This is a genomic window from Arthrobacter sp. CAN_A2, from assembly GCF_015752045.1.
Taxonomy (GTDB): Bacteria; Actinomycetota; Actinomycetes; order Actinomycetales; family Micrococcaceae; genus Arthrobacter_D.
On record NZ_JADOUS010000006.1, the window covers coordinates 1 to 55,829 of the forward strand.

The window sequence follows — 55,829 nt, forward strand, 5'->3', positions numbered from 1 at the left end:
ACTTCACCAACTACAGACTCCGCTGCCTACTCGCTGCCGGCGGCCACCGCCCCTACCGCGCGAAACGAACCAACCACGCCTAAATGCGAAGGGCCCTATTACTTCGCCAAACCCCTGACCGCGGAAAACTGCGGGCCGTGGGTCGATTCATTTACCCCGCACCTGCATCGGTCGCCCATCCAAACGTCCTTGGGCGCCTTGGCGTATCACTGGCAGTTCGCCCGCCTCGCCGCCCCGCATCCGCTTGATGTCGAACAATGCCCGCTGACACGCTTCATCCGCCGCCCCGCCATCGACCCCGAAGCCAGTCGCGATGCTGGCTCTGAAGCCGCTTGGGAAATCGAGACCGCCCCGGAGATCGAGGCCGACACCGAAATCGAAGCATGGCATGCACTGCAACACGCGCCCCAAGGTATGCATGCTGTCTCCAGCCGCTTACTCATCGACTGGCTCACACATCAGATCTATCCCCCCACACAGCAGGACCTCCGGCCCCAAGCCCGCCTTCTACCCTTCTAAAAACCATGGACAAACATAATGTCGAGCGGGATATCGCCGCCGCGAAGCCCATCACCGCGCTGATGCTGCGACCCTAGGGGGCGTCGTCGCGACCGGCCGGGTCAGGCGCTGGCCGGGTGCTCGTGTTCGCCGGCGTCGCTCTGCAGCCACGCCACCGCGAGATGGCGGGAGGTGAAGAACCGCGTGGGGCACGGCGGGGAGTTCACCCCGAGGAAGAAGTTGGCGATCATCCTGTCGACGGGGGAGGAGCCCAGGAGCGCGATCCGCGATGCGGCGCAGGGGATGGCGAAGACCGCCCGCGCGTCGCGCGTCACCGTTCTCGTGGTCTCCATGTCCACCAGCATGGGGTGGCCTTGCGCCTCGGCGAGGGAGTCGACCGCCTGCATGGCCGCCTCGGCATCCGTGGCGGTGATGGTGCAGTCCCTGTCCCACGCCAGGTGGAGGATGCCGTTCGGCAGGAGTTCCAGGCTTGCTTTGTCGCCGTCGATTCGTCGTGCGGGCATGCGGGCCTCCTGAGCAGACCGCTGATACCTTCCGGGCCGGCCGGCCCTGGGTTCACCCCGTGAGACCGAGGATCAGCGAGCTCCCATCGTAGCGAAATATCCGGGGATGCCGGTGGTCCCTTCGCCGCCCATCGGCACGGCCTCGATGGTGACCGGCCCGTCGGCCAGCACCTTCCAGGCTTCCTCGGGGAACGCCGCCCGGCGTTCCCCCGGGCCGAAATGGCCGGGTACGGGGATGCCGCCGATGGCCTTGCGCAGCGGGAGCGGAATGCTGCCCCGTGTCGCGCCGAGGCTCTGCATGTAGGAGAGCGGGTTGCCGCGGTAGTTCGTCTCCGTGAGCAGGAGGCGCCCATGCCGGCCCACCACGGAGTGCAGGTTCTGCCCCAACTGCTCACGCTGCCGACCCCGCAGGACATGGAAGACGCCGCGGACGAACACGTTCATGTCGCCGTATTCCTCATGCAGCATATGACCGGTGCCGGGGTCGGTCAGGTCGAGCGTGCGGAAGGAGATGGCGCCGATACCGCCGGTCTCCTGTCGGGCCCGCTGCACGGCACTCTCCGCGATGTCCACGCCGACGGCGGTGGGGAACCCGGCCGCGAGCCAGCGTGTCCACCGTCCGTTCCCGCACCCGACGTCGAGGACCGGGAGCGTGAAGTCCATGGAGGCCTCCATGACGCGCGTGTACTGCTCCGCCTCCGGCCCGATGTCCGCGTCCCAGAGCACCTCGCCCTGTGTGCCGGTCGTGCGGACGCCGCTCCAGTAGCCCTCCCACGCCGTCGCCGGGTCCCGGGGAGTGCGCCGGGCCAGGCGCGCGACCTCGGGCACCATCAGGAGTTGACCGATGATTCGCAACATAGGTCGAGGGTACAGACGGTCCGTGGACAACAGGGTCAACCAAGGATTTCCACAGGACGCGCCCAATCGGCCCGCGGGTCGGGGTGGCCTGCCTATGCTGGCCGTTGCCATGACCGTCGTGGCAGTGTAGAGGATGGGGACTCCATGCGGCGCGACATGCTGCTCGCCGCCGACCGGCGCCGCGGTGAGCAGTGGGGCCCTACGCGGGTCCTGACCGCCCTGATGGTGGGCCTGCTCGTCGTCTATACCGTGGGCCTCCTGCTCGGGGATCCGACGACGTTCGAGCCGTTCACCGACGGCTGGCTGTGCATCCTCACCGAGCTCGCCGCCGTGGCCCTGTGCATCACTGCCGCGGTGCGGACCCGGTTCTCCGAGCCGCAGGTCCTGCTCGGTGCCGGAGCCGTCACTGCCTACACCGCCGGGGACGCCTACTACGTCGCCTCGCTCGACGGAGTCGATTCGCTCGGTTTCACCTCCCTCGCGGACGTTCCGTACCTCGCGTTCTACCCGCTCTTGCTCGGCGCGCTCGCGGTCGTGCTCGTGCGGAAGCTTCGTGGCCTGATGTGGCCGATCCTGCTGGACAGCCTCGTCGGGGCGCTCGCGGCGGCCTCGCTCATGGTGCTGCTGCTGGCCCCGATCCTGAAGACCGGCCCGGTCGGCGGGACGGCCTTCGAGGTGGCCGTCACCGTCGCCTACCCGCTCCTCGACCTGCTGCTGGTCACCGCCGTCGCCGGGGTCCTGGCGTCGAAGGGCCTCGACATCGGTCCGCGCTGGCCGGTGCTGATCGCCGGGCTGATCATGTTCTCCGCCGCCGACGTCGCCTATGCGCTGGGTCTCGAGGAGTACAGCGCGGGCTCGATCATCGACGCTGGCTGGGTGATCGGGGTGGTGGCCGTCGCAGCCTGGGTCGACGGCGCGGCGGGATCAGGTCGGGCCCGCAGGAGTCGAGGTGTCCCGGAGCTCGCGGCACCCCTGGTGTCCACGGCGTCGGCCCTCGCCGTGCTCGTGGTCGGCTCCCGGCTGGACATCCCGCTGCTCGCGGTGGTCCTGGCGGCCGCCTCGCTCGGCATGGCGTCCGTGCCCCTCGCGTTCCGGAACCGGATGCTCGTGGTCCTCGCCCGGACCGACGAGCTCACGGGACTGCCGAATCGCCGCGCGCTGCTGACCGATGTCCCCGACCGGCTCACCGGTGGCCGTGGCGCCCTGTTCCTCGTCGACCTCGACCGCTTCAAGCACGTGAACGACGCCCTCGGGCACGACGTGGGGGATGCACTCCTCGTGCAGGTGGGCCGGCGCTTCCGGCGGCAACTGCGCCCCGGTGACCTGCTCGCGCGCCTCGGCGGCGACGAGTTCGCCGTCTTCCTCGGCGGCGTCACGGAGACCGAGGCCGTCGCCGCGGCGAAGCGGCTGGGAGCCGAACTGGCCAGCCCCGTGGAGGTCGGCAGCGCGGCCCTGCAGGTGAGCGCCAGCATCGGGATCGCCCTGACGCCCCGGCACGGCACGGACATCACCCGGCTCATGCGGAAGGCCGACATCGCCATGTTCCGCGCGAAGGCGCAGCGCAGCGGCTGCCACGTGTACGACTCGACGGACGACGACGACGGCGAACTGCGGCTGCGGACCGTCCAGGAGATCCGCACGGCGCTCACCGAGGAGCAGTTCGAGCTGCACTACCAGCCGAAGGTCCGCCTGGCCGACCACGGGGTGACCGGAGTGGAGGCCCTCGTCCGCTGGAACCACCCCACCCGCGGCCAGCTGCCGCCGAGCGCCTTCCTGTCGCTCGTCGAGGACGCCGGCCTGATGCCGCAGCTGTCCTCGCTCGTCCTCCGACGGGCCGTGCGGCGCGTCGCCGGCTGGCGCGCGGACGGCCTGGACATCGTGGTCGCCGTGAACATGTCCGGCTCCTGCATCCTGCCGTGCCTCACGCAGGAGATCCTGACCCTGCTCGACCTGCACGGGCTGCCGGCGTCCTGCCTCATGCTCGAGATCACCGAGGACGTCCTGATGTCCACGCCCGCCGGGACCGCCGGGATCCTCGCGGAGCTGCGGGCCGCGGGCCTGCAGATCTCGATCGACGACTTCGGCACCGGGTACAGCTCCCTGGCCTACCTGCGGGACCTCCCCGTGGACGAACTGAAACTCGACCGCTCCTTCGTCACGGCGATGGGCGGCGACCCGCGTGCGGGCGCGCTCGTCGGGTCCATCATCGACATGGCGCACAGCCTGGGCCTCCGCGTGGTCGCCGAGGGCGTCAACGGTGAGGAGACCCGGGAGGAACTGCTGAGCCGAGGCTGCGATTTCGGGCAGGGCTTCCACCTCGCCATGCCGCTCCCCGCGTCCGGCGTCGGGCCGTGGCTGGCGGCCCGCGCCGTGGCAGCAGGCCGCTGATGGGAGCGATCATCGCGCCTCGGCCGAGGGATCGGACAGAAAGTGCGCAGCACGGTTCCGATGCACTCGGTGCCGGCACCGACATCTGGCAGGGTGATAGCCATGACTCCTGACCCCGACGCGCGTGTCGCGCTCATCATCGAAGACGACGCCGATGTGCGGCAGTTGCTGGTCATGACGCTCGGCATGAACGGCTTCATCACGATCGAGGCCGAGAACGGGCGCCAGGGCGTCGCGCTCGTCCGCGACCGGAAACCCGACCTCGTGACGCTGGACCTGAACCTCCCGGACATCGACGGCGTGGAGGTGTGCCGGCAGATCCGACCGCTGACGGACGCCTACGTCATCATGATCACGGCGCGGCAGGACGAGATCGACCGCCTCATCGGGCTCGAGATCGGAGCCGACGACTTCGTGGTGAAACCGTTCAGCCCCCGCGAGGTCGGCGCACGGGTGAATGCGATGTTCCGCCGCCCGCGGAGCACCGTGCGGAACGTCTCCCAGCCCCTGCTGGGCACGGGCACCCCCGAGCCGCAGCCCCCGGCGGCACCGGCGGTCGAGCCGGAGCCGGTGGCGGGCATGCTGACCCATGGCGCCCTCAGCATCGACACCGAGGGCCGGATCGCCATGCTCGACGGCGTCGAGCTCCCGCTCACGCGGATCGAGTTCGACCTGCTGGCCACGCTCGTCTCCGGACCCCGCCGGGTCTGGCAGCGGGAGACCCTGCTCTCGCGGATCTGGGGTGACGGGTGGGTCAACGACCAGCACCTCGTCGAAGTGCACATCCGGAACCTGCGGAAGAAGCTGGGCGAGGACACGAAGGCCCCCCGGTTCATCCGGACGGTGCGCGGCGTCGGCTACCGGATGATGCCGCCCAGCGCCGACTGAAAGTCCATCGCGAGGCCTCGCAGCCGCGCGATCGCGGGCCCCTGCTCGGTGGGCCTGCCCATGAGCTCCAGGGCCGTGGACGATTCCTCCGCGAGCCGGCACGCCCCCACCATGGAGGCGCTGGCGTGCAGGCTGAGCAGGGCCACGACGGTGTCGTCCGCGGCCCGAGCGGCGAAGGCCGCCTCCACGGCGCTGATCCGCTGCGGGAGCATCTGCCCGAACATCTGCGCGAACTCCAGGGCACCGGCCGGGTTGGAGAGTTCCTCCCCGAGGTTCTCGAGGGTCCGCGAGTCGAGCGCGGGAAGCTGTGACACGTCGGTCCTGTCGGTTGCTGGGCGGGAACACTCTCCGATCGAGGCTGCCCGCCGGCTCCGGTGGACGGACCGGAGCCGGTGGGACGATCGCGGAGAACTGTGCTCCTGCCCTCCACTGTGACCGTCGCCGCTCAAACACGCCGTGCCCGAAGTGCGAAAGAAGACCGAAGAAAAAGCGAAGGTCGGGCGATACCGCACGCCCACGACGCCGCTCCCGGCCCTGCCTGCCTGCCTGCCGGCCTGCCTACGCGAGCATCTCCCGGACCATCGGGATCACCTTGGTGCCGTAGAGCTCGATGCTGTGCATGAGCTTCGCGTGGGGCAGCGGCCCGGCGCTGTACTTCATGTCGAAGCGGTCGATCCCGAGGGTCTGCGCGGTCGCGGCGATCTTCCGTGCGACGGTCTCCGGCGACCCGACGTACAGGGAACCGGAGTCCGCCTCGTGCTCGAACTCCTCGCGCGTCGTCGGACCCCAGCCGCGTTCCCGGCCGATGCGGTCGCGCATGATCCGGTTGTCCGGCCACAGTTCCTCGCGGGCCTGCTCGTCGGAGTCGGCGATGTAGCCGGGCGAGTGGACGCCGATGGGCAGCGTGGGCCGGCCGAGCTGGTTCAGGGCACGGTGGTACAGGTCGACGTAGGGGACGAAGCGCGCGGGGTCGCCACCGATGATCGCGAGCATCATCGGCATGCCGTAGCGGGCTGCCCGCACCACGGATTCGGGACTGCCGCCGACACCGATCCAGGTCTTCAGGCGCCCGCCCTCGGTCTTCGGGTACACCTCGTGGTCCTTCAGGCCCGGGCGGGTGGAGCCGGACCAGGTGACGGGCCCTTCCTTGATGAGCTCGGAGAAGAGGTCGAGCTTCTCCTCGAACAGCCGCTCGTAGTCGGAGAGTTCGTAGCCGAACAGCGGGAAGGACTCGGTGAAGGAGCCCCGCCCGAGGATGACCTCGGCGCGGCCGTCGGAGGCGGCGTCGAGGGTGGCGAAGCGCTGGTAGACACGGACGGGGTCATCGGAGCTGAGCACCGTCACCGCCGAACCGAGCCGGATGCGCTCCGTCTGTCCGGCGATCGCCGCGAGGACGGTCTCCGGGGCGGAGATGGCGAAGTCGTCGCGGTGGTGCTCGCCGAGACCGATGAAGTCGACCCCCACCTGGTCGGCGAGGACCGCCTCGGCGATCACGTTGCGGATGACCTGCGGGTAGGGGACGGGCTTGCCGTCCTCACCGCGCGTGACGTCCCCGAAGGTGTCGAGTCCGAGTTCCAGTTCGCGTGCCATGGTGATGCTCCCGTGCTCAACGTTCGGCCCGCCCTGGGCCTGCTGGTAGAACGGGGCCCCCTCCGGCGTTATTCCATGCATATGTATCTAGTTGCGAGGGCCCAGGCTACCTCCGGCCGTCCTGCAGGGCCTCCGCGGCGCGGTCCGCCCGGGCGATGCTCGCCGGATCCGCGAGGTCGACGCCGGCACGTGCCGCAGCAGCCCGCGCGGCCGGGGACTTCAGGTCGGGGAGGGCGAACTGCTTGGGGGTGATCCGTGCATCCTGTGCTGCATGCGCGCGCTGGTCCCTGGCGAGCGCGGGGCCGGACAGCTCGGCGGCCTGCACCGTGGCCGTGGTCACCGCCACGGGGGCGCCCGTCAGTGCCGGGCCCATGACCGGGACGTAGCCGAGGGCGTGGCCCGCGCGGTTGGGATGGTACGAGTCGGAGATGGGGCTCGCCACGCCGTTCAGCCATTCGACGTCGTCGCACACCGCGTGCCCCGTGAACGCCGCGGACGGGTCCCGGAAGGTGAAGCCGGCCGCGGCGGCGGCCGCCGCCGTCGTCCGGTTGAGCAGGTCCGCCGTCGCGTTGAGGCGTGCCTCCTCCGTGGGGGAGAACCAGGTGGCCGCGTTGCAGTCCTCGCCGTTGAAGACCCGCGGGTAGCCGGCCACGGTGACGGACGCCTGGGGCGCCCGGGCGCGGATCTGCCCGTACAGCGAGCCGAGGCGGCCGGGGAGCTGCCCGGTGATGATGGCCTGGGCCCGGTCGATGGCCGCGGTGCAGTTGCTCATCCACGCCGGCTTCGCGCACTCCGTCAGGACGGCGGCGAACGCGGCGTCGTTGCCGCCGACGCTCACGGACACGTACGACGTCGCCGGCGTCAGCGCACCCAGCTGGCCGGCCGCCACGTCGGGGATGGTGGCGCCGGAGCACGCGCGGAAGTCCAGGGCGTACCCCCTGGCGCTCGCGATGAGGACGGGATACGCGTGGACGGAACGCTGGCAGCTCGTCCCGTCCGCCAGGTACGTGCGCGTCCCGGTCCCCGAGGAGTACGAATCGCCGAGGGCCACGTACGAGGCGGGCGCTGCGACGGCCGGCGGCGCGGGCACCAGGACGGCGGCCAGCAGGGCCAGGGCCGCGACGGCGGGACGGAGGCGGGGAATCGTCATTGATACTCCTGGTACGGGTGGGGCTGTTGTGGCAACGCTAGCCTCGTGTCGGCGCCTGCGGGAGGCCTCCGACGGCGCCGCGCGCACGACCCTTCCGCCGGACCGGGGCGGCGGGGTATGGTTCCGCCCGGCGTGCCGCACCCTTTGCCTCGGCTCCGGGGCGCGCGGTACGCTGTGGGACGGCTCACATGCCGCACGACCCAACTGAATACGCCATCGATCTGCAGCGGGAGAGTTCTGCCGTTGACCCACACACCGGCAGGCGCCGTAGGAGCAAATCCTCCCCAGGAATCTCTCAGGCGAAAGTACCGCTGCGGCTAGGCAACTCTGGAAAGCAGCCCCGGACGGCGTCCGGCGCTCACCGACGGTGCAAGCAGGCACGGAGCCCTGCGGAAACTCTCAGGTCCCCTACAGAGCGGGGAGGAACCCGACCAGGCTCGCGCACGCCCGCGCACCTCATCTGACGTACGGAGTTCCCATGACTGCCTCCCCCGACATCGCGTCGACCTTCGCCGACCGCCATATCGGTCCGCGCTCCTCGGACGCCGGGCACATGCTCGAGGTCCTCGGCTACCCGACCCTGGACAAGCTCGTGGACCTGGCCGTGCCTGCGAGTATCCGCCTCGACCGGGCGCTGAACCTCCCGGCGGCCTTGAGCGAGACCGAGGTCCTGGCTGAGCTCCGCCGGATGGCGGGTCGGAACAGGACCGCCGTGCAGATGATCGGTCAGGGCTACTACGACACCGTCACGCCGCCGGTCATCCGCCGCAATGTCCTCGAGTCGCCCGCCTGGTACACGGCCTACACGCCCTACCAGCCCGAGATCTCCCAGGGCCGCCTCGAGGCCCTCCTCAATTTCCAGACCATGGTGCAGGACCTCACGGCCCTCGACATCGCCAACGCCTCGCTGCTGGACGAGGCGTCCGCCGTCGCGGAGGCCGTCCTGCTCATGCGCCGCTCCGGGAAGAACAAGGGCCGCACGGTGATCGACGCCGACGCCCTCCCGCAGACCGTCGCCGTGGTCCGTGGCCGCGCGGAGGCGCTCGGGTTCGACGTCGAGGTCGTGGACCTCTCGGCCGGCCTGCCCGACGGCGACATCAACGGCGTCGTCCTCCAGCAGCCCGGCGCCTCCGGGGCCCTGCGCAACTACGCGGCCGTCATCGGGGCGGCCAAGGAGCGCGGTGCCCTCGTCACGGTCGCCGCCGACCTCCTGTCCCTGACGCTCATCACCGCGCCGGGCGAGCAGGGCGCCGACATCGCCGTCGGCTCCGCGCAGCGCTTCGGCGTCCCCCTCTTCTTCGGCGGTCCGCACGCCGCGTACCTGGCGGTCCGCAAGGGCCTCGAGCGCATGCTGCCCGGCCGCCTGGTGGGTGTCTCGAGGGATGCCGACGGCGCCCCAGCCTACCGCCTGGCGCTGCAGACCCGCGAGCAGCACATCCGCCGGGAGAAGGCCACGAGCAACATCTGCACCGCGCAGGCGCTGCTGGCGATCGTCGCCTCGATGTACGCCGTCTACCACGGCCCCGAGGGGCTCAGGGCCATCGCGCGCACAGCCCACCGCCGCGCCGTCGCCCTCGCGGCCGCCCTCCAGGGGTCCGAGGCGACCGTGGTGCACGACGCGTTCTTCGACACCCTCCTGGTCCGGGTTCCCGGCAGGGCCGCCGAGTTCGCGGACCGGGCCGAGGCCGCCGGCTACAACCTCCGCCGCATCGACGCCGACCACCTCGGCATCGCGTGCGACGAGACGACGACGCCGGAGCACGTCGCCGCCGTCGCCGCCGTCTTCGGCGGGACGCCGACCGAGGTCCCGGGGGACCGCATCCCCGCGGACCTGCAGCGCACGTCCGCGTTCCTGACGCACCCGGTGTTCTCCCTGCACCGCTCGGAGACCGCGATGCTGCGCTACCTGCGCCGGCTCTCGGACAAGGACCTGGCCCTGGACCGCACCATGATCCCGCTGGGCTCGTGCACCATGAAGCTCAACGCGACGGTCGAGATGGAGTCCATCTCCTGGCCCGAATTCGCGTCCATCCACCCGTTCGCCCCGGAGAGCCAGACCGAGGGGTGGCGTGAGCTGATCACGGACCTCGAGGAGCGGCTCGCCGAGATCACCGGGTACGACCGCGTGTCCCTCCAGCCCAACGCCGGCTCGCAGGGTGAGCTCGCGGGCCTCCTCGCCATCCGCGGCTACCACCGCTCGCGCGGCGACGAGAACCGCACCATCTGCCTCATCCCGTCCTCGGCCCACGGCACCAATGCCGCGTCCGCCGTGCTGGCGGGCATGAAGGTGGTGGTGGTCGGCACGGCCTCGAACGGCAACATCGACCACGACGACCTCCTCGCGAAGATCGAGCAGCACGCCGGGAACCTCTCCGCCATCATGATCACTTACCCCTCCACCCACGGGGTGTTCGAGGAGGACGTGCGCTGGGTCTGCGAGAAGGTGCACGAGGCCGGCGGCCAGGTCTACATCGACGGCGCCAACCTCAACGCGCTCGTCGGGCTCGCGCAGCCCGGTGAGTTCGGCGGCGACGTCTCCCACCTGAACCTGCACAAGACGTTCTGCATCCCGCACGGCGGCGGCGGGCCCGGCGTCGGCCCCGTGGCGGTCGCCGCGCACCTCGCGCCGTTCCTGCCCGGCGACGCGAACCGCGACATCGCCGACGACGGCGGGCCGGGCGCCGAGGGCGGCACGCCGGTCTCCGGATCGATGTACGGCTCCGCCGGCGTCCTGCCGATCTCCTGGGCGTACATCGCACTCATGGGCTCCGAGGGACTCACCAGCGCCACCGCGCACGCCCTCCTCGCCGCCAACTACGTCGCGGCACGCCTGACCGAGCACTTCCCCGTGCTCTACACCGGGGTGCAGGGCCTCGTGGCCCATGAGTGCATCCTGGACCTCCGCCCGCTCACGGCCGCCACCGGCGTCACCGCCGAGGACGTGGCCAAGCGGCTCATCGACTACGGGTTCCACGCCCCCACGCTGTCCTTCCCCGTGGCCGGGACGCTGATGGTGGAACCGACGGAGTCCGAGGACCTCGCCGAACTGGACCGCTTCGTCGAGGCCATGATCGCGATCAGGGGCGAGATCGACCGCGTGGCGGCCGGCGACTTCAGCATCGAGGAGAGCCCGCTCCGGCAGGCACCCCACACCGCGCGCGTCCTGGTCAGCGACGAGTGGACGCAGGCCTACCCGCGCGAACTCGCCGCTTACCCGCTGCGCTCCCTGCACCACGACAAGTACTTCCCGCCGGTGCGCAGGATCGACGGCGCCCACGGCGACCGCAACCTCGTGTGCTCCTGCCCGCCCATCGAAGCCTTCGAAGACTAGGACCACCGCCAACCATGAGCGAGCAGAGCAAGCACACGGCCCTGTACACCCAGCACGAGGCGCACGGGGCGTCCTTCACCGACTTCGGCGGGTGGCAGATGCCGCTGAAGTACCGGAGCGAACTCGAGGAGCACCACACGGTCCGCCGGGCCGCCGGCCTCTTCGACCTGTCCCACATGGGTGAGGTGCTCGTCAGCGGCCCCCAGGCCGCCGCGTTCCTCAACCACGCCCTGGTCAGCAACCTCGCGGTGATCGCCGTCGGCAAGGCCAAGTACTCCCTGATCTGCAACGCCGAGGGCGGGGTGATCGACGACCTCATCACGTACCGGCTCGCCGAGGACTCCTTCCTCGTGGTGCCCAACGCCTCCAACGCGGGCGTCGTCGCCGAACAGCTCCGCCGGCGCGCCGCGGGCTTCGACGTCGCCGTCGAGGACCAGTCCGACACCACGGCCCTCATCGCCGTGCAGGGCCCCACCGCCGAAGCGGTCCTCCTCGACCTGGCCCGCCCCGAGGACGCGGGGACCATCCGCGACCTGAAGTACTACGCGGCCGTGGAGCTCGAGCTGGCGGGCCTCCCGGTCCTGCTGGCCCGCACGGGCTACACCGGCGAGGACGGCTTCGAGATCTTCATCGGCAACAGCTTCGCGGTGCGCCTGTGGGACGCAGCCCTGCAGGCCGGGAGTGCCCACGGGCTCCTGCCCTGCGGCCTGGCCGCCCGCGACTCGCTCCGGCTGGAGGCGGGCATGCCGCTGTACGGGAATGAACTCGGCCTCGACACCAACCCCTTCGAGGCCGGCCTCGGCCCCGTGGTCAGCACCAAGAAGGCCGACGACTTCGTGGGCCGCGCCGTGCTCGAACCCTTCAAGGCCGTCGAGCCCGCGCGGCGCCTCGTGGGTCTGCGCGCCGTCGGACGCCGGTCCGCCCGTGCCGGGTACGACGTCGTCGTGGACGGGACCGCCGTCGGCACCGTCACGTCGGGGCTGCCCAGCCCCACCCTCGGCTACCCGATCGCCCTCGCCTACGTGGACGCCGCATTCGCCGCGATCGGCACCGAGGTGCAGGTGGACCTCCGTGGCCGCCCGGAACCCTTCACCGTGATCCCCACGCCCTTCTACCGGCGCGAGAAGCCCGCCGGTACCACGCCGTGACCATCAGCGCCTTCGACCTCTTCAAGATCGGCATCGGCCCCTCCAGCTCGCACACCGGCGGACCGATGACCGCCGCCTACCTCTTCACCGACCTGCTGGCCGCGAAGGGTGTGCGGGCCGATGTGCAGCGCGTCCAGGTGGACCTCTTCGGCTCCCTCGGCGTCACCGGCCACGGCCACGGCACGGTGAAGGCCGTGCTGCTGGGCCTGGAGGGGGACCAGCCGCACCTCGTGGACCCCACCTCGGCCGATGCCCGTGTGGCGTACATCGGCGAGTGCCGGTCGCTCAACCTCGGGGGGGAGCGCCGGATCGCTTTCGACCCGGAGACGGACGTGCTGCTGCACCGCGGCCAGCGCCTCGACTATCACACCAATGGCATGCGCTTCTCGGCATACACAGCCGACGGCGGACTCATCCTCACAAGAGAATATTTCTCGGTGGGGGGCGGGTTCGTCCTGGACGAGGACGAGATCGGCGCCGAGACGGCGGTCCTGCAGCCCGTCCCGGTGTCCCACCCGTTCGACACCGCCGACCAGCTCGTGGACCTCTGCCGGCGCACCGGCTGGTCCTTCTCCGACGTCGTCCTCGCCAATGAACTGTCCTGGCGCTCGGAGGCCGAGGTCCGGCAGGGACTGCTCGCCATCTGGGCGGTCATGCAGGACACCATCCGCCGGGGCACGACGACGGGCGGCATCCTGCCCGGCGGCCTGAGCGTCCGACGCCGGGCGGAGCGGCAGCGGCAGCTGCTCGAGAAGGCCGACGATCCGACCGACCGCCTCGGCACCATGGAATGGGTCACGCTCTTCGCGCTGGCCGTCAACGAGGAGAACGCAGCGGGCGGGCGCGTGGTCACCGCGCCGACCAACGGGGCCGCCGGCATCATCCCGGCGGTCCTGAAGTACTACGTGGACTTCGTCCCGGGGGCCGACGAGGACGGCGTGGTCCGCTTCCTGCTCGCGGCGACCGCCATCGGCACCCTGTTCAAGAAGAACGCGTCGATCTCCGGCGCGGAGGTGGGCTGCCAGGGCGAGGTCGGTTCGGCATGCGCCATGGCCGCCGGAGCGCTGGCCGAGGTGCTCGGCGGCACCCCGGAACAGGTGGAGAACGCCGCCGAGATCGGGATCGAGCACAACCTCGGGTTGACCTGCGACCCCGTGGGCGGGCTCGTGCAGATCCCGTGCATCGAACGGAACGCCGTCGGGGCGATGAAGGCCATCACGGCCGCACGGATGGCCGTGCGCGGGGACGGCCAGCACCACGTCTCGCTCGACGTCGCCATCAAGACCATGCGCGACACCGGCGCGGACATGATGGACAAGTACAAGGAGACAGCGCGCGGCGGCCTGGCCCTGAACGTCGTGGAGTGCTGAGTGCTCGCGCCTGACCTCCCGGTCCGCGTCGAGGTCATCCCCGGCGACGGCCTCGAGGAGCGGCTCCGGGTGCACCTGCCCGCACCCGCCGTCGTCACCGTGACCTGTCTGCCGCACCACGGCCCGGGCGAGGCCGTGGACACCGCCGCGCGGCTCGCGGAGGCGGGGTACACCGCCATCCCGCACCTGGCCGCACGCTCCGTGGCGAGTCGGCCCGAACTCGCCGGGCATGTCACGCGGTGCATGGATGCGGGCATCAGGGACGTCTTCGTGGTCGGCGGGGACGCTGCCGACGCCGCGGGACCCTATGCCTGGAGCGGTGCGCTCATGGAGGACATCGCGGAACTCTCCGGCGGCACGCTGCGCCTGGGCATCGCGGTCTACCCCGAGGGGCACCCGGCCACCACGGACCAGGAACTCACGAGGACGCTGCTCGCGAAGCAGGTCCTGGCGTCCTGGTGCGTCACCCAGCTCTGTTTCTCCCCGGACACCCTGCGCGCCTACGTGGCGCGCCTGCGGGGTGACGGGATCACCCTGCCGGTCTGGGCCGGTATCCCCGGGCCGGTCCGCATCAGCCGCCTGATCCGGCTGGCCGGCACGATCGGCGTCGGACAGTCGATCGGCTTCCTCAGGCGTTCCGCCGGTGGAGCGGACACCGGGTCCGTGGTCCGGCAGTTGCTGTCCTCAGCGTCCTACGATCCGGCGCCGCTGGTGGCCGCGCTCGACGGCGCAGGCTACGAGGGGGTGCACCTGTACAGCTTCAACGACTTCGCCCGGCTCTCGGGGTCAGGGATGGCGCGGCTCGGGTGAGCAGGCGTGATGGTCAGGGCCGAAGGGCCCTGACGGGTTCGTCGGCGCCAGGCAGTCCCGCCAGGTGAGCACGACGTCATGATCTGCCCGGTCAGGGTGGTCCCTCCCGATCGGTTGTGCCGGGGTCGGAGCGGCGATCCGTCCCGACACGCGACGAGCGACCGCCCGGTCGGGCGGTCGCTCTGGGAGGTGGCAGGTCCGACGTCGGTCGGGGTCAGACCGCGGCCGCGGCCGGCTTCTGCCGCTGCGGGGCGAGTTCGCCGATGATGCCGCGCAGGAGCCTGCGGAGTTCGAACGACTCCAGCCCCTCACCGATCATCAGCGTGCGCTCGATGTCCTCGGCCTTCGCGAGCGCCTCGACGCCGGCCTGGGTGATCGTGATGCGCTGGCTCCTGCGGTCGACGCTGTCACGGATGCGGGAGATGAACCCCTGCCGCTCGAGCTTCTCGATCGTCTTGCCGATCGTCTGCGCCTGGACATGGACGGCGAGCGCGAGCTTGGCACCCGTCATGGTGCCCATGCGGGACAGGACGCCGAGGGTGGTGTAGCCGGCATGGGTGATCCCGATGTCGAGCAGCCTCTCGTTCCACGCGTGGTCCACGAGACGGGCGGCGGTGGTGAGCAGGCGGCTGGTCGACCACTCTTCCAGTTCAGACATGCAATCTCCTCCCGAAGATCTGGGGACGCCCTGCCGGTGCTGATCGGCGCCGACCAGGCGTGGTGTCGTCGCAGCCGACCGGTGGTGGGGGACGGGATCGACTGCAGTAGCTCCACTATGCGCTTCGATCTTCAAGTTTTCCCGTCGCCCCGTCCGAAGCTTCCGGCAAGAAAGCCTAGGAAGGGAGGGCGGTGCGCCTGCTGAACGCCACGATCTCGGCCGCCACCCGGGCCGCAGCGGAGTGCTGCACCACGTGCGGCTGACCGGCGATCTCGACCAGGACGCCGTCCCGTGCGCGCGTCACGAGCTCCCTGCACCACCGGTCCCGCGCCACGAGGTCCCTGCTGCCCCGCACCACCAGGACCGGACACCGGAGGCGCTCGACGGCGCGCTCCAGGGGGTAGTCCATCATCGGCCGGAGCTGGCGGAGGTACCAGCGCGTCCCGGTCTGCAGGTAGTCGCCGAGGACGATCCGATTGGCGGACGCGCTCTCGCGGAGCATGTCATGGGCGAGGGAGACGGCCTGCTGGGGGACGGTGCGGCGCAGCCGGTCCACCACCGGCCCGATCAGGACGAGGCGCTCGGCCAGGGCCGGTGACTGCAGGGCGGCCTCCGTGACGAACTGCACCCCCATCGAGTGCCCCACCAGGGTGCAGGGCCCGGTCCCGAGCACCCCGAGCGCTTCGACCATCAGCGCGGCATGGTCCTCGACGGTGAGCTGGATCCGGGGCCGCGGACCCGGGCCGTAACCGGGAAGGTCCACGGTGTGCACCACGGCGTCGGCCGCCAGTCCGGCCCGCAGCCGGTCGAGGTAGCGGTGGGTCATGCCGAGTCCGTGCACGAGGACATAGGGGCTGCGCGGGGAGACGGCGGACCCTGGACCCGGGGTGGTGCGGAGGTGGAGGGTGAAGCCGCCCACCCGAACCGTACGGAGTGTCGGCTGCATCCGGGCAGTTTACGGGCACCCCTCAACTTCTCCTCATGTTTTACTCATGGGAGGATCAACTCCGCCGCCCGGGGAGCGGCATTGTGTGGAAGTCTTGTCCCATGTCCATCCCCACGTCGCAGCGCTCCGCGCTCATCGTCGAGGATGATCCGGATATCCGGGAATTGCTGGCCACGACCCTGCGCATGAACGGATTCACGGTCATCGAAGCGTCCACGGGGCTCGAGGGCCTGGCCGCCCTGAAGGAGCACCGCCCCGACCTCATCACCCTCGACCTGAACCTGCCGGACCTCGACGGCGTCGAGGTGTGCCGCCAGAGCCGGGCCGTCACCGATGCGTACATCGTGATGGTGACCGCCCGGCAGGACGAGATCGACCGGCTGATCGGCCTGGAGATCGGGGCTGACGACTTCATCGGGAAACCGTTCAGCCCCCGGGAGTTCTCTGCGCGCGTGTCGGCGATGTTCCGCCGCCCCCGCACCGCACAGCCGCAGCAGCCCGACGTGGCGGGTGACGACCTGCTGCGGCACGACGACCTCGTCATGGACGTGGAAGGGCGCATGGTGACCCTGGGCGGCCGGGAGCTGGCGCTGACCCGCATCGAGTTCGACCTGCTCGAGACGCTCCTCAGCGGCGCGCAGCGTGTCTGGACGCGGGAGGCGCTCCTCGACCGCGTGTGGGGGGACGGCTGGAGCCAGGACCACCACCTGGTCGAGGTGCACATCCGCAACCTGCGCAAGAAACTGGGCGAGGACACGACCAACCCCCGCTTCATCCGCACCGTCCGCGGCGTCGGGTACCGGATGATGCCTGCCTCCACGAACTGAGTCCCGGGCCGGGGGACGACGTGCGCATCATGCGCGGAGAGGGCGCGGGTCCTACGGGGCGAGCGGGCGTGCGGTTCGTACGGCGGAGACGACGTCGAGGATCCCTCGAGCGGCCGCAGCCGCGTCCTCCTGATCGGCGACGAACGACTGGTGCGTCGCCCCGTCGATGACGCGGTGCAGGCTATCGGTCGACAGTGAGGCGAGGGCATCCTGTGAAGCGGCCCAGCCCGGTGCGTTCCCAGTGCCCGCGGTCAGGACGATCAGCGGCCTGTCGTCGAACGTCCCCAGGGCCGCAGCCTCCTGCACCGATGATCCCGCCTGGACGTACTCGTCGACCGTGCTCCGGAAGTGGTCGGATGTCACGCCCAGCAACCCGCCGATACCGAGCCGTGCTGCGACCGAGCCCAGTGCGGAGACACGCTCCAGCGTGTCCCGGGACCCGGCGTCGGGAGTGTGATGTGCTGACTCCGTTCCCGTGGCAGACGCCGGCGCGGTCGAGTCCACCAGGACCAACCCGGCGACGTCCGCGGGGTACATGGCAGTGAACGTGAGCGCGTAGAGGCCGCCGAATGAGTGTCCTGCCAGGACGTACGGGCCGGGTTCGTCCCCGCGCTGCAGCAGGGTGTGGAGGTCGGTCGCGATCTGCGCAGCGTCCTGCGGCGTGTCCCCGGCATCCACCGGATCACTCGACCCACGACCTGCCCGGTCGTAGATGCACACCCGGGTGTCTCGGGCCACGGCCGGTGCCATCAATCCGAGGTCGGACCTCATCCCGCCTCCGCCCGGTTCGATCACCACGGTGGGACTGCCTGAGCCGGTGCGGTCCAGGTACAGGCGGTGTCCGCCGACATCGATCAACCGGCCCTCTCCTGCAGGGGCGACGGTGTCCGCGGCACCGCGCACCGTTTCGAAGCCGCTGCCCAGTGACGCCAGTACCAGCGTCGCGATGACCGGGTAGACCAGGACGCGCGTGCTGCGGCTGGGAAGCTGCCGATGGGCCCGGGCGGCCATCCGGACGGCTGATGCCAGTGCGGCTGGAGGCCACACCCAGGCGAGCACTTCCTGCATCGGGGAACCGAACGCCACCAGAAGGAATCCGCTCAGTCCCATGAAGACTGCTGGAGCTACAGCCCACCTCTGCGGCTGATCGGTGAAACGCACCGACAGGATAGCCACCATGGCCCATCCCAGGGCGAGTCCCATCAGGATGGCCCCGGTCACGCCGCTCTCGGTTGCCGGGATGAACGGGGCGGCGGTCAGCAGGAGTGCGGCCAGGACCCCGGTGACCCACGAACCGGCGATCAGCCATGTGAGATGCCCTTTCCGCGAAGGGCTCGCGCCGGGGGAGGCATCCTGGCCGTCGGGCGTACGGCTCGTGGGGGTGGCAGCCGTTGTCTTCCTGCCCGCCGGAAAGATTGTCATGCGCACATGCTGTCACCCGGCGGTAGCCGGATTGCATGGCAAAAAAGCCGTGGATGGAAAGGATCCTGCCCACCCGGCGGCTTGGTGAGTACAGTGGCCCCATGCACCGAGTGGTGGCCCTGGCACTGCCAGACGTGGTCGCTTTCGACCTCGCCATCCCAGCGCAGGTCTTCGGCCACGAAGATGAACGGAAACGGTACTCGTTCCGGGTGTGTGCGGCCGAGCCCGGCCTCGTGCCGTCGACCTCCGGGTATTCCATTGTGGCCGCTGACGGCCTGGACGCCCTGCGGTCCGCAGACACCGTCGTGGTGCCGGGCTACGCACCGCTCCACGATCCGCCCACCGAGGTCTGCGCGGCTCTGCGCCAGGCGGCGGTTCGCGGAACCCGCGTCGTGTCCGTGTGTACCGGCGCCTTCGCTCTTGCTGCCGCAGGTCTCCTGGACGGCAAGCGGGCAACCACGCACTGGAAGAACGCCGAACGCCTCCAGACCCTCTACCCGGGCATCACCGTCGACGCGGATGTCCTGTACATCGACCACGGCAGCGTCAGCACCAGCGCCGGGGTCGCAGCAGGCATCGACCTCTGCCTGCATCTGGTCCGCAAGGACTATGGAACCGAGGCGGCCAACAGCATTGCACGACGAATGGTCGTAGCCCCGCACCGGGAAGGGGGCCAGGCCCAGTTCATGGACCGTGCGGTCGCCGCACCCCTGGCCCTCTTCACCGACACCTGTATCTGGGCCACGCAGAACCTGGCCGAACCGCTCACCGTGGGCGACATGGCCGCCCACGCCGGATGGGCACCCGGAAGCTTCACCCGGAAATTCGCGGCCGAAGCCGGAATGACACCGCTGAGGTGGCTGAACGATCGACGTATCGCCGAAGCATGCCGACTCCTGGAGACCACGGACTTGACCGTGCAGGCGATCGCCTCCCGGACCGGCCTGGGGACGACGGCGAACTTCCGGCTGCACTTCACCCGGAAACTCGACACCACGCCGTCGAGCTACCGCCACCTCTACCAAGGCAGGAACCGGCAGGCCACGCAGGCCTGACCGGGTGCATCACGGTGAGTCGGCCGCCACCCGCGACAGCACCCGCTTGAGGGCGCGGGCGAGCGTCTCCCGGACGCCGACTTGTCGCCGGATGAAACACTTGGGACGTGGCACATCTCGACGTATCCGGTATCGAATACTTCCTCTCCGACGGCAGGCAGCTGCTCAACGGCGTCGCCTTCAAGGTCGGTGACGGGCACAAGACCGCCCTGATCGGCCCGAACGGCACGGGCAAGACGACCCTCCTACGCATCGTCTCCGGGGACCTGTCCTCCGACGAGGGATCGGTGAGCCGTTCGGGGACGATGGGCATCATGCGTCAGTTCGTCGGCCAGGTGCGCGACGACTCGACCGTCCGTGACCTCCTCGTCTCCGCCGCGCCGCCCATGCTCGCGACGGTCGCGCAACGGATCGACGACGCCGAACTCGCGATGATGGAGGCCGACGACGAGCCCACGCAGATGACGTACGCGCAGGCGATCGCCGACTGGGGTGACGCGGGCGGCTACGAGCTCGAGACCACGTGGGACGAGGTCACGATGGCCGCCCTCGGCGTCCCGTTCGACCGGGCCCAGTACCGTGCGGCGTCGTCGCTCTCGGGCGGAGAGCAGAAGCGGCTGGTGCTGGAGGCGCTGTTCTCGGGTCCCGACGAGCTCCTGCTCCTGGACGAACCCGACAACTACCTGGACGTACCCGGCAAGCGCTGGCTGGAGGCGAAGCTGCGCGAGTCGAAGAAGTCGGTGCTGTTCGTCAGCCACGACCGCGAGCTGCTCGCCAACGCGGCGACCCGCATCGTGACGCTGGAACCCGGCGCCCTCGGGGCGTCGTCGTGGACCCACGGCGGCGGCTTCGAGACCTACCTGAAGGCACGGGAGGACCGCAACGCGCGGTTCGAGGAGCTGCGCAAGCGCTGGGACGAGGAGCACCTCAAGCTCAAGGAACTCGTCAACATGTACAAGAACAAGGCGGCATTCCGCTCGGACATGGCGAACCGCTACCACGCGGCGCAGACCAGGCTGGCGAAGTTCCTCGAAGCCGGCCCGCCGGAGGCCATCCCCCTCGAGCAGAACGTGTCGATGCGGCTGGCCGGTGGGCGGACCGCCAAGCGCGCCGTCGTCGCGCAGAAACTCGAACTCACGGGCCTCATGAAGCCCTTCAGCACCGAGATCTGGTTCGGCGACCGGGTCGGCGTGCTGGGCTCCAACGGCTCGGGCAAGTCGCACTTCCTGCGGTTGCTGGCCGGCGGCGGGTCCGATCCGGACAAGGAGCACCAGCCCGTGTCCGACGTCGACATCGCTGCCGTGCCGCACGAGGGCTCCGTGAAGCTGGGTGCGCGGATCCGCCCCGGGTTCTTCGCGCAGACGCATTCCCGCCCGGATCTCCTCGGCCGGACCCTCGTGGACATCCTGCACCGCGGCGACGAGCACCGGTCGGGGCTGGGCCGGGAGGCCGCGTCCGCCGTGCTCGACCGTTACGGACTCGCCACCCAGGCGGAGCAGCCGTACGACTCCCTGTCCGGCGGGCAGCAGGCGCGGCTGCAGATCCTGCTGCTGGAACTCTCCGGCGCCACCCTCCTGCTGCTCGACGAGCCGACGGACAACCTCGACCTTCATTCGGCGGAGGCGCTGGAGCACGCCATCGACGCCTTCGAGGGGACGGTCATCGCCGTCACCCACGACCGCTGGTTCGCGCGGAGCTTCGACCGCTTCCTGGTCTTCGGTTCGGACGGGAAGGTGTACGAGACGGAGGAGCCCGTCTGGGACGAAAGCAGGGTCGTCCGTTCACGGTAGGACTCGTCGTCCACACGTCCTCCACACGCTTTCCACAGACTTATCCCCAACCGGTGGATAAGTAGCGGTTCCACGTCGCGCTCGGGCGGGGCGCTGTCCCGGCGCACCCGCGCCCTTGTAGGGTGGTCCGCGGCGCGCCGGAATGAGCACCGGGCGCCGCACCGACTCGGATGGGGGATTCATGGGGACGGAGAGGGGTGCCGGCCGGACCACCGTCGGCGACGCCCGGCCGGAGGGGCCGAAGGTGCCGGTGGAGACCGCCGACGCCGGCACGCCTGAGTCGCGTCGGCGGGCGTCACGGCTCCCGGGGGGCCGTCGTCCCGAGCGGGCCGGACTCCACGGAGTCCTCGCGCCCAGGGCTGCGCGGGTCGGCACGGCAGTCGTCCTCGCCCTGATCATCGGAGTCCTGGCGGTCCACCTGGTCAACCAGTCGTCCTTCGGCCCCCACAAGCCCGTCGAGGCGTACCTCGACGCCCTCGTGGCGGGCGACGCGGAGACCGCCGGTACCCTGATCGGGACCGGCGCGGGCCCGGCCGGCCTGCTGTCCGATGCGGTGTACGGGGCGGCGGAGAATCGGGTGTCCGGCTACGAGGTCCGCGACATCGCGGTCGAGGGGGACTCGGCGACGGTGGTGGCCGACCTGACCCAGGACGGAGCCGCCACCCCCCGCGAGTTCACCCTGACGCGCACCGGATCCACGGCCCTGATCTTCGACGAGTGGCGGCTCGACGGTCCCGCACCGGTCGGCGACGTCGGCGTGGTGGTCCCGCAGGGCTTCGCGACGCTCACGGTCAACGGAGCGGACGTGGCCCTGCCCGCCGGCGATGCCGATCTCTACGCGGGGCTCCGTTCGCTGACACTTCCGGCCCTTCCGGGCACCTACGTCGTCTCCCCGCCGCCGCCGTCGACCTACCTGTCCTACGGCGATGAACAGTCGATCGTCGTCCCGGCCGATCCGGAGTCGGCGCCGCCCGGGGTGCTGATCGAGGCCGCGCCGACGCCCGCCGTCGAGGACGACGCCGTCGCGCAGGTCACCGAGGCGCTCGCAGCGTGCATCGCATCCACCGACGATGCCCCGAGCGGGTGCCCCAACCGGTCCTACCTGTTCGGGGATCCCGAGGACGTGCGCGGACCGCGCTGGACCCTGGACCGCGACCCGACCTTCACCCTCGAGCCGTCCTACGAGCCCGGCGTCTACCGACTGCTGTCCGACGACGCCGAGGCCACCTTCTCGTACGAGCGGAATGCCGAGTTCGAGGACTCGTCGCCCCCGCGGTGGGAGCGGGAGGAGGATACGCAGACCCTTTTCATCAGTGCCACCGTGACCGTCACCGCCGAGGCGATCGAGGTGGACCTGGACTAGGGGACGCGCGGACGGCGCCCGTTTGAAGTGCGCGGCGGCGCCCCCTACGGTTGCAGGATGAATCCCTCCGTCCGAGCCGCCATGTTCGCCACGTACGCGATCTTCGGGCTCAACGGGCTCGTCTTCGCCAGCTGGGCCGCGCGGATCCCCGCCGCCTCGAGCACCCTGGACCTGGGCTCCGGCCAGACGGGGACCCTCCTGCTCATCGGAGCCGCCGGCTCGGTCCTGTCCCTGCCGCTGGCGGGCCTCGCCGCCGCCCGCTTCGGGACCGGCAACACGGTCCGCCTCGGGGGAACCGCGGCCGGCCTGGCTGCGGGCGCCGTCGCGCTCGGCCTCGTCACCGTCTCGGTACCGGTGGTCGCCGTCGGGCTGTTCCTCTTCGGGAGCGGCATCGCCCTCTGGGACGTGGGACAGAACATCGAGGGGGCCGACGTCGAGCGCCGGGTGGGGCGGACCATCATGCCGCGCTTCCATGCGGCCTTCAGCGGCGGAGCCTTCGTGGGTGCCCTGATCGGGGCGGGACTGTCGGCGCTCGACGTCCCGCTCTCCACGCACCTCGTCGCCGTCGCCGCCCTCAGCCTCACCGTGTCGCTGTGGACGCCGCGCTACTTCCTGCCGGACACAGCCGGCGGCGGGGCGGCATCCGGCACGGAGCCGCGCCGATCCCGCGGCAGGGGCCTCGGCGCGTGGGGTGAGCCCCGGACCCTGCTGATCGGCCTCGTGGTGCTGGGCGCCGCGCTGACCGAGGGTGCCGCGAACGACTGGGTGGCGAAGGCCACCGTGGACGGGCTGGGGACCTCGGAGAGCACCGGCGCCGTCATGTTCGCCGTCTTCGTCGCCGCCATGACGGCGCTGCGCTTCGTCGGCGGGCCCCTGATCGACCGGTTCGGCCGGGTCCGGATCCTCCAGGCCGGCCTGGGCTCCTCGCTCGCGGGACTCGTGCTGTTCGTCGTCGCTCCCACTGTGCCGCTGGCCGCCGTCGGTGCCGTCCTCTGGGGCGCGGGAGCGGCGCTCGGTTTCCCGATGGGCATGTCCGCCGCGGCGGACGACCCCGAGCATGCCGCGGCGCGGGTCTCGGTGGTCTCCACCATCGGGTACACGGCGTTCCTCGCCGGCCCGCCGCTCCTCGGTTTCCTCGGCGACGTCGTCGGGATCCGCACCGCCCTGCTCGCCGTGGGGGTCGCCGTCCTGGCGTCGTTCCTCGTCGCACCGGCCGCACGCGAGCGGACCGCCGACGCCACCGGAGCATTGCGGACAAGTCCTGACCGAATCCCCTAGGAATCGTCGGAGGCCGGGTCCTACCCTGTTTCCCATGGCGATTATCGAGGCAGAAGGTCTGAAGAAGACCTATTCGTCGAAGAGCGGGCCCGTGCATGCGCTCGACGGCATGAATCTCTCCGTTCCCCAGGGAACAGTCAAGGCCCTGCTGGGGCCGAACGGTGCGGGGAAGACCACCGTGGTCAAGATCCTCACCACCCTCATCCAGCCGACGGCGGGCACGGCCCACATCGACGGGATCGACGTCCGGCGGAACCCGAAGGCGGCGCGCCGCATCATCGGCGTCTCCGGCCAGTACGCAGCCGTGGACGAGAACCTCACCGGGCTCGAGAACCTCGAGATGGTGGGCCGTCTGTACCATCTGGGCGGCCGGGAGGCGCGACGCCGGGCGCAGGAGCTGATCGACCAGTTCGAACTGACGGAGGCCGGAAACCGCCCCGTCAAGGGGTTCTCCGGCGGCATGCGACGCCGGATCGACCTCGCCGGCGCCCTGGTCATCAACCCCAAGATCCTCTTCCTGGACGAACCGACCACGGGGCTCGATCCCCGGAGCAGGATCTCGCTGTGGGGCATCATCCAGGACCTCGTCAAGGACGGCACCACGCTGCTGCTGACCACGCAGTACCTCGAGGAGGCGGACCAGCTCTCGGACGACATCGCGGTGATCGACGGCGGGCGGACCATCGCCGAGGGCACCTCGGACCAGCTGAAGGCGCAGATCGGCGGGCATCGCGTGGTGGTGTCGCTCGTGGACGCAGCCGACGCCGGGGCCGCGACGGAGATCCTCGCGCGCCACGGGGAGGGCGTGCCCGTGGTCGGCGCCGACGGCCGCGGCATCGAGGTCGCGGTCACCGAGGGCCCGCGGGCCCTCCAGTACATCCTGTCCGACCTCGGGGAGGGCGGGATCCACCTGCACGACGCCGGCATGCGGCGCCCGAGCCTCGACGACGTGTTCCTCCAGCTCACGGGGCACCGCGCGGAGGACACCGAGCAGTCAGCACCCCAGAAGGAGACAGCAGCATGAGCGTCCTGGCGCCCGAGGACCGGCAGCCGGAGAACCAGGGACCGGATCGGACGCCGCGGGGCACCGCTCCCGCCCGGTCGTCCGACCTGGCCATGTGGTTCTCCGACGGGTGGACCGTCACCAAGCGGAACCTCATCAAACTGAAGCGCTCGCCGGACATGCTGGTCTTCGCCGTCCTGCAGCCCATCATGTTCGTGCTGCTGTTCAGCCAGATCTACGGCGGCTCCATCCAGGTGGAGGGCAGCGACTACACCCAGTACCTGATGGCCGGCATCTTCGCGCAGACGGTGATCTTCGGATCCACGTTCTCCGGCTCCGCGATGGCCCAGGACCTCAAGGACGGCATCATCGACCGCTTCCGCACCCTGCCCATGAGCTCGTCGGCCGTCCTCATCGGACGGACCAACAGCGACCTCGTGCTCAACACGCTCTCCGTGACGATCATGATGGGCACGGGCTTCCTGGTCGGCTGGCGCGTCAACACCCCGCTGACCAGCGTGCTCGCCGGCATCGGCCTGCTGCTGCTCTTCTCCTACGCCTTCAGCTGGGTCATGGCGCTGCTGGGCATGTCGGTGAAGAGCCCGGAGGTCATCAACAACGCCTCCTTCATGATCCTGTTCCCGCTCACGTTCATCTCGATCGCCTTCGTCCAGTCCCAGAACCTCCCGGGGCCGCTGGAGACCTTCGCGAACTGGAACCCGGTCTCCGCGCTGGTCCAGGCGGTCCGTGAACTGTTCGGCAACACCGGGACCGTTCCCACTCCCGATGTGTGGCCCATGCAGAACGCCCTCCTGACCGTGCTGATCGGGGCAACGCTCATGCTCGTGGTCTTCGTACCGCTCTGCGTCCGGAAGTTCGCGTCCATCAGCAGCCGCTAGCCGCACCGGCCCGGTCGGCGTCGTCGCGTCGTCGCGTCGTCCGAAAGAGGTACTGGAGCGACCCCTCGATCATCCCTGGGGCCGGTGACCCGCGCCGGCCCCAGGCCTAATGTTGATAGGGGAGCCGCACCTGCGGCATCCCGGACGTGGAACCACGCAAAGGACGCAGCCATGATCGAGGCACAGGCCCTCTCGAAGCGGTACGGCGCCAAGGCGGCGGTCGACGCCGTCTCCTTCACCGTCCAGCCCGGCAAGGTGACCGGCTTCCTCGGCCCGAACGGTGCCGGCAAGTCCACTACGATGCGCATGATCGTCGGGCTCGACAACCCGTCAGGCGGTCGCGTCACCGTCAATGGACGGCCCTACGCCCAGCACAGGGCCCCGCTCCGGGAAGTGGGTGCGCTCCTCGACGCGAAGGCCGTCCACACCAAGCGCTCCGCCTACAACCACCTCCGGGCCATGGCGGCGACCCATGGCATCCCGAACAGCCGGGTCAGGGAGGTCATCGAACTCACCGGTCTCGGCCCCGTGGCGAAGAAGCGGGTCGGCGGTTTCTCCCTCGGCATGGGCCAGCGCCTCGGTATCGCGGCCGCCCTCCTCGGCGATCCCCACACGGTCATCCTGGACGAGCCCGTGAACGGCCTCGACCCGGAGGGCGTGCAGTGGGTCCGCCATCTCGCGAAGGGTCTCGCGTCCGAGGGGCGTACGGTCTTCCTGTCCTCGCACCTCATGTCGGAGATGGCGATGACGGCGGACCACCTCATCGTGATCGGCCGCGGCCGCATCATCGCCGACGCCCCTATCCAGTCGATCATCGACGGGCAGGGCAAGGCCCGGGTCAGGGTGCGGGCGGACCGCCCCCAGGACCTGCTCGGCAGCCTTGCCGGGGAGGGTGTCACCTCCCAGGTGCTCGAGCCCGAACTGGTCGAGATCACCGGGGTGGAGCCCCGCCGCATCGCGGAGGTCGCCCTCCGGGAGCACGTCCTCGTGTACGAGCTCACGCCCCTGCAGGTGTCCCTCGAGGACGCCTACATGCAGCTCACCCAGACCGAGGTCGAGTACCACTCGCACGCCCTGCCCGCCGCCGGCGAGGCCCCTGCTCCCGTGGAAGGACGCTGATCATGGCAACCTCGACCTCTCCCGCCCCCTCCCACCAACAGCCGCGTCGGCAGGGCGAGCCCGGACCCGGCGTGAACTTCGGCCGTGTCCTGAAGTCCGAGTGGATCAAGGTGACCACCGTCCCCTCGACCGTCATCCTGATCGTCTCGACCGTCGTCGTGATGGTGGGACTGGCAGCCCTCGCCGCGTGGGCCATCTCGATCACCCAGCAGGACCTCGGGTCCTCCGGCGCACCCCAGGGCGGCCCCGGTGGCCCGGGCGGGCCCGGCAGCGACTTCGATCCGGCCAGCCAGGCGTGGGAGATCCCGTCCTCCGGGCTGATCTTCGGGCAGCTGCTGATCGCCTCGCTCGCCGTGGTCCTCATCGCCTCCGAGTGGGCCACCGGCATGATCCGGTCCACGATGGTCGCCGTCCCGAAGCGCACCCCGGCCCTGCTGGCGAAGAACGTGATCATCGCGATCATCGCCTTCGTCGTCGGCGCCGTGTCCGCCTTCCTCTCCTACGTCGTGGCCCAGCCGATCCTCGCCGGAGAGGACCTGGACTTCGCCATCACCACCGAGGGCGTCCTGCCCAGCATCCTGAACTCGGGCAGCTACCTGGCGTTCATCGCGGTCATCTCGATGGGCATCGGGACCCTGCTGCGCAATACGGCGGGCGGCGTGGTCACCGCGGTCGCCCTGTTCTTCGTGGTTCCGGTGATCATCGTGAACCTGCTCTCCGGCCTGGCCGACTGGATCCCCGACGCCGCCCGCTTCCTCCCGACGAACGCCGGCAACCAGCTGATCGCCATCTCGACCGGCAGCGACGAGCTGACCCAGTTCCAGGGGGGCCTCGTCATGGCGGCCTGGGCGCTCGTGCTCCTGGTGGCCTCCCTGGTCGTCACCAGGAAGCGGGATGTCTAGGACCCCGCGACCGGCGCCCGTGATGCGAAGCCATGACTGACAGACCCTTGGTGGGGGAGGCCGCGGAGCGAACGGCCGCGGTCTCCTTCACCGAGCTCAACGCCCGCCGGCTGGGCCCCTTCCGGCGGTTCTTCCGCAGCCACCCGCGTGCCATGGACGCCGTGGTCATCCTGGTGTTCGTCCTGTTCGCCTTCCCCAACGCCCTGTTCGCCGTGCTCGATGACGACAACTGGCTCGGCGTGGCCGGGGTGGCGCTGGCCGCTGCAGCGCTGGCCTTCCGCCGTGATCGGCCGCTGCTCGTGCTCGCATTCGTCGCGGTCCTCGACGTCCCCGTCAGCATCCTGACCGAGGGCGCAGGGAGCAGCGGCGTCGCGACGATGTTCGCCCTCTACACGGTGGCCGTGGCCTACCCGTTGCGGCAGGCACTCCTCGCCGCCGCGGTGGCGACGGTCTTCTCCGTGAGCGCCCTGTTCCTCATCCCCGTCAGCACCTTCGGCAGCGCACCGGGCGTGATCTGGCTCCTCAGCGGTTTCATCGTGATGTTCCTGGCCGTCGCCGTCGGCGTCGGCGTCACGGTGCGTCGGGATCGCGAACACGAGAGCGTGCTGCGCGAGTGGGCGGCGCGCAACGCCGAGCTCGCGTCCGCCGGCGAACGCAACCGGATCGCGCGGGAGATGCACGACGTCGTCGCGCATTCGCTGACCGTCATGGTGGCGCTGTCCGACGGCGCCGCCGTCGTCATGAAGCGCGACCCGGAGCGCGCGGCCGCGGTGCTCGGCGAGCTGTCGGGGACGGGCCGCACGGCCATCGCCGACATGCGCCGCGTCCTCGGCGTCCTGCGCGCGGAGGCCGTGAGCGGGTCCCTCGAGCCGTTGCCGGCGTCGAGTTCGCTGGCGCAACTGCTGGACGGCTTCCGCGCGGCCGGCCTGCCGCTCAGGGTGACGACGACGGGGCCGAGCCTGCCGCACGATCCGGCGTTCCAGCTGACCGTGTACCGGATCCTGCAGGAGTCCCTGACCAACGTCCTGCGCTACGGCAAGGGCGTTACGCTGGTCGACGTCGCGATCGTCCGGACCGGGGACGAGGTGGAGCTCCGGGTGGCTGACGACGGCCGGGGCGCCATGGGGCCCGTCGCGTCCCTCGGCTCCGGTCAGGGCATCGCCGGTATGCGGGAGCGCGCCGCCATCTACGCAGGCACCGTCGAGTGCGGCGGCCGTCCGTCGGGCGGCTGGCTCGTCGAGGTCTGGCTGACAGTTCCCGACGCCACCGGCGGTACGGGCAACCAACGGGGGAAAGAGAAAGATGACCACGCAGCACAGCACACCGGCCACACCCATCAGGGTTCTGCTCGCTGACGACCAGCCGCTCCTGCGGATGGGCTTCCGGCTCATCCTCGAGGGCGAACCCGACCTGGAGATCGTCGGGGAGGCATCCACCGGGGCCGAGGCCGTCCGGCTCGCCGCCGACCTGTCGCCCGACGTCGTGCTGATGGACGTACGGATGCCGCAGGGGGACGGGATCGAGGCGACACGCCGGATCACCTCCTCCGGGTCCTCGGCGCGCATCATCATCCTGACGACCTTCGACCTGGACGAGTACGCCTTCGCCGGCCTGCAGGCGGGCGCCTCGGCGTTCCTGCTCAAGGACGTGGCCCCCGAGGGCCTGGTGCAGGCGGTGCGAGTCGTGGCGAGCGGGGACGCCGTCGTCGCGCCGCGCGTCACGCAGCGGCTCCTGGAGACCTACGTGCGCTCGCTCCCGCCGGTGCAGAGGACGGCGGCCGCACCTGACCGTCGCCTGGTCGAGCTGACGCCGCGTGAACGCGAAGTGCTCGAGGCGATCGCCGAAGGCCTGTCCAACGCAGAACTCGCGGCCCGGTTCTTCCTGTCGGAGGCGACCATCAAGACGCACGTGCGGCGGATCCTGACGAAACTGGATCTGCGGGACCGGGTGCAGGCCGTGGTGTACGCGTACGAGAACGCGATCGTGGTGCCGGGCCCGGCGCACTGAGGGTGACCGCCTCCCGGTCGGGGTCCTGCGCCCCGGGCCGCGCCGGGTGAGGACGGCATCTGGTTGAATCGGGGGATGAGCCCAGCACCCGCGCACATCCAGGACCTCGGAGCCTATGTCTCGGCGTCGCCGTCGAGCTTCCACGCCGTGGCAGAGGCCGGCCGGCGGCTGTCGGCCGCAGGATTCCGGCAGCTGCAGGAGCGGGACCCGTGGGAGGGCGCTGCGGGCAGCTTCTTCGTCATCCGGGACGGCGCCCTGATCGCATGGACCGTCCCGACGGCGGCCGGTCCGACCACCGGATTCCACATCCTCGGCGCGCACACCGATTCGCCGTCGTTCAAGCTCAAGCCCCGACCCACCATCGGGAAGCACGGCTGGCTGCAGGCCGGCGTGGAAGTGTACGGCGGACCGCTCCTGAACTCCTGGCTGGACCGCGAGCTCGCTCTCGCCGGCCGCCTCACCCTCCACGACGGCAGCGAACACCTGGTGTCCACGGGGCCGATCCTGCGCTTCCCGCAGCTCGCGATCCACCTCGACCGCGCCGTCAACGACGGCCTGGCCCTCGACAAGCAGCGCCACATGAACCCGGTGTGGGGCCTCGGAGAGCCCGCGGGCGCGGACCTCCTCGGACTCCTCGCCGCAGGTGCAGGCGTCGACCCGCGCGAGGTCGGAGGGTTCGACGTCGTCGTCGCCGATACGCAGGACCCCCGCGTCTTCGGGGCGCAGGGGGAGTTCTTCGCCTCCGGGCGGCTCGACAACCTCTCCTCCGTGCACGCCGGGCTCACGGCGATCATCGACGCCGCATCGGGCGGACTCGCGGACGGGCCGATCGCCGTCCTCGCGGCGTTCGACCACGAGGAGGTGGGCAGCGGTTCCCGGTCCGGTGCCAGCGGTCCCTTCCTCGAGGACATGCTCCTGCGGATCTCCCTGGGGCTCGGCGCCGGGACGGAAGAGCGACTCCGGGCCCTCGCGGCGTCGTTCTGCGTGTCCGCCGACGCCGGCCACGCCGTGCACCCCAACTACGCGGAGCGGCACGACCCGGCCAACCTGCCGATCCTCAACGGTGGTCCGCTGCTGAAGATCAACGCCAACCAGCGGTACACCACCGATGCCCCCGGTGCGGCGTACTGGGCCGCGCTGTGCCGTGCCGCCGGCGTGCCGTACCAGGAGTTCGTGTCCAACAACGTGATGCCGTGCGGCTCCACGATCGGACCGCTCACCGCCACCCGGCTCGGGATCCGCACGGTCGACGTCGGGACGCCGCTGCTGTCCATGCACTCGGCCCGTGAGCTCTGCGGCGTCGATGATCCCGGGTATCTCGCGCAGGTCAGCGGCGCGTTCTTCCGCGGCGGACAGTAGGGGTTCTCCCCAGGAGTTCGCCCCCGCCGGTCCGTCCGGTAGCATTGGGACGTCTGTGCCACGGCCGTTCGTCGGTCAGTACCGAGGACGGCGGCCGGACCAACGCTAAAGAACCTCCTGTTGCGGAAAGACCGCGACCGCTCAGCCCAGAGGAGGTGGGTTCACACATGCGTGCATATGAATTGATGGTAATCATCGACCCCGACGTCGAGGAACGCTCCATCGACCCAACACTCGAGAAGTTCCTGAATGTCGTCCGCAACGGCGGCGGCACCGTGGACAAGGTGGATATCTGGGGACGCCGGCGCCTTGCGTACGAGATCCAGAAGAAGACCGAGGGCATCTACGCCGTCGTCAACTTCACCGCGACCCCGGCCGTGGCTTCCGAGCTCGACCGCCAGCTGAGCCTCAACGAGACGATCATGCGTACCAAGATCATCCGCCCCGAGGAGCAGAAGGTTTCCGCCGAGTAATCTCGGTAGATCCCTCATCCATCCATCCCGCCCCGGCGGGAAGTGACTCAAGGAGGCACCATGGCAGGCGAAACAGTCATCACGGTGGTCGGCAACCTCACCAATGATCCCGAGCTGCGGTTCACACCGTCGGGGTCGGCGGTAGCCAACTTCACCATCGCGTCCACTCCTCGCACCTTCGACCGCCAGAGCAACGACTGGAAGGACGGCGAAACGCTGTTCCTCCGGGCGTCGGTGTGGCGTGAGGCCGCGGAGAACGTCGCTGAGACCCTGACCAAGGGAACCCGCGTGGTTGCCCAGGGCCGACTCAAGTCACGTTCGTACGACACCAAAGAGGGCGAGAAGCGCACCGTCATGGAGCTGGAGGTGGACGAGATCGGTCCATCCCTGCGCTATGCGTCCGCGAAGGTCACCCGTACCCAGCGCTCCGGCGGCGGGAACAGTGGGGGCTTCGGTAATTCGAGCAACTCCGGGGGTAACTCCGGCGGTTCGAACTCCGGTTCCGGCTGGGGTGGCGGCCAGCAGGCGCAGCCGGCTCAGCAGCCGGCGGATGACCCGTGGGGTGCCCCTTCGGGCGCTCCCTCGGGCGGGAACTCGCAGGGCTGGGGCAACGGCCCCGACTCCGAGCCTCCCTTCTAGGCACCCTCCAGGCAGCGGTTCCGTACCCGGAGCTCCTGCCGCAGTCACGGAAGTGACTGGCACGTCCCATCCCGCAGAATCGTTCTGCGGGCTCCACCATACAAAGGAGCACCACGATGGCTAAGGCTGAACTCCGTAAGCCCAAACCAAAGTCCAACCCCTTGAAGGCCGCTGACGTCACCGTCATCGACTACAAGGACGTAGCCCTGCTGCGTAAGTTCATTTCCGATCGCGGAAAGATCCGTGCCCGTCGCGTCACCGGTGTGACCGTCCAGGAGCAGCGCAAGATCGCTCAGGCAATCAAGAACGCCCGCGAAGTCGCCCTCCTGCCGTACTCCGGCGCCGGCCGCGGCTAGGGAAAGGGACACACTATGTCGAAGCTCATTCTGACCCAGGAAGTCACCGGACTCGGTGCCGCAGGTGACGTCGTCGAGGTGAAGAACGGTTACGCACGTAACTACCTTCTGCCCCGCGGCTTCGCCCTGATGTGGAGCAAGGGTGGCGAGAAGCAGGTCGAGTCGATCAAGGCTGCCCGCTCCGCCCGCGAGCACGCATCGCTCGAGGACGCCCAGCGCCAGGCCGCCGCACTGTCGGCGAAGCCCGTCACCCTGACCGTCAAGGCGGGTGGCTCCGGCCGCCTGTTCGGTACGGTCAAGGCCGACGACGTCGCGAAGGCCGTCGAGGCCGCAGGCCTCGGCAAGATCGACAAGCGCAAGGTCGAACTCCCGGCCCACATCAAGTCGGTCGGCTCGTACCAGGCCAACGTCCGTCTCCACGAGGACGTAGCAGCAGTCATCGATCTGGACGTCGTCGCCAGCTAGTTCGAGGTTGGACGCCTGGCGCCGGCCAGGCGTCCTCCGATTCAGCAGGGAGCCTCCGCGTAACAGCGGGGGCTCCCTGCTGTTTGACAGGGCCGTACCGGCCATCCACGGGGCGGCATGCTTCCCGACCCGGTCCCCGGATCCATACCCGGCTGCGACTCCATCCCGTCGATTCGGCGCGGCCCCGTAGGTGCACTCCGGGGTATATGCCTGCAGTCGGCGCGGATCTCCCCGGACTGGTGCACCCGGCAGGGTCACGGTGCGGGCATATATGCCCTCCTGCACCACGAAAAGTACCGGCGGCGGTCTTGTCAACAGTGGTCCTGTGGATGACCGACGTCTCAAAACTAGTTTGAGTCCACAGGCCGGGGATAGCGTACCCGCAGGTCAGAGCACTGTTTTCGCTCGAACGGATTATTTGTCCACAGGGTTGTCCCCATCCTGTGCACAAGATACGCCGTGTAATCCACAGCTTATTCACACTTACCCACAGCCCCTGTTGGCACCGCGCTTTGCGGTGTACCGAGAGGGGGCTAGCGTTGCGAAAGATTCCCGAAAGTGAGGGTGTCGGGTGATAGGTCTGTCCCTGTCGGACCCGCCCTGGGTGTCCGGTTGACGCCCCGGCGCAACCGCTTCGACAGTAGGAGAAAGGCCCTTCAGTGTCCCTGGCACATGCAGACTCATCATCGGACACTCGGAGCCCCGAATTTTCGCGCACTCCGCCGCAGGACCTCGTCGCCGAGCAGTCCGTGCTCGGCGGCATGATGCTGTCCAAGGATGCGATCGCCGACTGCGTCGAGGTCCTTCGCGGCCTGGACTTCTACCGGCCCGCCCACGAGAGCATCTACGAGGCCATCATCGACCTCTACGGGCGTGGTGAGCCGGCCGATGCCGTCACGGTGTCCGACGAGCTGACCAAGCGTGGGGAGATCTCACGCATCGGCGGCCCGGCTTATCTCCACACGCTGATCCAGTCGGTGCCGACGGCCGCCAACGCGGGCTTCTATGCCGAGATCGTGAGGGAGCGCGCCGTGCTCCGCAGGCTGGTCGACGCGGGCACCAAGATCGTGCAGCTCGGCTACTCCAACGACGGCGAGGTGGACGACCTCGTCAATGCCGCGCAGGCCGAGGTGTACGCGGTGGCGGAACGTCGCACGGCCGAGGACTACGTGGCGCTCAAGGACATCATCGAGGGCACGGTCGACGAGATCGAGTCCGCGGGGCACAAGGGTGAGGGCATGACGGGTGTGCCCACCGGATTCTACGAACTCGACGAACTCACCCAGGGACTCCACGGCGGCCAGATGATCGTCATCGCCGCGCGCCCCGCCATGGGTAAGTCGACCTTCGCCCTGGACTGGGCGCGGTCGGCCGCCATCAAGCACAACATGACTACGGTCTTCTTCTCCCTCGAGATGGGCCGCAACGAGATCGCGATGCGCCTCCTCTCCGCCGAGGCCACCATCGGGCTGCAGGATCTGCGCAAGGGCACGATCAAGGACGAGCAGTGGGGGAAGATCGCCACGACCATGGGGCGCATGAATGATGCCCCACTGTTCATCGATGACAGCCCCAACATGTCGCTCATGGAGATCAGGGCCAAGTGCAGGCGGCTGAAGCAGCGTCACGGGCTCAAGCTCGTGGTGCTGGACTACCTGCAGCTCATGTCCTCCGGCAAGCGCGTGGAATCGCGTCAGCAGGAGGTCTCCGAGTTCTCACGAGCACTGAAGCTGCTGGCGAAGGAGCTCAACGTCCCGGTGGTCGCCCTGTCGCAGCTGAACCGTGGATCCGAGCAGCGGACGGACAAGCGGCCGCAGGTCTCGGACCTGCGCGAGTCCGGATCGATCGAGCAGGACGCCGATATGGTCATCCTGCTGCACCGTGATGATGTGTACGACAAGGAGTCGGCGCGTGCGGGCGAGGCCGACGTCATCGTGGCCAAGCACCGTAACGGACCCACCAAGACGCTCGTCGTGGGGTTCCAGGGTCATTACTCGCGCTTCAACAACATGGCCGCGGACGGCGGGGGCTACTAGTCCTTCTTGGGCCCGAGCTCCAGGATGACCGTCTTGAGTCGGTCGCGCAGGTCTTCGGAAGCGAGGCCGTCCTCGGCCATCAGCTCGTTCTCGATGTTCTTCGCCCGCTCGAGGGCCTTCAGGCCCGCCGACGTGACTGTGATGCGCTGGCTGCGCCGGTCGGCCGTGTTACGGAGTCGTGTCACGAGGCCCCGCTTCTCGAGGCGGTCGAGGGTGCGCCCCACGGTCTGCGCCTGAACGTGGACGAGCTGGGCGAGCCGGACACCGGTGAGGGTGCCTTCGCGCTCGAGCACTCCCAGCGTGGTGAGTCCCGCGTGGGTGATGCCGATGCTCAGGAGCTTCTCGTTCCAGGAGTGCTCGACAATGCGGGCCGCGGTCGTCAACAGGCGGCTGGTCGACCAATCGTTCAATTCAGGCACGATAGCGTGTCCTTCCCCTCGGTCGTCAGCGGTGAATCCGCTCGTTCCTGCTACTTACTCCGGATAACAATACCCGAAGTAGACAGCAGGCTTATGATAATTCCTGCACTGTGGGCAAGATCTGTATGCGCTCTCCGGACGAGCGGGCGGATCATGGCCCCGAAAACGGCAGGAGGGCCCGGGGCGATGCCCCGGGCCCTCCTCGATCAGCACATGCTAGAGGTTGTTGCCTCGGCGGGTGCCTTCTTCGCCTTCGATTTCGATCTGCTCCTTGCGAACTTCTTCGCTGACCGTCTCGTTGGTGGTGACGGTCTCCTTGTCGAGGCGCACGCGCTCGACGGGGACAGCTTCCTTCTCGACGACCGGGCGCTCGGCGTGGAGAGTCACTTCGTGCTCTTCCTCGCTGATGGCCGGTCCGCCGAGTGCGTCGCCGCGGTTGGCGTCCGTGATGGGCTCGCGCTCCACGCGGACTTCCTCATGGCTGACGGGGACGGTCTTCGTCACGTTCTCGGTGACGACGTACTTGCGCATGCGGGCACGGCCCGCTTCGCGCTCTTCCGTTCCGACGTGCAGCTGCTCCTCGGAACGAGTCATCGCATCGTCGGTGGTGGGCCCCGAGGTGTCGTGGCCCACGGTCTCGCGGTCCGTGTCGGTCACGCCTGCGTGTCCGCGGTCCGTGTCGGTGACGCCCGCGTGGCGGCTCGTGGTGTCGATGTCGACGTCGCGGTCGTTCTGGCCGGCGTGCCCGGTCGTGGTGCGGGTCGTGTCGGCGTGATTGCCGGTGCCGCCGCCGATCTCGTAGTGGCGGTAGAGGCGATCCTCTTCCTCCGGGCTGAGATTGCCGTCGGACTCGATGCGCGGGGCATCCTTCACCTGGTGCTTGCTGTAGGGGACCCGGACGTCATGGCCTTCGACGTCGGCGCCCTGGAGCGGGATGAACGACTCGGAGGTGCCGAACAGGCCCGTCTTCGCCGTGACCCAGCTGGGCTCACCGGTCTGGTCATCGAGGTAGACCTGGCCGATCGAGCCGATCTTCTCCCCGTCCGAACCGAGTACGTTGCCGCCATTGCCAAGCATGGTGTCGATGTTGTCCTGAGTAATCATTTCCTTCTCCTTCTGAGTAATCTCACTGTGAGGGGTATGGATTTCTCGGCTGTACGTTCCACCGGGAGGTACCACCGGGAGCAAGAGCCCCCGAGACCACCGGCCTCTAGAGTAAGCATACTTAGTACCTAATGGGAAGCAGGCTTATCGTTTTGTCGGGATCCGCCCGTGTCGAGAGCCGGTAGCCCGCCGGTGAGGCCCGGCGGGTTTCACGCATGCGGGGACGCGGCAGATCGCCGATCGGTCGGAGAAAGAGCTGCGACGCGTCGCGGAGGCTCCTGCCTGGACACCCGAGGTGCCCGGCGGAGCGGCGTCACCGGTGCAGTCCGTCCGCCCAGGCCCCGTAGGACGCTCCGGAGTGAGGTGAGGCGTGATGCAGGAAGATCAGGATCCTGATGGAACGACGGCGGTGGCCACCGGAAACAGCCCGGCGGCCACCTCAGTCAGCGCGGTGTCGATCTAGCGCTGCTGGACGTTCGACTTGGCATCCTGCGCACTGCCCTTGACGTCGCTGGCGGCCTGCTGGCCCTCGCCCTTGACGTCGTCGACGGCGTGCTGGCCCTGGTCCTTGACGGTCTGCACCGAGTCGGCGGCAGATTCCTTGACGGACTGCATCGCCTCCTGGGCTGGCTCGCGGACTTCCTCGACAACATGCTTCGCTGCCTCGGTGACCTTCTCCTTCAGGGGTGCCACCTGCTCCTTGAGCTGTGCAGCGGCCTCCTGCTCCTTCTGGCTGGCAGGGATGAGCGAACCCAGCAGGAGCCCGGCGCCGAAGGCGATCAGGCCTGCGGCAAGCGGGTTGCCCGCTGCCTTGTTCGTCAGCTGCCCGGGTGCTCCCTGGACGGTCTGGCCGGCGTGCTGGAGCTTGTCCCGGGCGGAATCGGCGGCTGAGTGCGCGCTGCCGAGGCCGCTGTCGAAACCGCTACCGGTCTTGTCCCGGGCGTGGCCGGCCCTGTCCTTGACGGAGCCGGTCACATCCTCGGCCTTGCCGAGCACGGAATCCCTGACGTCTTCGGCCTTGCCCATGACGGTCTCCTTCACGTTGCTGAAGCTGTGCTTGACCTTGTCGGTCTGGCGCTGCGCGATGTTCGCGGGGTTCACCTTGTCGGCGATGGCGTCGACGTCCGTCCCCAACTCCAAGCGGGTGCGTTCGATATCTGCACGGATTTCATCTGGCGTCTGGCTCATCGTGTCTGCTCACCTGGTTTCAGTGTCGGCGGGATCTCTTGGAGGGTCTCCGCCGTCTGGGGAAGACCCTTGACCTGCTGCATTTCCTTCTTGCCCTTGGACGCCAGCACCGCGGCGATGATGCCCCAGATGACGGCCACGATGACGGCTGCCCACCCGAGGGGCATGAACGCACCCAGTCCCCACATGAGGGCCAGTGACAGGAACAGGAGGACGAAATGGCCACCGACGGCTGCGCCGGCGTACATGCCTGCGCCCTTGCCGGCCTTCTTCGCCGACTCGGTGGCCTCGGCCTTCGCCAGGGCCACTTCCTGGCGCATCAGCTTGGAGAGGTCCTTCGTCACCTCCCCGAGCAGTTCTCCGACCGACGAGCCGGCGGAGCGCTGCTCGGCCTCCGTCGGCAGGGGTGCGGCGGCCTGGTGGGCGCCGCTGGTGTATGCCTCACTCATCAGCGAAGACCCCCGTCATTCGGCCGGGTGCCCACGGGAGGGGTGCCGGGCGCGATCGTGGGGTAGTCGTCCGTCGGGTCGACGAAGGCGGGGTTGGAGCCTGCGACGTGCTGTCCGCGGGTCGTCTCGCCGAAGCCCGCGGAGGCGGGGGTGCCACTGTAGGCATCGGAGCCGACCTCGGTGTACCCGGAGTACCGACCCGTCGGGGTCGTGCCGGTCGAGGAGAGGTCCTGGCCGCGACCGGAGGTGCCGGACGAGTCGTTGTTGCCCTTGGCCCCGCGGCTCAGGCGGCCGACGACGAGGCCGGTGGCCGCCGCGATGGCGAGGAAGGTCCCCGGCTTGCGACGCGCGAATGCCTTGACGTCCTCGAGGATGTCGGTGGCGTCGCGGCCCTCGAGCCAGCTCGCTGCCGATCCGGTGCGCTGGGAGGCCTGCTCGACGAGGCCCGAAACGAACTGGTTGTCCGACTTGTCGGCCATCGAACGCAGTTCGTCGGAGACGCCGCGGATGCCTTCGGTGATCTTCTGCTGCTGCGTACCGGCCTGGCTCTTGACCTCGGAGGTCACCGTGCCGAAGAGGTCCTTCGCGTGCGAGCCGACCTCGGCCGCGACGTTCTTCGCTTCAGCGGCTGCCGTGCCGGCAACGTCCTTCGCGTCGGCTGCTGCGGTGCCGGCGACGTTCTTCGCCGCTTCCTTGCCGTCCTGGCCGACCTTCTTGGCCTGGTCCTTGGCCGCGGACTTCTTGGAGTCACCGGAACCGGTGGTGCCGCCGGTGCCGCCGGAGAATTCCGTGGTGCCGAGCTCGTGGGTGCTGAGGTCCGCCGTGGACGACTCAGGCCCGGTGGTGGAGGGAACCAGGGGATCCTGCGGCCAATTCTGCGTAGTCATGGTTGTTCCTAACGTTGATATTGCCGTTAAAGCGGATGCTCCATCGTGTTCTCGATGCGATGGTCCGGCAGTTCGTGCTGGACTTGTCCCTGAAGCTAAGCATGCTTAGCTTCAGGGACGCAAGCTCTTTCTACAGAAACCGCAAGATACAACAAGTAGACTTAGTACCTTACGCAGACCGCGGGCGCGCCGCCAGTGTCGACACGGGAAGACCTGCCGCGACGGCCCGACGACGAGCGCTCCCTCGCCCCCGGCCACCCACCCCGGGCGGGGTCCGCGGGACCATCGAGTTCCCGAACACCGCCAGGATCGGCGGGTGCCCGTGGGTGCCGGCCGGGCCGGCGTCGTCGTACGGCGGTGTGTGCCGCTGATGCATCACCCCCACTGAAGCAAAGTATGCTTACTATTACCGGCCCCGGCCCAGCGGGGCGTGTCTGCCCCTAGAAGAGGTCCTTGATGAAGCAGCCCTCCCCGCGCGGAGAACTCAGCGCCCTCGTCCTGTCCGTGATCGCCGGGTCCTCGGAATCCGCGCAGGATTCCCTCGTCCGGCTCGACGCGCTCGCCGCGGAGGCGATCGCCCGGACGCCGGACATCCTGCAGGACGACGACCTCCAGCTCGCGCTCTTCTGCCTGTACGAACTGCATTACAGCGGAATCGACGGGGCGGGTGACGACTGGGAGTGGGATCCGGATCTCCTGCGGGTCCGGCACCGCATCGAGGCCGCCTTCGAGCGGAGGGTCCGCGACGAGACCGTCGTCGGAGCCTCCCCCGAGCCCACGAGTGAAGCGGTCTGCGCGGAGCTCTTCCGGATGACCGGCGAGGACGGCGGGCCCAGCATGTCCCGGTTCGTGGCGAAGTCCGCCACGGATGAGCAGCTGAGGGAGTTCCTCGTGCACAAGTCCGTCAACCAGCTGCGGGAAGCCGATTCGCACACCTTTGCGATCCCGCGACTGACCGGCCGCTCGAAGGCCGCGATGGTGGAGATCCAGGCGGATGAATACGGCAACGGACTGCCGACGCGGATGCACTCCGCCCTCTACGCCCGGACGATGCGCGAACTCGGCATGGACGACACCTACGGGGGGTACCTCGACGCCGTGCCGGCGATCACGCTGGCCGTCAACAACCTGATGTCGCTGTTCGGACTCCACCGTCGCCTCCGGGGTGCGATCGTGGGCCACCTCGCCGCCTACGAGATGACCTCCTCCCAGCCCAACCGCCTGTACTCCCGGGGCTTCAAGCGCCACGGGTACGGCCCGGATGTCACGGAATACTTCGACGAGCACGTCGAGGCCGACGCCGTCCACGAGCAGATCGCCGGGCGGGACATGGCCGGCGGCCTCGTCGAGTCCCACCCCCGCCTGCTCGAGGACGTGCTCTTCGGGGCTGCCGCCGGTCTGGCGATCGATACCCTCATGACGGTGCACATCATGGAGGCCTGGAAATCCGGGCGGTCCTCGCTGCGTGCCTCGGAGGTGGCCGCCTGATGGACGCGGACAGCGTCCCGGATGCCCCGGACGCCCAGGGTGACCACCCGCTGAACTCCGGTACCGCTGCGCCCGTGTCCGTCGTCGCGTGCCCGAACGGGCCGCTGCTCGTCCGGGGCGACTTCACGCTTCTCGGCGCGGACGGGGAGGAGCTGCCCCGGACGCGGCGCACCGTGGCGCTCTGCCGGTGCGGCGCCTCCGTGATCAAGCCGTACTGCGACGGCTCCCACAAGCTGACGGGCTTCCGCTCCGAGCCCTGACGTGCGCCGACCCCGCTCGCCCCTGCTGGTGGTCGCGGGCGGTCACCCGTGAGCGGCGCCGTCGGCCCTGGCGACTCGGACCGTCTGCGCAGCTCCCGCCGGGACCCGACCGCGCACATGGAATTTCTCTGATCGAAATCCTGCCGAAACTGCCGCCCCGTAGCGTTGGAGAGCACACCACTTCCACGGGAGGCTGCCGTGCCGACGTTGAGGGTCAGACAGGTCCCCTGGAGCAACCCCGTGGGTCGGGGTCTGCGGGAGGCGCTACGCGCGGAGACCGACCGCGGCCGGCCGGCCTCCGCCGCGGGGACGGAGGACGACGGCGTGGACGTGGTGGTCTTCCTGATCGTCTACGAACTGGCCACCGGACAGCCGGTCGGCTGCGGCGGACTGCACCTGCGTGCCGACGGGAACGCCGACGTCGCCCACCTCTACGTGCTGCCGTACGCCCGGTGGTCGGGGGTGTCCTCCGCCATCACGAAGGAGCTGGCCTCCTGGGCGCAGGCGCACGGCCTCGCGGTCGTCGGTCCGGACGGTGCCCTCGCGCGGACGGCCGCACTGCGCCTGTAGCCGCGATCACCACGCCTGTCTGTGGAGGGAACCACGGGCCGGCGCCTCCGTGTCCTCGTGGAAGCACCTCTGTCCTGGTGGCACGGGGACGGCGGCACCGAGGGAGTGGGCTCCGTTGCGGGGCCCACTCCCTCGGCATTCCGCGTCGTGCGCCGGCCATGTGCGATGACCGTGTGCGACGACTACTTGCGTGGGGCGCCCAGATCCACGGGATCCTCATCCGTCAGGTAGGCGAACTCGGAGTGCGCGGCGAGGTCGATGCCGCGCAGTTCGTCTGCCTCCTCGATCCGCAGCCCGATGGTGCGCTGCAGGACCTGGGCGATCATCCAGGTGACGACGAAGGAGTAGGCCAGCACCGCGACGGTCGCCAGCGCCTGGACGCCCAGCAGCTCGAAGCCGCCGCCGTAGAACAGGCCCGAGACGCCGTTGGGGGCATCCGCCGTCGCGAACAGGCCGATCAGCAGCGTCCCGAGGACGCCACCGACGAGGTGCACGCCGACGACGTCGAGCGAATCGTCGAATCCCAGGCGGAACTTCAGTTCGATTGCGAGGGAGCAGACCGCGCCGGCGATCGCACCGATGGCGAGGGCGCCCATGGGGCTGACCGCGCCGCAGGCGGGAGTGATGGCGACCAGCGCGGAGACCAGGCCCGAAGCGGCGCCCATGCTGGTCGCGGCGCCGTTGCGGAGCCGCTCGACGGCGGCCCAGGCCAGCAGGCCCGCGGACGCGGCGACGGCGGTGTTGAGGAAGACCACCGACGCGGACTGTCCCGCGGAGAGCGCGGAGCCCGCATTGAAGCCGAACCACCCGACCCACAGCAGGCCGGCGCCCACGAGGACGAGCGGGCGGCTGTGCGGCCTGGCGTGGTCCACCTTCGGCCAGCCGTGGCTGCGGCCGAGGACCATCGACAGGGCGAGGGCGGCGATCCCGGCGTTCATGTGGACGGCGAGGCCACCGGCGAAGTCGATCGCGCCGAGGTTGTTCGCGATCCAACCGCCCACCACCGAGCCGTCCTCGGAGCTGAAGGCGAAGACCCAGTGGGCGATCGGGAAGTACACCAGCGTGGCCCAGGTGCCTGCGAAGATCATCCAGGCGCCGAACTTCATGCGGCCGGCCGCCGCGCCGGCGACCAGCGCCGTCGTCACGCAGGCGAAGAACAGCTGGAAGGCCGCGAACAGGATCGGGGGGATGGGCGCGGAGGGGTCCTCGGCCAGCAGCTGGCCCAGCCCGGCGTATTCCGTGACGTCCCCGATGAGGCCCAGTCCGCCGATCGAGTTGCCGAAGGCCATCGAGTAGCCGAACAGGGCCCACAGCACGGCGACGAGGCTCGCCCCGCCGAAGCACATCATCATCATGTTGAGGATGCGGCGGGACCCCACCATTCCTCCGTAGAACAGGGCCAGGGCCGGGATCATCAGGCAGACGAGCGCGGTGCTGGCGAGAATCCAAGCGACGTTTCCAGAATCCATGGGGAGTCCTTTCCGTGACAGCGCCTGGGCGTGCCGGACGGGACTGGGCCCGGCATCACACTGCGGGTGCATACGGAACCGGGACGGCACGCCGCGCTGAGCAATGGTAGGCAGCGCCAGGTTTCAGCCTCGGGCGGGTCCCATTAACTCTGGGTTACGCCGAGTCCCACCCCTAGCCGCCGGCCACGGACTGCATGATCATGACCGTGGCACCCGCGGGAACGGCTGTGGCCAGGCCGTCCAGGCGGCGCACGTCCTCGCCGTCGACGTAGATGTTCACGTAGCGCCTCAACGCCCCGGTCTCCTCGCGGATCCGCTGGTCGAGCAGGGGGCGTCCCTCGCCCAGTCCGTCGAGCAGCGAGGCCACGTCGCCGTCGTCGGCCACGCTCATGCGGACCGCGCTGCGCCCGTCCACGTACTGGCGCAGGGGCGTGGGGATCAGGACGATCACCGAGGGCATCGGGGATGTCGCGGGCATGGTGGCCACCGCTCAGGCGGGCAGGACCGCGGCACGGACGGAGAGCACGTCCGGCAGGTGGCTCGCCACTTCCTGGAAGGTGCGTCCCTCGTCCGCGCTCGCATAGACGAACCCGCCGCGCGTCCCGAAGTAGACCCCGGGGACCTCGGCCGTGTCGACGCACGCGGCATCGCGCAGCACCGCGTTGTACTCGGCCTCCGGCAGTCCGGCGCCGCTGCCCTCCCACGTGGCCCCGCCGTCGTCCGTCCGGTGCACCTGGAGACGCCCCTCGGGCGGGATGCGCTCGCCGTCGGCCTTGAGGGGGATCACCCACGCCGTGCCGCTGCGGTGCGGGTGCGTGAGCATGACGAAGCCGAAGTCGGCCGGAAGGCCCTCGGCGATGGACTGCCAGGAATCACCGCGGTCGCTGCTCGCATAGACGCCGTGGTGGTTCTGGGCGAACAGGCGGTCGGGGTCGACGGCGTCGCGGGCCACCTTGTGAACGCACTGGCCGAACTCCGGATCGGGATCCGGCATGAAATACGCGCTGATGCCCTTGTTGCGTGGTTCCCAGGACGCTCCGCCGTCGTCGGAGCGATAGACGCCGCCCGTGCTCATCGCGACGTGGAGCGTGTCGTCGGCGGGGCTCGGAAGAACGGTGTGGGCGGCTGCGCCCCCGAAGCCCGCACCCCATTCGCTGCGGTGCGGGTGGTCCCAGAGGCCGCGGTTCAGGGTGAACGTCTCACCGTGGTCGGTGGATTTCCACACGGAGATCGGTTGGCAGCCGGCCCAGACCACGCCGGGGCGGTCCTCCGCGTCCGGCTGGATCTGCCAGATCCGCTCGAGGGCGGCGCCGTCGTCGGCCCCGAACCGGATCCCGCCCTCCTGGGGTTCCGCCCAGGTCTCGCCGAGGTCGTCGGAGTGGGCGATGCACGGGCCGAAGTGCCACGACATCCGCCCCGCGAACAGGCGGGTACGTCCGCCCCGGGTGTCGATCCCGACGCTCGGTATCTCCTCCATCAGGAATTTCGGTCCGGAGAGTGTCCACTCCCGCCGGTCGATGCTCGACGCGAGCCACAGCCCTTTCTTGGTGCCGATGGCAAGGAGCGTTGTTCCTGGTGCTGGCATGTGTTCCCCCGTGCATGGGAGCGGCCGAGAAACCGCGCGTGTGATGCATGTCACTTGGGACCCTGCCACCGGCCACTCGTTTTGTACAGGGCCGGCTACCCCCTTTTGTCCGAATTCGGAGAATGGACCCGGGCGCTGTGCCAGAGTGGATTGATGCGGTCGCTGGGGAGCGGATATCACGTTCACCTGGAGGCACCGTTGCGTCAGATCGACCTCGGGAACCCCGCGCCGTCGCGGCTGTGTCCCGGTCCTAGGCATGCACCCCGCGCGCGTCGGCACTGCGTGGGCAAGCACTGCGTCGAAGTGCGCGACGGGTTGCTCGTTCTCTGGTGGGCACGCGGTTCGGTACTGAGCCTCGCGGACGTCCTGGCCGCTTACGAGGGGGTCCGCGGACTGTCGGACGGCTACGTCCTGCCGCTCGTCGTCCATCTGCAGGGTCTGGGCGGGATCGCGCCGGCCGGCCGGATGGTCATCCTCGAGGGGTCCCTGACCTCATGCATCGCCTTCGTCGGCACGGGGCCCGTGGACCAGGTCATCGCGGCTTTCCTCGCGCATGCGCGGTCGGAGACGCGCTATTTCGAGAGCGCCTCCGACGCAGAGGCCTGGGCTCACGGCATATCGCCCGGGACGTCGATGTCGCCGTGAATCACCCTGTTCTCCGGCACCCGGGAAAAGGCGGGCAGTCCGCCGCCCGGGACCGGGTGGAAAGTGTGCGCCCCGGGTGACCGTAACGGTTCTACCCGGGGCGAGGACTACCTCAACGGCTCTCGTTGTAGGCGTCGATGATGGACTGCGTGATCCGCCCACGCGAACTCGGATTGAATCCGTGCTCCTCGGCCCACTTGCGGATCTGCTGCGTGTCCTCGCGCTTCGCGCGGGAGGATGACGCTTTCTGGCCGGCGGACTGCTGCTTGCCGGAAGTCGCCTTACGCCCCTTGTCCACATAGGCGGACAAAGCGCTACGCAATGATTCTGCATTCTGCGTTGTGAGGTCTATCTCATAATCGGTGCCGTCGAGGGCGAATCGCACAGTCTCCTGTGCTTCTTCGCCGCTGAGGTCATCGACCAATTGCACCTGTACCCGCTGGGCCATCATTTTCTCCTGTGTCATCCGAAGTCCACATTGTCAGCCCCATTGTTCCGACTCTATCCCGAAGAGCAGTGCGGGCGGGAGGAATCCCGAAATTCGTGCCATTCGTCGGGAATACGCGAATGGCAATTTCGACCCACGGGTGTCGGTGTGTTATCCACCGGTCGGGTCACGTGGCTGCGGCGCCGTCGGCCTTGAACGCACGGACCACCGCATCGTGCGGCACCCGCTCGTGGAGCCGGGTCACGCCGCCCATGTCCTGGATGCGTTCGGCCAGCCGTCGCGCCCAACGGTGCTCCAGGACGAGCAGGAGGCCCACCTCGCCGTTGGCGACGGACGAGGAGGCGAGGGCTACGTCCCGGTCGCTGAGCAGGGTCATCGGCGACGGATGTGCCAGCAGGTCCTGCAGCGATGCCGGCAGGCCGTCGTCGACGTCCGCGAAGGACAGGGTGCCGTCGCTCCCGCGGGCGATGAGCACGATGTCGATCAGCGCCACGGCTCCGCTGTCCAGGGCTTCGTGGAGGGCGTCCACCATGCCGGGATCGCCGTCGAGGGTCGGCGCGGAGAGGACCAGGACGTCCACGGAGCCAACCCTCATGACACCCCTCCCCGCCCGGCCGTTTCCTGCCTGTCGCTGTGATAGACGCTGCAATTGTGCATCGGTGCGGCGGGCGGATCGTCACCCGCGCGGGGTGACGATCCGGCAGACCGGGGACTTTGGACTCAGGCCTGAATCAGTTCGGGGGTGAATTCTTGGAGGTGGGCGCCATCAAGCCGGCGATGCCTCACCCGCTTCCCCGGGTGAGAACGCGGCAGGAAGTGCGACGCCGGACAGGTGGCAGGCATGAACAGCATCACCAGGGCCAAGACGACCATCCCCCCGACCGGCGCGCACGAGTTGGACCGGCCCCGGCTGACCACACGCCTCGACGCATTCAGGGAGGACGGGTGCCGCGCCATCACCATCGGCGCTGCTGCCGGCTCCGGGAAGACGACCCTTGCCGCCCAGTGGGCGCGGAGGCGGGTGGCGTCGGGGGATCACGTGGCCTGGGTCTCCCTCGATCCCTCCGACAACGCGTCGGGGCGCTTCTGGGACCTCGTGACCGAAGCGCTGGAACCCTCCGACGGACTGGCGCCGGGCCGTTGGCCTCCACCCCCGCCGACAGCAGCGGCGCGGATCGGGTGGCTCGATGGCCTTCTCGATCATGCAGGCGGAGGCACCGTGAATTCCGTGCTGGTGCTCGACAACTGTGAGCACCTGCGCGACACCGGGCTGCTCCTCGAGGTGGACTACGCGATCCAGCGCGCGCCCCAGGGATTCATGGTGGTCCTCTGCGGCCGGCAGCTGCCGGAGTTGCCCTCGTTCTACCGGCTGGACCTCGACGGCGCCCTCGGGCGGATAGGGCAGGAGGACCTGATGCTGCGGCGGCGGGAGATCGCCCGGTTGTTCTCGGCCGCATGCCCCGACGTGGACCCGCTCCTCGAAGCGACCGAGGGCTGGCCCGCCGCCGTCGTCCTCGCCCACGTGATGGCGGAGGGCGACGCTCCCGCCGCTGCGGACACGGCCGGGGCGTCCTACCTCGACCGGCTGTGCGGGCAGCTGTTCCCCTCCTTCCCCGAGGACGTCCGCGCCGCCCTCGCCGTCATGGCGTTGATCGAACCCTTCACGGTGGACGACCTGTGCACGGCGCTCGCCAGCACGGACGCACCGCGGGTGTTCGACGCTGCGGTCCGGGCCTCCGGTCTCGTCGTCCCGGCGGACACCCCGGGGTCCTTCCGGCTGCATCGCCTGCTGTCCAGGTGGCTCCTCAGCGGAGGATCGGGTGCTGCAGCGATCGACCGTCCCCTGGTGCACGCCCGGATGGCGCGCCGTCGCCTCCGCCAGGCGCGCCACGCGGAGGCGCTCGCCCATGCGGGCAAGGCCGGCGACGCCCGGTTGCTGCGTGACGTCGCCGCCGTCTCGGGGCTGCACCTGCTATGGAGCAACGACCTCACCGCCCTGGAGTCGATCCTGCGCGACCTGACATCCGTCGAATCGGTGGAGCTCGGCCTGCTCGACAGCCTCCTTTCCCTCGCGAACGGCGACCCGGCCGGCGCCCGCCTCAAGCTCGAGCACATCGACCACGCAGATCCCGAGGGTGGCCTCACGGTGCCGTTCAGTGCGCTGCGGACCGGGCTCGAGGCGCAACTCCTGCTCGCCCGGGGGCGCCCGGAGGAGGCCCTCCAGCATCTCCGGGGAGTGTGCGTGGCGGATCTGCCACCCGACGTCGGGCTCTTCGTGTCGAATGTCCTCTCGGCCGCGCTGATCGCGACCGCACGCCTGGACGAGGCCGTCGCCGCTGTGAGGGCCTGCGTGGCAGCCGCCGATGAGCGGGACAACCCGGGCGCCCGGATCGACGCCCACATCACCCGTGCGGCGCTCGCCGCAGCCCTGGAGGACTTCACGCCCGCGACACGCGACGCCTGGACCGCCATCAGGGAAGGGGAGCTGCACCGGCTGCGCTACAGCCCGCGGCTCCGGCCCGCCCACCTCACGATCGCCTGGGGCGCCTACCACCAGCTCGACGACGACGCCGCGCGGTTCCACAACGCGTTCGTGTTCAGGGGTACGGCGACCCCGCCGATGGTGGCTCACTCCGCGTCGAAGCTCGGCCTCATGCTCTCCTTCGCCTCCTCGGCGAGACCCGTCGAGGTGGCCGTGGCTCTGCTGGACAGGATCCGCTTCGACCTCGCGCACGGCGCACAGCCGCAGGAACTCGCCGTGTGCTCGCTGCAGGTCGCCGAGATGATGCTGTCCCTGCGCCGCGTGGACGACCTGACGATGCTGAAGGTGGATCTGCGCAGATACCAGGGCATCAGCGGGGAGCTGCAGGTCATCTCGGTGTGGGAGCACCTGCTGGCCGGACAGCTGAACCGCTCGCGGCAGCTGTTGACCCCGGTGACCTCCGAGTACGTGAAGTGCCACAGCAGGATCGGGATGACGACTGCCCTTGCGATGCTCGCCCGCCTGGAGCTGCTCGAGAACCGTCCGTTCAAGGCCAGGGAAGCCCTGGACCGCGCCCTCACCCTGGCCGCTGAGCGGGGATCCGTGCGGGGGATCGGCTTCGCCGGTGAGACCGTGCGGAGTGCCCTCGAGAAGGACCGGCACCACTACCCCCGCTTCACCCGGGAGGTGGACCTCCTGGTGAATCACCGGCGCCGACCGGTCCAGGAGATCGCCGGTCCACCCCTCACCCCGCGGGAGATCGAACTGGTGGCTCTCCTGCCGACCTTCGCGACCGTCGACGAACTGGCGCTGGACCTGCAGATCTCCACGAACACGGTCAAGACGCACCTGCGCGGCATCTATCGGAAACTGGGGGTCGGGACACGGCGGGAGGCCATCGCGGCGGCCGACAAGCTCGGCCTGCTCGCACCCACCCCGGCGCCGCTGCGCGTCCTGCGGAGCGCGGCGGCGCATTAGGGGTCGTCACCCTTCCGGGGTGAGCGCCGGTGGAGAACCGCCACGCCGGGTGAGGCCCTGCATACCATGCTGGGACATCGGGGGCCGAGGACAGGACGTGCCGTGGACATCAACCTCTGGGAGATCGTGTGGGTGGTGTTCGCCACCGCCCTGTTCGCCGCCTATCTGGCCTTCCTCTTCATCGTCCTCATCGACATCTTCAGGAACGAGTCGCTCTCCGGCGGGTCGCGCGCGGTCTGGGTGGTCCTGCTGGTGCTCATCCCGTTCCTCGCCTCCCTCGCCTACCTGTTCGCCCACGGCCAGACCATGGCCCTCCGCAGCGCCCGGGGATCCCGCCCTGATCCCGGCGCCGCAACGGTCCAGGAATCCCACGATCCGACGGCACAGGTCGCCTCGGCCCACGAACTGCTGCGCCAGGGCGCCATCACCCAGGAAGAATACGAGCGTCTCAAGCAACACTCGCTCCGGCAGGCATCCGGGACCTCCTCGACCGATGCCGCGCCACGCACGCCGGCCGGCTGATCGCCGGCCGGGAGGGGGAGACGCTGTGGACCTCGACGGCGCTTCACCTGATGGATCGGCCCCCACGGCTCCTGCCCGCCCGGCGGAGGTGACGTCGTCCGATCCCGTGCGGGCGCGGATCCCGACCCTTTTCGGGGTGGGCCTCCGGGTGACGGGCGGGGTCCTTACGGCAGTCTTCGTGGCCTCCGTGCTGTTCTCCCTGCGCTCGGTGATCATGTCCGTCTGCGCCGCCCTGTTCCTCGCGCTCGGCCTCAACCCACTGGTTCGCAGGCTCCGCCGCTCCGGCATGCGCCGGGGCGGTGCGGTCGCCGTGATCGGCGTCGCCGTCGCCCTCCTCGCCGCAGGCCTCGTCGCCCTCGTCCTCCCCTTCGTCGTCACGCAGGTGACAGCCTTCGTCCAGGTGCTGCCTGCGGCGATCCGCAGTGTCACCGAGGACGAGTGGTTCCAGCGGATCAACGAGCTGACGGGCGGTGCCCTGGTAGATGCGATGGAGTCCGTGGGGCAGGCGCTCGTCAGCCCCGAAGCCCTGACCAACATCGCCAACGGGGTGGTGGGGGCCGGCGTTGGAGCCGCGAGCGTCGTCTCGTCGGTGATCTTCATCGCCATCCTCACCCTCTACTTCCTGGCAGGACTGCCGCGCATCAAGCACGGCTTCTACGCCCTCCTCCCGGCGTCCCGGCGCAGGACCTCGGTGTACCTCACCGAGCGGATCGCCGAATCCGTCGGAAAGTACCTGAGCGGCATGGTGCTGCTGGCGCTCCTCAACGCCACCTACAGCTTCATCCTCCTGACCCTCACCGGGGTGCCGTTCGCCGCGCTCATCTCGATCGCGGCGTTCTTCGTCACGCTGATCCCCCTCATCGGCACCATCCTCACGACCATCGTGATGACCCTCGCGGCTCTGCTGTACTCGTTGCCCGCCGCCATCATCGTCCTGGTCGCCATGCTCATCTACATGCAGGTGGAGGCATACATCCTGACCCCGCGTGTGATGAGCAAGGCCGTCCAGGTACCCGGCGCGTGGGTGCTGATCGCGGCGACGGCAGGAGGCGCGCTGCTGGGCCTGCCCGGAGCCCTCGTCGCCATCCCGACCGCCGCGGCCTGCCTGCTGCTCGTCGACAACCTCGTCGTCCCGCTCCGCCGGATCCAGTAGCGCGGTCATCCCGCGCGGCCCGGTGCCCGGCCTGTCCTCCGCGACCGGCCGCTCGTCGATGACCGCTGGGGTGATCTCGAGCAGGGCGGACCGGCCGTCGAAGGAATCCTGCATGCCCCGAGCCTGGCCGCGGTGATGCACGAGCGGGAGGTGGTGGCGCGGAATTGCTCACGGCATCGATGGGTACGGGCCCCCCGCACCGTCTACTGTGTGGAAACGTCACCGCGAATCCCGGATCAGGAGCATCTCATGCGCAGACTCACAGCAGGCCTCTTCTCCTCCGTCGACGGCGTCGTCGAATCTCCGCACCTGTGGCAGTTCGACAGCTTCGACCCGGAACTCGGCGCCGGCATGGGCGCGATGATCGAGCGGGTGGACACCGTGCTGCTGGGCCGGCAGGGCTACGAGGAGTGGGCGGCCTACTGGCCGCAGGCCGGGGGGGCCGACCCGTTCGGCAGCTTCATCACGCCGGTGGAGAAGTTCGTGGCGTCACGTACCCTCAGCGGCGAGCTCGGCTGGACGAACGCCTCGCTCATGACAGCGCCCCTCGAGGAATTCGTCGCACGCCTGAAGGAGACCGACGGTGGGGACATCGCCGTCTGCGCCAGCATCTCCCTGGTCAGGCAGCTCCTGTTCGCCGGGTTGCTGGACTCGCTGATGCTGATGACGCACCCGGTCGTCGCGGGCGCCGGCCGCCGCCTCTTCGAACCGTCGGATCCCGTCACCAGACTGGAGCTGCAGGAGACGAGCGTCACCAGCAAGGGCAATGTCCTGACCTCCTACGGCCTCCGCACCCGCGAGGCGGCGGCAGGACACGCCTAGACTGCTGGTCATGGCCGTCCTGATCGATCCACCGACCTGGCCCGCGCACGGAACCGTGTTCTCCCATCTGGTCTCGACGGCGTCACTCGAGGAACTCCACGCGTTCGCAGCGGCCGCGGGCATCCCCCGCCGTGCCTTCGACGAGGACCATTACGACGTCCCGGCCCGGCGGTACCGCGACCTCGTGGTGCAGGGTGCGCAGGAGGTCACGGGGGCCGACCTCGTGCGCTCGCTGATCGCCAGTGGACTCAGGGTCCCGGCCCGACGGCGGGCTCCGAAACTCCGCGCCGCACTGATGTCACGCTGGGAGGTGCTGATGCCGGGCGTTCCCGGCCTCGGCGGGGAACTGCTCGACCGCTGGTCCGAAGCGCACCGCGAGTACCACACGCCCACCCACCTGCTGGGGGTCCTTGAAGGGCTGGACCTGCTGCTGGAGCCGACCGATGAACCCCTGCGCCGCGTCGTGATCCTGGCGGCCTGGTTCCACGATGCCGTGTACGAGGGGATCGCCGGCCAGGACGAACGTGCGTCCGCTTCCCTCGCCGTACAGCACCTCGAGGGCTCCATGCCCGACGCCGTCGTCCGGGACGTCGAGCGCCTCGTCCTCCTGACCGCGGCGCATGATCCGGCACCGGGGGACCGCGCGGGCCATCTCCTGTGCGACGCCGACCTCGCGGTGCTCGCCGGTACCCCGGAGGCCTACACGCGCTACGCCGCAGCGATCCGCGGCGAGTACCGGCATCTTCCCCAGGATGCATTCACCGCTGGTCGGCGTGCTGTCCTGCAGCGGCTCCTGACACTCGAGCCGCTGTATCGGACGGCGATCGCGCAGGCGGAGTGGACCGGGCCGGCGCGCAGGAACCTGGCGCAGGAGCTTGCATCGCTGTGACCCCGGTCGCGTGGCCCTGTCCGGGCTCCGGCGATGCCCCTACGATCACGTCATGGGATCCGTGGATGACGCCCTCGCGGCGCTGGAAGAACCCGCACGGGAGTGCCTGCGCACCGTGGTGGCCACTGCCCGGGGTGCCCGGCCGGACGCCGTCGACGGGGTGAGCTATGGCATGCCGGCTCTCATCCTCGCCGGGAGGCCGCTGCTTGCGGTGGCCGCCACCGCCAGGCATCTCTCGCTGTATCCGTTCTCCCCGCGGGTGATCGATGCGGTGGAGCCGCGGCTCGAGGGGTTTTCCCGGTCGAAGGGGACCATCCGATTCACGGCGGACCATCCGCTCCCGGAGGGCCTGGTCCGGGAGATCGTCCGCCTGCGGAGCCTCGAGATCGCCGGCTCGTAGCAGGGCTCCGATTCGTGGCGCAACCCCGCACCGACGGGAGGAAACAGCTTCCCCGGCCGCATGGCCGGGTGCCACGATGAGTGATCGAGGATGGCCGGCACACACGCCGGCCGCCTTCCGGGCGGTCAGGAAGCCGGCCGCCGGAGCACCCTGTCGCATCGCCGTCCGGGCGGCGGCAGTCGATCGGCTTCCAGCCCCCGTCCGGGCCATCCGAAGGAATCTGCCAATGCAAGGTCTGCACACCCATACCGCGATGAGACACGCGGATCTCCCCCTGCCGCTCGTCTGGGACCATCTCCAGAACCTGGGCGGCTCCACCGGCCGGCTCGAGGTCGACGCCTACCTCCACGGGATCATGACCCTCCCGTGTGACGATCGCAACATGGTGGCGCAGGCCGTGAACGAACTGCTCGACGATCTGGCGGCGACGGGCCGCAGGGCCTGTTGCCGGGCCCCCTACTGTGCCGACGACGACGACGACACGACAGGTCGCGGCGCGCGGGCCTACCCCTCGTGCAAGGTCTCCGTCCGCGGCCGCTGGGGACGCCTGGTCACCACGCCGGGCCGCCCCGCCGCGCCTGCCGGGCGCCGGCCCCAGGGGCTGTCATCACTGCCGCCGCTCCGCCGGGACCGCTGACGGCGCCTGCCCCACCACGACGGTCGTGCCGATCTCATCGAGGCTTCGGGACCAGGACCGGAAGCCCGCGTCCTCCAGGAGTCGGACGCACTGCACCTCCTGGTCCTCGGCCACCTCGAACAGGAGATGGCCACCGGGCACCATCCAGTCCCGCGCGTCGCGTGCCACCCGCCGCTGGATGTCGAGCCCGTCCGGCCCGCCGTCGAGGCTCGACCGCGGCTCATGCACCCTCGCCTCGTAGGGCAGCAACCGGAGGCGATGGGCGGGCACGTACGGCGTATTGCACAGGATCGTGTCGATCGTGCCCCTGAGCGCCGTGGGCAGCGGGTCGAAGAGGTCGCCCTCGTAGCACTCGGCCTGCACGCGGGCCAGATTGCGTCGCGCGAACCCGACCGCGGCGCCCGAGATGTCGGAGGCATGCAGGCGGAGGTCTTCGACGGCGTCGGCCAGTGCAGCGGCGAGCGCGCCGCATCCGCAGCAGAGATCCAGGACGGTGGCGCCGGGGAGGGTCAGCTCTGCCGCCCACCGCACGAGCAGGGCGGACCGCTGTCGGGGGATGAACACACCGGGTCCCACGTCCAGCTTCAGTCCGCAGAACTCCACCCAGCCCAGGATGTGCTCGAGGGGATGGCCGGCCATGCGCCGTTCGAGCATGATCGCAAGGGCTTCGTCGGATGCCCCGCTGCGGGCAAGCAGGCGTGCCTCGTCCTCGGCGAACACGCAACCCGCTGCCCGGAGGCGTGCCGCGAGTTCTTCCTCGTCAGGGCGGGTCGGGGTGGAGCGGCCGTTCGACGGATGCATGGGACGGCCCTTCGGAGATCTGACCGGCACCACGAGGATAGCGGTGATCAGGGGTCCGTGTCGCCGGCCGACCGCGCGGGGGATCGATCCGACATCGATGGGGCGCGTCGGCCTGCTCGACGGCACGGCGCCACGGGTGCTTGGCCGGGCGCCGGCTGCTTGACCCCCTGCTGCTGCCCCACGTCCGTGCAGGCACGTCCATGTGTTCAGCGTCCGTCCACGGACTCGGTCCGGGTTGTCCGCTGCGTGTTCCTAGTGTGCGCCGCGCCCCTCGAGGATGCCGCGAGGGGGATCACATCCCTCCTCCTTGACATCGAGGGCAGGCTGTCTGTCGATGACGAGGTCCTGTGCGGCGTCGCCGCCTCCATCCTGCAGTCCCCGGGTCAGGGGCCGGCGACGATGCATTTCCAGTAGCCGCTCAGCGCTCCGCCGGGCGGTCCGCGAGGGTCACGTCCACCGTCTGCGTCTCCGCGCCCCGTCGGATCCGGACCTGGACCGTCTCACCCGGATCGTACTGGCGCAGCGCTGACAGGAGATCTTCCGGTGCGGAGATCTCCTCGTCCCCGATCCTGGTGATGATGTCCCCCGGGCGGATGCCGGCGTCGTCGGCGGGCCCGCCCTGCGACACGGACAGGACCGCCACTCCCGTGGTGTCCTCGAGGTTCAGCTGCTCGGCGATCTGGGGCGTGATGGGCCCGGGCGCCAGTCCCATGAACGCGTGCTCCGCCGTGCCGTCCTTGCGGAGTTCCTCCGCCACCTCCGTGGCGACGGAGGCGGGGATCGCAAAACCGAGGGCGACGGCGCCCTGCGAGGGCGGGATGTAGGCCTCGCTGATGCCCATGATCTCGCCCTGACCGTTCACGACGGCGCCGCCGGAGTTGCCGGGGCTGATGGCCGCGTCCGTCTGGATGAGGTCCACCAGCGACTGGCTCGTCGCGGCCGAGCCGGGGATCTCCCGATGCAGGCCCGAGACGATGCCCGATGTCGCGGTGTTCTCGAAGCCGAGCGGGGACCCGATGACGACGGCGAGCTCACCGATGCGCGGCAGTTCCGGCTGGAACGTGGCGGCCGGGAGGTCGCTCCGGTCCGCCTGCACGAGGGCGAGGTCGGACACGGTGTCCGCGGCTTCGACCGTCCCGGATACCCGCTGGCCGTCGGCGAAGGCCACTTCGACCTCCTCGTTGCCGCGGATCACGTGCTCGTTGGTGAGGATGAGTCCGTCCTCCGTGTAGATCACGCCGCTGCCGAGTCCCTCCCTGGTGAAGATGGTGACGACCGAGGGCTGCACGGCGTCGACGATGTCGGGGATGCCCATCTCCTCCGGGGCTCCCGATCCGCTGGAGCCGGAGTTGGAGCTGGAGGTGGAGCCGGAGCGGGCGCTGGAGGAGGCGGTGCCGCCCGTGCCCGGTGACGGGGTGCTTGCGCCGCCCTCGCTCTGCGCCGGCGACGGGCTGTCGGAGCCCCCGCCGGTATCCGTGCAG

The 55,829-nt window shown here is 69.7% G+C and carries 55 protein-coding genes and 1 riboswitch (1 of these 56 running past the window's edge); of the genes, 35 read left to right on the top strand and 20 right to left on the bottom strand.

Features of this window, described 5'->3' with window-relative positions:
* The coding region (locus tag IWX63_RS16790) for a hypothetical protein (protein ID WP_334685753.1) at positions 1-519 on the top strand (519 nt) is incomplete at its 5' end.
* A gap of 101 nt (positions 520-620) precedes the next feature.
* Here IWX63_RS16790 and IWX63_RS08900 read toward each other — a convergent pair.
* Both IWX63_RS08900 and IWX63_RS08905 read right to left on the bottom strand, forming a co-directional pair.
* A complete protein-coding gene (locus IWX63_RS08900; protein ID WP_199277821.1) occupies positions 621-1,022 on the bottom strand; it encodes a DUF7793 family protein in 402 nt (133 codons plus the stop codon).
* A 72-nt stretch (positions 1,023-1,094) separates the two neighbouring features.
* Positions 1,095-1,880, bottom strand: a complete 786-nt coding sequence (locus IWX63_RS08905; protein WP_199277822.1) for a class I SAM-dependent methyltransferase — start codon at positions 1,878-1,880, stop codon at positions 1,095-1,097.
* A gap of 144 nt (positions 1,881-2,024) precedes the next feature.
* On the opposite strand from IWX63_RS08905, the gene IWX63_RS08910 reads away from it, so the two are divergent.
* Positions 2,025-4,268: a putative bifunctional diguanylate cyclase/phosphodiesterase gene (locus tag IWX63_RS08910; RefSeq protein WP_199277823.1), complete on the top strand. Its 2,244-nt coding sequence runs from the start codon at positions 2,025-2,027 to the stop codon at positions 4,266-4,268.
* A 102-nt stretch (positions 4,269-4,370) separates the two neighbouring features.
* Entirely contained in the window at positions 4,371-5,156 is a 786-nt protein-coding gene (locus IWX63_RS08915) for a response regulator transcription factor (protein WP_199277824.1), read from the top strand.
* Here IWX63_RS08915 and IWX63_RS08920 read toward each other — a convergent pair.
* The 3 genes from IWX63_RS08920 to IWX63_RS08930 form a co-directional block, all read right to left on the bottom strand.
* On the bottom strand, positions 5,126-5,470 hold the full coding sequence (locus IWX63_RS08920) for a hypothetical protein (RefSeq protein ID WP_199277825.1): 345 nt from the start codon (positions 5,468-5,470) through the stop codon (positions 5,126-5,128). The two genes, IWX63_RS08915 and IWX63_RS08920, sit on opposite strands and share 31 nt — an antisense overlap.
* Before the next feature lie 244 nt (positions 5,471-5,714).
* Positions 5,715-6,746 carry an LLM class flavin-dependent oxidoreductase gene (locus IWX63_RS08925; protein WP_199277826.1) on the bottom strand — a complete coding sequence of 344 codons (1,032 nt, stop codon included), beginning with the start codon at positions 6,744-6,746 and terminating at the stop codon, positions 5,715-5,717.
* A 106-nt stretch (positions 6,747-6,852) separates the two neighbouring features.
* Positions 6,853-7,896 carry an SGNH/GDSL hydrolase family protein gene (locus IWX63_RS08930; protein ID WP_199277827.1) on the bottom strand — a complete coding sequence of 348 codons (1,044 nt, stop codon included), beginning with the start codon at positions 7,894-7,896 and terminating at the stop codon, positions 6,853-6,855.
* A gap of 217 nt (positions 7,897-8,113) precedes the next feature.
* A riboswitch (glycine riboswitch) is annotated at positions 8,114-8,217 on the top strand.
* A gap of 157 nt (positions 8,218-8,374) precedes the next feature.
* On the opposite strand from IWX63_RS08930, the gene gcvP reads away from it, so the two are divergent.
* The 4 genes from gcvP to IWX63_RS08950 are packed head-to-tail and all read left to right on the top strand — an operon-like array spanning position 8,375 to position 14,555.
* Positions 8,375-11,227 carry an aminomethyl-transferring glycine dehydrogenase gene (gcvP, locus tag IWX63_RS08935; protein ID WP_199277828.1) on the top strand — a complete coding sequence of 951 codons (2,853 nt, stop codon included), beginning with the start codon at positions 8,375-8,377 and terminating at the stop codon, positions 11,225-11,227.
* 14 nt (positions 11,228-11,241) lie between these two features.
* Positions 11,242-12,375: a glycine cleavage system aminomethyltransferase GcvT gene (gene gcvT / locus IWX63_RS08940; RefSeq protein WP_199277829.1), complete on the top strand. Its 1,134-nt coding sequence runs from the start codon at positions 11,242-11,244 to the stop codon at positions 12,373-12,375.
* Entirely contained in the window at positions 12,372-13,745 is a 1,374-nt protein-coding gene (locus tag IWX63_RS08945) for an L-serine ammonia-lyase (RefSeq protein ID WP_199277830.1), read from the top strand. The genes gcvT and IWX63_RS08945 overlap by 4 nt, the downstream gene beginning before the upstream one ends.
* Positions 13,746-14,555 (top strand): methylenetetrahydrofolate reductase, encoded by an 810-nt coding sequence (locus IWX63_RS08950; protein ID WP_199277831.1) that lies wholly within the window; start codon positions 13,746-13,748, stop codon positions 14,553-14,555.
* Between the two features lie 214 nt (positions 14,556-14,769).
* On the opposite strand, the gene IWX63_RS08955 is transcribed toward IWX63_RS08950, so the two are convergent.
* Together IWX63_RS08955 and IWX63_RS08960 are read right to left on the bottom strand one after the other, a co-directional pair.
* Entirely contained in the window at positions 14,770-15,213 is a 444-nt protein-coding gene (locus IWX63_RS08955) for a MarR family winged helix-turn-helix transcriptional regulator (RefSeq protein ID WP_199277832.1), read from the bottom strand.
* 175 nt (positions 15,214-15,388) lie between these two features.
* A complete protein-coding gene (locus IWX63_RS08960) occupies positions 15,389-16,159 on the bottom strand; it encodes an alpha/beta fold hydrolase (protein ID WP_199277833.1) in 771 nt (256 codons plus the stop codon).
* 101 nt (positions 16,160-16,260) lie between these two features.
* Between IWX63_RS08960 and IWX63_RS08965 the strand changes: the two genes are divergently transcribed.
* Positions 16,261-16,986 (top strand): response regulator, encoded by a 726-nt coding sequence (locus IWX63_RS08965; protein ID WP_199277834.1) that lies wholly within the window; start codon positions 16,261-16,263, stop codon positions 16,984-16,986.
* Between the two features lie 51 nt (positions 16,987-17,037).
* Here the strand turns inward: IWX63_RS08965 and IWX63_RS08970 are convergent, their stop codons facing one another.
* Positions 17,038-18,408 carry an alpha/beta fold hydrolase gene (locus IWX63_RS08970; RefSeq protein ID WP_334685754.1) on the bottom strand — a complete coding sequence of 457 codons (1,371 nt, stop codon included), beginning with the start codon at positions 18,406-18,408 and terminating at the stop codon, positions 17,038-17,040.
* Positions 18,409-18,509: 101 nt separating this feature from the next.
* Between IWX63_RS08970 and IWX63_RS08975 the strand changes: the two genes are divergently transcribed.
* The 16 genes from IWX63_RS08975 to dnaB all read left to right on the top strand — a co-directional run bounded on the left by IWX63_RS08975 (position 18,510) and on the right by dnaB (position 35,152).
* Positions 18,510-19,463: a helix-turn-helix domain-containing protein gene (locus IWX63_RS08975; RefSeq protein WP_199277835.1), complete on the top strand. Its 954-nt coding sequence runs from the start codon at positions 18,510-18,512 to the stop codon at positions 19,461-19,463.
* Between the two features lie 107 nt (positions 19,464-19,570).
* Positions 19,571-21,253 (top strand): ABC-F family ATP-binding cassette domain-containing protein, encoded by a 1,683-nt coding sequence (locus IWX63_RS08980; RefSeq protein WP_199277836.1) that lies wholly within the window; start codon positions 19,571-19,573, stop codon positions 21,251-21,253.
* Between the two features lie 181 nt (positions 21,254-21,434).
* Complete coding sequence (locus IWX63_RS08985; RefSeq protein WP_199277837.1) at positions 21,435-22,616, top strand: nuclear transport factor 2 family protein; 1,182 nt, start codon at positions 21,435-21,437, stop codon at positions 22,614-22,616.
* A 57-nt stretch (positions 22,617-22,673) separates the two neighbouring features.
* Entirely contained in the window at positions 22,674-23,894 is a 1,221-nt protein-coding gene (locus IWX63_RS08990) for an MFS transporter (RefSeq protein ID WP_334685755.1), read from the top strand.
* 34 nt (positions 23,895-23,928) lie between these two features.
* Positions 23,929-24,918: an ATP-binding cassette domain-containing protein gene (locus IWX63_RS08995; RefSeq protein ID WP_199277838.1), complete on the top strand. Its 990-nt coding sequence runs from the start codon at positions 23,929-23,931 to the stop codon at positions 24,916-24,918.
* 92 nt (positions 24,919-25,010) lie between these two features.
* Positions 25,011-25,796, top strand: a complete 786-nt coding sequence (locus tag IWX63_RS09000) for an ABC transporter permease (protein ID WP_334685790.1) — start codon at positions 25,011-25,013, stop codon at positions 25,794-25,796.
* 171 nt (positions 25,797-25,967) lie between these two features.
* A complete protein-coding gene (locus IWX63_RS09005) occupies positions 25,968-26,915 on the top strand; it encodes an ABC transporter ATP-binding protein (protein WP_199277840.1) in 948 nt (315 codons plus the stop codon).
* A 2-nt stretch (positions 26,916-26,917) separates the two neighbouring features.
* On the top strand, positions 26,918-27,817 hold the full coding sequence (locus IWX63_RS09010) for an ABC transporter permease subunit (RefSeq protein ID WP_199277841.1): 900 nt from the start codon (positions 26,918-26,920) through the stop codon (positions 27,815-27,817).
* A 32-nt stretch (positions 27,818-27,849) separates the two neighbouring features.
* A complete protein-coding gene (locus IWX63_RS09015) occupies positions 27,850-29,172 on the top strand; it encodes a sensor histidine kinase (RefSeq protein WP_199277842.1) in 1,323 nt (440 codons plus the stop codon).
* On the top strand, positions 29,120-29,824 hold the full coding sequence (locus tag IWX63_RS09020; protein ID WP_199277843.1) for a response regulator: 705 nt from the start codon (positions 29,120-29,122) through the stop codon (positions 29,822-29,824). Before IWX63_RS09015 ends, IWX63_RS09020 begins: the two co-directional genes overlap by 53 nt.
* A 75-nt stretch (positions 29,825-29,899) precedes the next feature.
* Positions 29,900-31,183 carry a M18 family aminopeptidase gene (locus tag IWX63_RS09025; RefSeq protein WP_199277844.1) on the top strand — a complete coding sequence of 428 codons (1,284 nt, stop codon included), beginning with the start codon at positions 29,900-29,902 and terminating at the stop codon, positions 31,181-31,183.
* A 167-nt stretch (positions 31,184-31,350) separates the two neighbouring features.
* On the top strand, positions 31,351-31,656 hold the full coding sequence (gene rpsF, locus IWX63_RS09030; protein WP_043442549.1) for a 30S ribosomal protein S6: 306 nt from the start codon (positions 31,351-31,353) through the stop codon (positions 31,654-31,656).
* A gap of 60 nt (positions 31,657-31,716) precedes the next feature.
* The gene (locus tag IWX63_RS09035) at positions 31,717-32,295 is read left to right on the top strand and encodes a single-stranded DNA-binding protein (RefSeq protein ID WP_199277845.1); all 579 of its coding nucleotides are present in this window, start codon (positions 31,717-31,719) and stop codon (positions 32,293-32,295) included.
* A 116-nt stretch (positions 32,296-32,411) separates the two neighbouring features.
* The gene (rpsR, locus tag IWX63_RS09040) at positions 32,412-32,651 is read left to right on the top strand and encodes a 30S ribosomal protein S18 (protein ID WP_005273147.1); all 240 of its coding nucleotides are present in this window, start codon (positions 32,412-32,414) and stop codon (positions 32,649-32,651) included.
* Positions 32,652-32,666: 15 nt separating this feature from the next.
* Positions 32,667-33,116, top strand: coding sequence for a 50S ribosomal protein L9 (gene rplI, locus IWX63_RS09045; protein ID WP_043442543.1), 450 nt, complete (start codon positions 32,667-32,669; stop codon positions 33,114-33,116).
* Between the two features lie 659 nt (positions 33,117-33,775).
* Positions 33,776-35,152, top strand: coding sequence for a replicative DNA helicase (dnaB, locus tag IWX63_RS09050; RefSeq protein ID WP_199277846.1), 1,377 nt, complete (start codon positions 33,776-33,778; stop codon positions 35,150-35,152).
* Here the strand turns inward: dnaB and IWX63_RS09055 are convergent.
* From IWX63_RS09055 to IWX63_RS09075, 5 genes are all read right to left on the bottom strand, one after another.
* A complete protein-coding gene (locus IWX63_RS09055) occupies positions 35,149-35,571 on the bottom strand; it encodes a MarR family winged helix-turn-helix transcriptional regulator (RefSeq protein ID WP_334685756.1) in 423 nt (140 codons plus the stop codon). The genes dnaB and IWX63_RS09055 overlap by 4 nt on opposite strands.
* Before the next feature lie 216 nt (positions 35,572-35,787).
* A complete protein-coding gene (locus tag IWX63_RS09060) occupies positions 35,788-36,675 on the bottom strand; it encodes a DUF2382 domain-containing protein (RefSeq protein WP_199277847.1) in 888 nt (295 codons plus the stop codon).
* Between the two features lie 459 nt (positions 36,676-37,134).
* Positions 37,135-37,863 (bottom strand): DUF3618 domain-containing protein, encoded by a 729-nt coding sequence (locus IWX63_RS09065; protein ID WP_199277848.1) that lies wholly within the window; start codon positions 37,861-37,863, stop codon positions 37,135-37,137.
* Positions 37,860-38,312 (bottom strand): phage holin family protein, encoded by a 453-nt coding sequence (locus IWX63_RS09070; protein WP_199277849.1) that lies wholly within the window; start codon positions 38,310-38,312, stop codon positions 37,860-37,862. Before IWX63_RS09070 ends, IWX63_RS09065 begins: the two co-directional genes overlap by 4 nt.
* Positions 38,312-39,199 (bottom strand): hypothetical protein, encoded by an 888-nt coding sequence (locus IWX63_RS09075; protein ID WP_199277850.1) that lies wholly within the window; start codon positions 39,197-39,199, stop codon positions 38,312-38,314. The genes IWX63_RS09070 and IWX63_RS09075 overlap by 1 nt, the downstream gene beginning before the upstream one ends.
* Before the next feature lie 456 nt (positions 39,200-39,655).
* Between IWX63_RS09075 and IWX63_RS09080 the strand changes: the two genes are divergently transcribed.
* From IWX63_RS09080 to IWX63_RS09090, 3 genes are all read left to right on the top strand, one after another.
* Positions 39,656-40,687, top strand: coding sequence for an iron-containing redox enzyme family protein (locus IWX63_RS09080; RefSeq protein ID WP_199277851.1), 1,032 nt, complete (start codon positions 39,656-39,658; stop codon positions 40,685-40,687).
* The gene (locus tag IWX63_RS09085; protein ID WP_199277852.1) at positions 40,687-40,947 is read left to right on the top strand and encodes a CDGSH iron-sulfur domain-containing protein; all 261 of its coding nucleotides are present in this window, start codon (positions 40,687-40,689) and stop codon (positions 40,945-40,947) included. The genes IWX63_RS09080 and IWX63_RS09085 overlap by 1 nt, the downstream gene beginning before the upstream one ends.
* Before the next feature lie 207 nt (positions 40,948-41,154).
* Positions 41,155-41,517: a GNAT family N-acetyltransferase gene (locus IWX63_RS09090; RefSeq protein WP_199277853.1), complete on the top strand. Its 363-nt coding sequence runs from the start codon at positions 41,155-41,157 to the stop codon at positions 41,515-41,517.
* A 182-nt stretch (positions 41,518-41,699) separates the two neighbouring features.
* On the opposite strand, the gene IWX63_RS09095 is transcribed toward IWX63_RS09090, so the two are convergent.
* From IWX63_RS09095 to IWX63_RS09105, 3 genes are all read right to left on the bottom strand, one after another.
* Positions 41,700-42,986: an ammonium transporter gene (locus IWX63_RS09095; protein WP_199277854.1), complete on the bottom strand. Its 1,287-nt coding sequence runs from the start codon at positions 42,984-42,986 to the stop codon at positions 41,700-41,702.
* A 172-nt stretch (positions 42,987-43,158) separates the two neighbouring features.
* Positions 43,159-43,464, bottom strand: coding sequence for a MoaD/ThiS family protein (locus tag IWX63_RS09100; RefSeq protein WP_199277855.1), 306 nt, complete (start codon positions 43,462-43,464; stop codon positions 43,159-43,161).
* Positions 43,465-43,476: 12 nt separating this feature from the next.
* Positions 43,477-44,571 carry a WD40/YVTN/BNR-like repeat-containing protein gene (locus IWX63_RS09105; protein ID WP_199277856.1) on the bottom strand — a complete coding sequence of 365 codons (1,095 nt, stop codon included), beginning with the start codon at positions 44,569-44,571 and terminating at the stop codon, positions 43,477-43,479.
* A gap of 303 nt (positions 44,572-44,874) precedes the next feature.
* Here IWX63_RS09105 and IWX63_RS09110 point away from each other — a divergent pair, with 303 nt between their 5' ends.
* Entirely contained in the window at positions 44,875-45,216 is a 342-nt protein-coding gene (locus IWX63_RS09110) for a hypothetical protein (RefSeq protein ID WP_199277857.1), read from the top strand.
* A 112-nt stretch (positions 45,217-45,328) separates the two neighbouring features.
* Here IWX63_RS09110 and IWX63_RS09115 read toward each other — a convergent pair whose 3' ends face one another.
* Positions 45,329-45,682, bottom strand: coding sequence for a histone-like nucleoid-structuring protein Lsr2 (locus IWX63_RS09115; protein WP_334685757.1), 354 nt, complete (start codon positions 45,680-45,682; stop codon positions 45,329-45,331).
* Between the two features lie 148 nt (positions 45,683-45,830).
* Positions 45,831-46,259 carry a DUF6325 family protein gene (locus IWX63_RS09120; RefSeq protein ID WP_199277858.1) on the bottom strand — a complete coding sequence of 143 codons (429 nt, stop codon included), beginning with the start codon at positions 46,257-46,259 and terminating at the stop codon, positions 45,831-45,833.
* Between the two features lie 246 nt (positions 46,260-46,505).
* On the opposite strand from IWX63_RS09120, the gene IWX63_RS09125 reads away from it, so the two are divergent.
* The 7 genes from IWX63_RS09125 to IWX63_RS09155 all read left to right on the top strand — a co-directional run bounded on the left by IWX63_RS09125 (position 46,506) and on the right by IWX63_RS09155 (position 53,547).
* Positions 46,506-49,124 carry a LuxR C-terminal-related transcriptional regulator gene (locus IWX63_RS09125; RefSeq protein WP_199277859.1) on the top strand — a complete coding sequence of 873 codons (2,619 nt, stop codon included), beginning with the start codon at positions 46,506-46,508 and terminating at the stop codon, positions 49,122-49,124.
* Positions 49,125-49,226: 102 nt separating this feature from the next.
* Complete coding sequence (locus IWX63_RS09130; RefSeq protein WP_199277860.1) at positions 49,227-49,646, top strand: PLDc N-terminal domain-containing protein; 420 nt, start codon at positions 49,227-49,229, stop codon at positions 49,644-49,646.
* Between the two features lie 25 nt (positions 49,647-49,671).
* Positions 49,672-50,799, top strand: coding sequence for an AI-2E family transporter (locus IWX63_RS09135; protein ID WP_199277861.1), 1,128 nt, complete (start codon positions 49,672-49,674; stop codon positions 50,797-50,799).
* A 249-nt stretch (positions 50,800-51,048) separates the two neighbouring features.
* On the top strand, positions 51,049-51,621 hold the full coding sequence (locus tag IWX63_RS09140) for a dihydrofolate reductase family protein (protein ID WP_199277862.1): 573 nt from the start codon (positions 51,049-51,051) through the stop codon (positions 51,619-51,621).
* 10 nt (positions 51,622-51,631) lie between these two features.
* A complete protein-coding gene (locus IWX63_RS09145; protein ID WP_199277863.1) occupies positions 51,632-52,510 on the top strand; it encodes a DUF4031 domain-containing protein in 879 nt (292 codons plus the stop codon).
* A 52-nt stretch (positions 52,511-52,562) separates the two neighbouring features.
* Positions 52,563-52,910 (top strand): iron chaperone, encoded by a 348-nt coding sequence (locus IWX63_RS09150; protein WP_199277864.1) that lies wholly within the window; start codon positions 52,563-52,565, stop codon positions 52,908-52,910.
* Positions 52,911-53,136: 226 nt separating this feature from the next.
* Complete coding sequence (locus IWX63_RS09155; protein WP_199277865.1) at positions 53,137-53,547, top strand: hypothetical protein; 411 nt, start codon at positions 53,137-53,139, stop codon at positions 53,545-53,547.
* Here IWX63_RS09155 and IWX63_RS09160 read toward each other — a convergent pair.
* Both IWX63_RS09160 and IWX63_RS09165 read right to left on the bottom strand, forming a co-directional pair.
* Complete coding sequence (locus IWX63_RS09160; protein ID WP_199277866.1) at positions 53,518-54,348, bottom strand: putative protein N(5)-glutamine methyltransferase; 831 nt, start codon at positions 54,346-54,348, stop codon at positions 53,518-53,520. The two genes, IWX63_RS09155 and IWX63_RS09160, sit on opposite strands and share 30 nt — an antisense overlap.
* A 418-nt stretch (positions 54,349-54,766) precedes the next feature.
* Positions 54,767-55,829: the 3' portion of a S1C family serine protease gene (locus IWX63_RS09165; RefSeq protein WP_199277867.1), read on the bottom strand. It continues 71 nt past the right edge of the window; the window shows 1,063 of its 1,134 coding nt (coding positions 72-1,134); its start codon lies beyond the right edge, outside the window; the stop codon is at positions 54,767-54,769.

What these genes read in the sequence shown, in the direction of transcription:
- IWX63_RS08960 (WP_199277833.1), bottom strand. Translation starts at nt 16,159, where the DNA reads ATGCAGCCGACACTCCGTACGGTTCGGGTGGGCGGCTTCACCCTCCAC.
- rpsF (WP_043442549.1), top strand. Translation starts at nt 31,351, where the DNA reads ATGCGTGCATATGAATTGATGGTAATCATCGACCCCGACGTCGAGGAA.
- IWX63_RS08915 (WP_199277824.1), top strand. Translation starts at nt 4,371, where the DNA reads ATGACTCCTGACCCCGACGCGCGTGTCGCGCTCATCATCGAAGACGAC.
- IWX63_RS09100 (WP_199277855.1), bottom strand. Translation starts at nt 43,464, where the DNA reads ATGCCCGCGACATCCCCGATGCCCTCGGTGATCGTCCTGATCCCCACG.
- IWX63_RS09070 (WP_199277849.1), bottom strand. Translation starts at nt 38,312, where the DNA reads ATGAGTGAGGCATACACCAGCGGCGCCCACCAGGCCGCCGCACCCCTG.
- IWX63_RS09065 (WP_199277848.1), bottom strand. Translation starts at nt 37,863, where the DNA reads ATGAGCCAGACGCCAGATGAAATCCGTGCAGATATCGAACGCACCCGC.
- IWX63_RS09125 (WP_199277859.1), top strand. Translation starts at nt 46,506, where the DNA reads ATGAACAGCATCACCAGGGCCAAGACGACCATCCCCCCGACCGGCGCG.
- rpsR (WP_005273147.1), top strand. Translation starts at nt 32,412, where the DNA reads ATGGCTAAGGCTGAACTCCGTAAGCCCAAACCAAAGTCCAACCCCTTG.
- IWX63_RS09010 (WP_199277841.1), top strand. Translation starts at nt 26,918, where the DNA reads ATGGCAACCTCGACCTCTCCCGCCCCCTCCCACCAACAGCCGCGTCGG.
- IWX63_RS08955 (WP_199277832.1), bottom strand. Translation starts at nt 15,213, where the DNA reads ATGTCTGAACTGGAAGAGTGGTCGACCAGCCGCCTGCTCACCACCGCC.
- IWX63_RS08995 (WP_199277838.1), top strand. Translation starts at nt 23,929, where the DNA reads ATGGCGATTATCGAGGCAGAAGGTCTGAAGAAGACCTATTCGTCGAAG.
- IWX63_RS09085 (WP_199277852.1), top strand. Translation starts at nt 40,687, where the DNA reads ATGGACGCGGACAGCGTCCCGGATGCCCCGGACGCCCAGGGTGACCAC.
- IWX63_RS09105 (WP_199277856.1), bottom strand. Translation starts at nt 44,571, where the DNA reads ATGCCAGCACCAGGAACAACGCTCCTTGCCATCGGCACCAAGAAAGGG.
- IWX63_RS09145 (WP_199277863.1), top strand. Translation starts at nt 51,632, where the DNA reads ATGGCCGTCCTGATCGATCCACCGACCTGGCCCGCGCACGGAACCGTG.
- IWX63_RS08910 (WP_199277823.1), top strand. Translation starts at nt 2,025, where the DNA reads ATGCGGCGCGACATGCTGCTCGCCGCCGACCGGCGCCGCGGTGAGCAG.
- IWX63_RS09080 (WP_199277851.1), top strand. Translation starts at nt 39,656, where the DNA reads ATGAAGCAGCCCTCCCCGCGCGGAGAACTCAGCGCCCTCGTCCTGTCC.
- IWX63_RS09160 (WP_199277866.1), bottom strand. Translation starts at nt 54,348, where the DNA reads ATGCATCCGTCGAACGGCCGCTCCACCCCGACCCGCCCTGACGAGGAA.
- IWX63_RS09060 (WP_199277847.1), bottom strand. Translation starts at nt 36,675, where the DNA reads ATGATTACTCAGGACAACATCGACACCATGCTTGGCAATGGCGGCAAC.
- IWX63_RS09035 (WP_199277845.1), top strand. Translation starts at nt 31,717, where the DNA reads ATGGCAGGCGAAACAGTCATCACGGTGGTCGGCAACCTCACCAATGAT.
- IWX63_RS09020 (WP_199277843.1), top strand. Translation starts at nt 29,120, where the DNA reads ATGACCACGCAGCACAGCACACCGGCCACACCCATCAGGGTTCTGCTC.
- IWX63_RS09015 (WP_199277842.1), top strand. Translation starts at nt 27,850, where the DNA reads ATGACTGACAGACCCTTGGTGGGGGAGGCCGCGGAGCGAACGGCCGCG.
- IWX63_RS09140 (WP_199277862.1), top strand. Translation starts at nt 51,049, where the DNA reads ATGCGCAGACTCACAGCAGGCCTCTTCTCCTCCGTCGACGGCGTCGTC.
- IWX63_RS09155 (WP_199277865.1), top strand. Translation starts at nt 53,137, where the DNA reads ATGCAAGGTCTGCACACCCATACCGCGATGAGACACGCGGATCTCCCC.
- IWX63_RS09075 (WP_199277850.1), bottom strand. Translation starts at nt 39,199, where the DNA reads ATGACTACGCAGAATTGGCCGCAGGATCCCCTGGTTCCCTCCACCACC.
- IWX63_RS08900 (WP_199277821.1), bottom strand. Translation starts at nt 1,022, where the DNA reads ATGCCCGCACGACGAATCGACGGCGACAAAGCAAGCCTGGAACTCCTG.
- IWX63_RS09025 (WP_199277844.1), top strand. Translation starts at nt 29,900, where the DNA reads ATGAGCCCAGCACCCGCGCACATCCAGGACCTCGGAGCCTATGTCTCG.
- IWX63_RS08975 (WP_199277835.1), top strand. Translation starts at nt 18,510, where the DNA reads ATGCACCGAGTGGTGGCCCTGGCACTGCCAGACGTGGTCGCTTTCGAC.
- IWX63_RS09005 (WP_199277840.1), top strand. Translation starts at nt 25,968, where the DNA reads ATGATCGAGGCACAGGCCCTCTCGAAGCGGTACGGCGCCAAGGCGGCG.
- gcvP (WP_199277828.1), top strand. Translation starts at nt 8,375, where the DNA reads ATGACTGCCTCCCCCGACATCGCGTCGACCTTCGCCGACCGCCATATC.
- IWX63_RS09000 (WP_334685790.1), top strand. Translation starts at nt 25,011, where the DNA reads ATGTGGTTCTCCGACGGGTGGACCGTCACCAAGCGGAACCTCATCAAA.
- IWX63_RS08970 (WP_334685754.1), bottom strand. Translation starts at nt 18,408, where the DNA reads ATGACAATCTTTCCGGCGGGCAGGAAGACAACGGCTGCCACCCCCACG.
- rplI (WP_043442543.1), top strand. Translation starts at nt 32,667, where the DNA reads ATGTCGAAGCTCATTCTGACCCAGGAAGTCACCGGACTCGGTGCCGCA.
- IWX63_RS09115 (WP_334685757.1), bottom strand. Translation starts at nt 45,682, where the DNA reads ATGACACAGGAGAAAATGATGGCCCAGCGGGTACAGGTGCAATTGGTC.
- IWX63_RS08925 (WP_199277826.1), bottom strand. Translation starts at nt 6,746, where the DNA reads ATGGCACGCGAACTGGAACTCGGACTCGACACCTTCGGGGACGTCACG.
- IWX63_RS09150 (WP_199277864.1), top strand. Translation starts at nt 52,563, where the DNA reads ATGGGATCCGTGGATGACGCCCTCGCGGCGCTGGAAGAACCCGCACGG.
- IWX63_RS09120 (WP_199277858.1), bottom strand. Translation starts at nt 46,259, where the DNA reads ATGAGGGTTGGCTCCGTGGACGTCCTGGTCCTCTCCGCGCCGACCCTC.
- IWX63_RS08990 (WP_334685755.1), top strand. Translation starts at nt 22,674, where the DNA reads ATGAATCCCTCCGTCCGAGCCGCCATGTTCGCCACGTACGCGATCTTC.
- gcvT (WP_199277829.1), top strand. Translation starts at nt 11,242, where the DNA reads ATGAGCGAGCAGAGCAAGCACACGGCCCTGTACACCCAGCACGAGGCG.
- IWX63_RS08930 (WP_199277827.1), bottom strand. Translation starts at nt 7,896, where the DNA reads ATGACGATTCCCCGCCTCCGTCCCGCCGTCGCGGCCCTGGCCCTGCTG.
- IWX63_RS08905 (WP_199277822.1), bottom strand. Translation starts at nt 1,880, where the DNA reads ATGTTGCGAATCATCGGTCAACTCCTGATGGTGCCCGAGGTCGCGCGC.
- IWX63_RS08965 (WP_199277834.1), top strand. Translation starts at nt 16,261, where the DNA reads ATGTCCATCCCCACGTCGCAGCGCTCCGCGCTCATCGTCGAGGATGAT.
- IWX63_RS09095 (WP_199277854.1), bottom strand. Translation starts at nt 42,986, where the DNA reads ATGGATTCTGGAAACGTCGCTTGGATTCTCGCCAGCACCGCGCTCGTC.
- IWX63_RS08985 (WP_199277837.1), top strand. Translation starts at nt 21,435, where the DNA reads ATGGGGACGGAGAGGGGTGCCGGCCGGACCACCGTCGGCGACGCCCGG.